At 45.9% G+C, this 57,671-nt stretch carries 54 protein-coding genes, 9 tRNA genes, 1 rRNA gene and 1 other RNA gene (1 of these 65 running past the window's edge); 8 read left to right on the top strand and 57 right to left on the bottom strand.

Features of this window, described 5'->3' with window-relative positions; all coding sequences use genetic code 11:
- From AC58QT_RS29175 to AC58QT_RS29130, 10 genes are all read right to left on the bottom strand, one after another.
- On the bottom strand, positions 1–1,383 hold the 5' portion of the coding sequence (locus AC58QT_RS29175) for an S-layer homology domain-containing protein (protein ID WP_497412032.1). It extends 654 nt beyond the left edge of the window; 1,383 of the gene's 2,037 nt are visible here — the first part of the coding sequence; its start codon is at positions 1,381–1,383; its stop codon lies off the left edge, out of view.
- A 228-nt stretch (positions 1,384–1,611) separates the two neighbouring features.
- Positions 1,612–2,964, bottom strand: a complete 1,353-nt coding sequence (locus AC58QT_RS29170; RefSeq protein WP_497412031.1) for a hypothetical protein — start codon at positions 2,962–2,964, stop codon at positions 1,612–1,614.
- A 46-nt stretch (positions 2,965–3,010) separates the two neighbouring features.
- A complete protein-coding gene (locus AC58QT_RS29165) occupies positions 3,011–5,233 on the bottom strand; it encodes an AraC family transcriptional regulator (protein WP_497412030.1) in 2,223 nt (740 codons plus the stop codon).
- A 21-nt stretch (positions 5,234–5,254) separates the two neighbouring features.
- The gene (locus AC58QT_RS29160; RefSeq protein ID WP_497412029.1) at positions 5,255–6,781 is read right to left on the bottom strand and encodes an ABC transporter substrate-binding protein; all 1,527 of its coding nucleotides are present in this window, start codon (positions 6,779–6,781) and stop codon (positions 5,255–5,257) included.
- A 48-nt stretch (positions 6,782–6,829) separates the two neighbouring features.
- Positions 6,830–7,732 carry a carbohydrate ABC transporter permease gene (locus AC58QT_RS29155; protein WP_497412028.1) on the bottom strand — a complete coding sequence of 301 codons (903 nt, stop codon included), beginning with the start codon at positions 7,730–7,732 and terminating at the stop codon, positions 6,830–6,832.
- 11 nt (positions 7,733–7,743) lie between these two features.
- A complete protein-coding gene (locus tag AC58QT_RS29150) occupies positions 7,744–8,676 on the bottom strand; it encodes an ABC transporter permease (protein WP_497412027.1) in 933 nt (310 codons plus the stop codon).
- A 241-nt stretch (positions 8,677–8,917) separates the two neighbouring features.
- Complete coding sequence (locus tag AC58QT_RS29145; protein WP_497412026.1) at positions 8,918–9,454, bottom strand: nucleotidyltransferase domain-containing protein; 537 nt, start codon at positions 9,452–9,454, stop codon at positions 8,918–8,920.
- Positions 9,455–9,496: 42 nt separating this feature from the next.
- Positions 9,497–9,877, bottom strand: a complete 381-nt coding sequence (locus AC58QT_RS29140; protein WP_497412111.1) for an NUDIX hydrolase — start codon at positions 9,875–9,877, stop codon at positions 9,497–9,499.
- Between the two features lie 457 nt (positions 9,878–10,334).
- Positions 10,335–10,868 (bottom strand): DUF2199 domain-containing protein, encoded by a 534-nt coding sequence (locus tag AC58QT_RS29135; RefSeq protein WP_497412025.1) that lies wholly within the window; start codon positions 10,866–10,868, stop codon positions 10,335–10,337.
- Positions 10,869–10,892: 24 nt separating this feature from the next.
- The gene (locus AC58QT_RS29130) at positions 10,893–11,198 is read right to left on the bottom strand and encodes a DUF962 domain-containing protein (protein WP_497412024.1); all 306 of its coding nucleotides are present in this window, start codon (positions 11,196–11,198) and stop codon (positions 10,893–10,895) included.
- 212 nt (positions 11,199–11,410) lie between these two features.
- Here AC58QT_RS29130 and AC58QT_RS29125 point away from each other — a divergent pair, with 212 nt between their 5' ends.
- From AC58QT_RS29125 to hxlB, 3 genes are all read left to right on the top strand, one after another.
- The gene (locus AC58QT_RS29125) at positions 11,411–11,806 is read left to right on the top strand and encodes a winged helix-turn-helix transcriptional regulator (RefSeq protein ID WP_497412023.1); all 396 of its coding nucleotides are present in this window, start codon (positions 11,411–11,413) and stop codon (positions 11,804–11,806) included.
- Positions 11,807–11,983: 177 nt separating this feature from the next.
- Entirely contained in the window at positions 11,984–12,616 is a 633-nt protein-coding gene (gene hxlA / locus AC58QT_RS29120; RefSeq protein ID WP_497412022.1) for a 3-hexulose-6-phosphate synthase, read from the top strand.
- 5 nt (positions 12,617–12,621) lie between these two features.
- A complete protein-coding gene (gene hxlB / locus AC58QT_RS29115; protein ID WP_497412021.1) occupies positions 12,622–13,173 on the top strand; it encodes a 6-phospho-3-hexuloisomerase in 552 nt (183 codons plus the stop codon).
- Between the two features lie 139 nt (positions 13,174–13,312).
- Here hxlB and AC58QT_RS29110 read toward each other — a convergent pair whose 3' ends face one another.
- From AC58QT_RS29110 to AC58QT_RS29050, 13 genes are all read right to left on the bottom strand, one after another.
- On the bottom strand, positions 13,313–13,612 hold the full coding sequence (locus tag AC58QT_RS29110; RefSeq protein ID WP_497412020.1) for a retropepsin-like aspartic protease: 300 nt from the start codon (positions 13,610–13,612) through the stop codon (positions 13,313–13,315).
- Positions 13,613–14,092: 480 nt separating this feature from the next.
- Positions 14,093–14,457, bottom strand: a transfer-messenger RNA (tmRNA) gene (gene ssrA / locus AC58QT_RS29105).
- Positions 14,458–14,621: 164 nt separating this feature from the next.
- Entirely contained in the window at positions 14,622–15,104 is a 483-nt protein-coding gene (smpB, locus tag AC58QT_RS29100) for an SsrA-binding protein SmpB (RefSeq protein ID WP_057310204.1), read from the bottom strand.
- A 97-nt stretch (positions 15,105–15,201) separates the two neighbouring features.
- Positions 15,202–18,168 (bottom strand): ribonuclease R, encoded by a 2,967-nt coding sequence (gene rnr / locus AC58QT_RS29095; RefSeq protein WP_497412019.1) that lies wholly within the window; start codon positions 18,166–18,168, stop codon positions 15,202–15,204.
- 27 nt (positions 18,169–18,195) lie between these two features.
- Positions 18,196–18,978 (bottom strand): alpha/beta hydrolase, encoded by a 783-nt coding sequence (locus AC58QT_RS29090; RefSeq protein WP_497412110.1) that lies wholly within the window; start codon positions 18,976–18,978, stop codon positions 18,196–18,198.
- Positions 18,979–19,078: 100 nt separating this feature from the next.
- Complete coding sequence (gene secG, locus AC58QT_RS29085) at positions 19,079–19,315, bottom strand: preprotein translocase subunit SecG (protein ID WP_056611230.1); 237 nt, start codon at positions 19,313–19,315, stop codon at positions 19,079–19,081.
- 105 nt (positions 19,316–19,420) lie between these two features.
- Positions 19,421–20,128, bottom strand: a complete 708-nt coding sequence (locus AC58QT_RS29080; protein ID WP_497412018.1) for a M50 family metallopeptidase — start codon at positions 20,126–20,128, stop codon at positions 19,421–19,423.
- Positions 20,129–20,230: 102 nt separating this feature from the next.
- A complete protein-coding gene (gene eno, locus AC58QT_RS29075; protein ID WP_056611239.1) occupies positions 20,231–21,523 on the bottom strand; it encodes a phosphopyruvate hydratase in 1,293 nt (430 codons plus the stop codon).
- Between the two features lie 30 nt (positions 21,524–21,553).
- Positions 21,554–23,092 carry a 2,3-bisphosphoglycerate-independent phosphoglycerate mutase gene (gene gpmI, locus AC58QT_RS29070; RefSeq protein WP_497412017.1) on the bottom strand — a complete coding sequence of 513 codons (1,539 nt, stop codon included), beginning with the start codon at positions 23,090–23,092 and terminating at the stop codon, positions 21,554–21,556.
- A 1-nt stretch (position 23,093) separates the two neighbouring features.
- Positions 23,094–23,846: a triose-phosphate isomerase gene (gene tpiA, locus AC58QT_RS29065; protein WP_497412016.1), complete on the bottom strand. Its 753-nt coding sequence runs from the start codon at positions 23,844–23,846 to the stop codon at positions 23,094–23,096.
- Positions 23,847–23,879: 33 nt separating this feature from the next.
- Entirely contained in the window at positions 23,880–25,061 is a 1,182-nt protein-coding gene (locus AC58QT_RS29060) for a phosphoglycerate kinase (RefSeq protein WP_145668127.1), read from the bottom strand.
- Between the two features lie 121 nt (positions 25,062–25,182).
- Positions 25,183–26,190, bottom strand: coding sequence for a type I glyceraldehyde-3-phosphate dehydrogenase (gap, locus tag AC58QT_RS29055; RefSeq protein ID WP_310502418.1), 1,008 nt, complete (start codon positions 26,188–26,190; stop codon positions 25,183–25,185).
- Positions 26,191–26,277: 87 nt separating this feature from the next.
- Positions 26,278–27,300, bottom strand: coding sequence for a sugar-binding transcriptional regulator (locus AC58QT_RS29050; RefSeq protein ID WP_497412015.1), 1,023 nt, complete (start codon positions 27,298–27,300; stop codon positions 26,278–26,280).
- Between the two features lie 263 nt (positions 27,301–27,563).
- Between AC58QT_RS29050 and AC58QT_RS29045 the strand changes: the two genes are divergently transcribed.
- A tRNA-Arg gene (locus AC58QT_RS29045) sits at positions 27,564–27,635 on the top strand.
- A gap of 169 nt (positions 27,636–27,804) precedes the next feature.
- Positions 27,805–28,386 (top strand): ATP-dependent Clp endopeptidase proteolytic subunit ClpP, encoded by a 582-nt coding sequence (gene clpP, locus AC58QT_RS29040; RefSeq protein ID WP_065851305.1) that lies wholly within the window; start codon positions 27,805–27,807, stop codon positions 28,384–28,386.
- Between the two features lie 73 nt (positions 28,387–28,459).
- Here the strand turns inward: clpP and AC58QT_RS29035 are convergent, their stop codons facing one another.
- The 25 genes from AC58QT_RS29035 to AC58QT_RS28915 all read right to left on the bottom strand — a co-directional run bounded on the left by AC58QT_RS29035 (position 28,460) and on the right by AC58QT_RS28915 (position 53,809).
- Entirely contained in the window at positions 28,460–30,223 is a 1,764-nt protein-coding gene (locus tag AC58QT_RS29035; protein ID WP_497412014.1) for a stalk domain-containing protein, read from the bottom strand.
- A gap of 212 nt (positions 30,224–30,435) precedes the next feature.
- Positions 30,436–30,705, bottom strand: coding sequence for an HPr family phosphocarrier protein (locus AC58QT_RS29030; protein ID WP_028555561.1), 270 nt, complete (start codon positions 30,703–30,705; stop codon positions 30,436–30,438).
- 147 nt (positions 30,706–30,852) lie between these two features.
- Entirely contained in the window at positions 30,853–31,785 is a 933-nt protein-coding gene (gene whiA, locus AC58QT_RS29025; RefSeq protein WP_310502448.1) for a DNA-binding protein WhiA, read from the bottom strand.
- 5 nt (positions 31,786–31,790) lie between these two features.
- On the bottom strand, positions 31,791–32,774 hold the full coding sequence (locus AC58QT_RS29020; protein WP_310502421.1) for a gluconeogenesis factor YvcK family protein: 984 nt from the start codon (positions 32,772–32,774) through the stop codon (positions 31,791–31,793).
- A gap of 144 nt (positions 32,775–32,918) precedes the next feature.
- Entirely contained in the window at positions 32,919–33,806 is an 888-nt protein-coding gene (rapZ, locus tag AC58QT_RS29015) for an RNase adapter RapZ (protein ID WP_310502422.1), read from the bottom strand.
- A gap of 73 nt (positions 33,807–33,879) precedes the next feature.
- A complete protein-coding gene (locus AC58QT_RS29010; RefSeq protein ID WP_497412013.1) occupies positions 33,880–34,827 on the bottom strand; it encodes an ROK family glucokinase in 948 nt (315 codons plus the stop codon).
- 159 nt (positions 34,828–34,986) lie between these two features.
- Positions 34,987–35,934: a thioredoxin-disulfide reductase gene (gene trxB, locus AC58QT_RS29005; RefSeq protein ID WP_497412012.1), complete on the bottom strand. Its 948-nt coding sequence runs from the start codon at positions 35,932–35,934 to the stop codon at positions 34,987–34,989.
- 109 nt (positions 35,935–36,043) lie between these two features.
- Positions 36,044–37,780 carry a tetratricopeptide repeat protein gene (locus tag AC58QT_RS29000; protein WP_497412011.1) on the bottom strand — a complete coding sequence of 579 codons (1,737 nt, stop codon included), beginning with the start codon at positions 37,778–37,780 and terminating at the stop codon, positions 36,044–36,046.
- A gap of 284 nt (positions 37,781–38,064) precedes the next feature.
- Positions 38,065–39,015, bottom strand: coding sequence for a ribose-phosphate diphosphokinase (locus AC58QT_RS28995; RefSeq protein WP_310502426.1), 951 nt, complete (start codon positions 39,013–39,015; stop codon positions 38,065–38,067).
- Between the two features lie 74 nt (positions 39,016–39,089).
- Positions 39,090–39,896, bottom strand: a complete 807-nt coding sequence (gene hisJ, locus AC58QT_RS28990) for a histidinol-phosphatase HisJ (RefSeq protein ID WP_310502427.1) — start codon at positions 39,894–39,896, stop codon at positions 39,090–39,092.
- 26 nt (positions 39,897–39,922) lie between these two features.
- The gene (gene hisIE / locus AC58QT_RS28985) at positions 39,923–40,579 is read right to left on the bottom strand and encodes a bifunctional phosphoribosyl-AMP cyclohydrolase/phosphoribosyl-ATP diphosphatase HisIE (RefSeq protein WP_497412010.1); all 657 of its coding nucleotides are present in this window, start codon (positions 40,577–40,579) and stop codon (positions 39,923–39,925) included.
- A complete protein-coding gene (gene hisF, locus AC58QT_RS28980) occupies positions 40,576–41,334 on the bottom strand; it encodes an imidazole glycerol phosphate synthase subunit HisF (RefSeq protein WP_056611288.1) in 759 nt (252 codons plus the stop codon). Before hisF ends, hisIE begins: the two co-directional genes overlap by 4 nt.
- 24 nt (positions 41,335–41,358) lie before the next feature.
- Positions 41,359–41,964, bottom strand: a complete 606-nt coding sequence (gene hisH / locus AC58QT_RS28975; protein ID WP_497412009.1) for an imidazole glycerol phosphate synthase subunit HisH — start codon at positions 41,962–41,964, stop codon at positions 41,359–41,361.
- A gap of 2 nt (positions 41,965–41,966) precedes the next feature.
- A complete protein-coding gene (gene hisB, locus AC58QT_RS28970; protein ID WP_497412008.1) occupies positions 41,967–42,575 on the bottom strand; it encodes an imidazoleglycerol-phosphate dehydratase HisB in 609 nt (202 codons plus the stop codon).
- Positions 42,576–43,862, bottom strand: coding sequence for a histidinol dehydrogenase (gene hisD, locus AC58QT_RS28965; RefSeq protein WP_497412109.1), 1,287 nt, complete (start codon positions 43,860–43,862; stop codon positions 42,576–42,578).
- 37 nt (positions 43,863–43,899) lie between these two features.
- Positions 43,900–44,535: an ATP phosphoribosyltransferase gene (hisG, locus tag AC58QT_RS28960; protein WP_310502431.1), complete on the bottom strand. Its 636-nt coding sequence runs from the start codon at positions 44,533–44,535 to the stop codon at positions 43,900–43,902.
- A 41-nt stretch (positions 44,536–44,576) separates the two neighbouring features.
- On the bottom strand, positions 44,577–45,758 hold the full coding sequence (locus AC58QT_RS28955; protein ID WP_497287722.1) for an ATP phosphoribosyltransferase regulatory subunit: 1,182 nt from the start codon (positions 45,756–45,758) through the stop codon (positions 44,577–44,579).
- A gap of 306 nt (positions 45,759–46,064) precedes the next feature.
- Complete coding sequence (locus tag AC58QT_RS28950) at positions 46,065–47,051, bottom strand: peptidoglycan-binding domain-containing protein (RefSeq protein ID WP_497412007.1); 987 nt, start codon at positions 47,049–47,051, stop codon at positions 46,065–46,067.
- A 173-nt stretch (positions 47,052–47,224) separates the two neighbouring features.
- Positions 47,225–47,713 carry an acyltransferase gene (locus AC58QT_RS28945; RefSeq protein ID WP_497412006.1) on the bottom strand — a complete coding sequence of 163 codons (489 nt, stop codon included), beginning with the start codon at positions 47,711–47,713 and terminating at the stop codon, positions 47,225–47,227.
- Complete coding sequence (gene ppaX / locus AC58QT_RS28940; RefSeq protein WP_310502435.1) at positions 47,710–48,369, bottom strand: pyrophosphatase PpaX; 660 nt, start codon at positions 48,367–48,369, stop codon at positions 47,710–47,712. Before ppaX ends, AC58QT_RS28945 begins: the two co-directional genes overlap by 4 nt.
- Positions 48,347–49,321: a prolipoprotein diacylglyceryl transferase gene (lgt, locus tag AC58QT_RS28935; RefSeq protein WP_497412005.1), complete on the bottom strand. Its 975-nt coding sequence runs from the start codon at positions 49,319–49,321 to the stop codon at positions 48,347–48,349. Before lgt ends, ppaX begins: the two co-directional genes overlap by 23 nt.
- 23 nt (positions 49,322–49,344) lie before the next feature.
- Positions 49,345–50,286: an HPr(Ser) kinase/phosphatase gene (gene hprK / locus AC58QT_RS28930; protein WP_497412004.1), complete on the bottom strand. Its 942-nt coding sequence runs from the start codon at positions 50,284–50,286 to the stop codon at positions 49,345–49,347.
- Between the two features lie 172 nt (positions 50,287–50,458).
- A complete protein-coding gene (locus AC58QT_RS28925) occupies positions 50,459–51,589 on the bottom strand; it encodes an ABC transporter ATP-binding protein (protein ID WP_497412003.1) in 1,131 nt (376 codons plus the stop codon).
- 112 nt (positions 51,590–51,701) lie between these two features.
- Entirely contained in the window at positions 51,702–52,817 is a 1,116-nt protein-coding gene (locus tag AC58QT_RS28920) for a PucR family transcriptional regulator (RefSeq protein WP_497287728.1), read from the bottom strand.
- Between the two features lie 131 nt (positions 52,818–52,948).
- Positions 52,949–53,809, bottom strand: a complete 861-nt coding sequence (locus tag AC58QT_RS28915; protein ID WP_497412002.1) for an NlpC/P60 family protein — start codon at positions 53,807–53,809, stop codon at positions 52,949–52,951.
- Between the two features lie 273 nt (positions 53,810–54,082).
- On the opposite strand from AC58QT_RS28915, the gene AC58QT_RS28910 reads away from it, so the two are divergent.
- Genes AC58QT_RS28910 through AC58QT_RS28900 form a run of 3 tightly spaced genes read left to right on the top strand, consistent with a single transcriptional unit; the run spans position 54,083 to position 56,587 of the window.
- Positions 54,083–54,673 (top strand): gluconate 2-dehydrogenase subunit 3 family protein, encoded by a 591-nt coding sequence (locus tag AC58QT_RS28910; protein WP_497412001.1) that lies wholly within the window; start codon positions 54,083–54,085, stop codon positions 54,671–54,673.
- 2 nt (positions 54,674–54,675) lie between these two features.
- On the top strand, positions 54,676–56,238 hold the full coding sequence (locus AC58QT_RS28905; RefSeq protein WP_497412108.1) for a GMC family oxidoreductase: 1,563 nt from the start codon (positions 54,676–54,678) through the stop codon (positions 56,236–56,238).
- Between the two features lie 49 nt (positions 56,239–56,287).
- Complete coding sequence (locus AC58QT_RS28900) at positions 56,288–56,587, top strand: MTH1187 family thiamine-binding protein (protein WP_310502443.1); 300 nt, start codon at positions 56,288–56,290, stop codon at positions 56,585–56,587.
- A 100-nt stretch (positions 56,588–56,687) separates the two neighbouring features.
- Here AC58QT_RS28900 and AC58QT_RS28895 read toward each other — a convergent pair.
- From AC58QT_RS28895 to AC58QT_RS28855, 9 genes are all read right to left on the bottom strand, one after another.
- Positions 56,688–56,760: transfer RNA gene (locus AC58QT_RS28895), tRNA-Lys, on the bottom strand.
- A 10-nt stretch (positions 56,761–56,770) separates the two neighbouring features.
- Positions 56,771–56,852 (bottom strand) — tRNA-Tyr (locus AC58QT_RS28890).
- A 44-nt stretch (positions 56,853–56,896) separates the two neighbouring features.
- Positions 56,897–56,969 (bottom strand) — tRNA-Phe (locus AC58QT_RS28885).
- Positions 56,970–57,013: 44 nt separating this feature from the next.
- Positions 57,014–57,090, bottom strand: a tRNA-Asp gene (locus AC58QT_RS28880).
- A 27-nt stretch (positions 57,091–57,117) separates the two neighbouring features.
- Positions 57,118–57,193, bottom strand: a tRNA-Thr gene (locus AC58QT_RS28875).
- Between the two features lie 7 nt (positions 57,194–57,200).
- Positions 57,201–57,276: transfer RNA gene (locus tag AC58QT_RS28870), tRNA-Val, on the bottom strand.
- 19 nt (positions 57,277–57,295) lie between these two features.
- Positions 57,296–57,372 (bottom strand) — tRNA-Met (locus tag AC58QT_RS28865).
- Positions 57,373–57,399: 27 nt separating this feature from the next.
- Positions 57,400–57,491, bottom strand: a tRNA-Ser gene (locus AC58QT_RS28860).
- 79 nt (positions 57,492–57,570) lie between these two features.
- A 23S ribosomal RNA gene (locus tag AC58QT_RS28855) occupies positions 57,571–57,671 on the bottom strand; the annotation flags it as partial.

Below are 57,671 nucleotides of genomic sequence, written 5' to 3'. Positions count from 1 at the left end.
TGACTCTGCTTCTGCTTTGGTCATTCCTACTTTAACCTGATCATAATTGGCAAGTGTGCCTAAATGGGATGGTGTAACAGGGAGAAAGCCGTAGTTTAATACCACTCTACCATCAACATAATACAGCGCTGCTGTTGAAACCCCATCCGCTGACCTATACATTTGCGTATAATTTGTTCCCAATACTGGAAATGAATTTCCTGTTGTATCTAGTTCACCATCCGTTCCAAAAATAGCTGCTACTTGCTCTCTGGACATCCCATTTTGAATTTGGGCGAATGTGTCCTCTGAAAGTTCTGGAGTTGGTGCTGGTGTAACTACCACGTTGGCCAATGTAGTCACTGTCAATGGTGCGCTAGCTGAAGATACGTTACCTGCCGCATCATTTGCTTTTACTGTAAATACATAGCTAGTATTCGCCGTTAATCCATCTACCGTATAACCAATTGTTATGCCAGATTCAGATCCTGTTACAGTCGCAACCTTGACGCCATCTTGATAAACATCATAGCCAGTTGTGCCTACATTGTCAGTCGATCTCGTCCAACTCAATGTCACGCCTGTTTGGGTGATGTCTGACGATGCAAAGTTTGTTGGTGCTGTTGGCGCTGCGGTATCGCTTGGCGGTAGATATCCACCACCGCCGCCACCGCCACCACCACCAGTTGATGCGGGAGGAGGAGTTGGTGCAGGTGTTGCCGTAGGTATGGGAGCCGGTGTTGCTGTAGGTATCGGTGATGTTGCAGGCTTATTGTCCTCTTTGACTTGCTCTACACTCTCAATGAAGTTTGAGCCCATTTGTGCAGCCTCTTCACGCGTTGCGGTACCCTGCGGATTGAATGAACCATCTTCACTACCTGTAACCAGCTTATATTTGAAGGCAAGTGCTACATATTTCTTAGCCCAATTAGAAACACTTGCTGCGTCAGGGATTGTAAGCTCTGCGGAATCTTCGATTGCCCCTTGTTTTTGCAAAGCTTTCACCATGACTACTGCTGATTGTTCGCGTGTCAGCGTCGTGTTTGGTGCAAACATGCGATCACTTATTCCATCAATGATACCGTATTTTTTAGCCGCTTCAATGTACGGAACTGCCCAACCTTCAACATCCGTGAAGCTTGATACAGCTTTGTTATCAATTGGAAGGTTTAAGGATTTCACCATAATTACGATGAATTGTGCGCGAGTCAACGTTCCTTTAGGATTGAAATGCTCAGCATCCATCCCCGTTAAGATACCTTCTTTTTGAAGCTGATTGATGGCGTCTTTGGCGAATGAACCACTAATATCTGAGAATGAATTTGCAGAGGTGTCTGCCATTGCTGGGATTGCCATAGTTAGTAGGAGTGCACCCGTTACGATAGTTGATAAAATCTTTTTCATGTTGTTGTAATTCCTCCAAGGTGCTAAATCATGTGTGTTGTAAATAGTTCCTATTGATACTTTATTTAGCAGTACACAATATAACATGGAATCACATGCCAAGTATTCAGTTAAAAATTTCCTGTTCATATCTAATAACCCTTGTCTACATTTCGTCTAAAAGCCTACCCTTTCACAGGAAAAACCCGCTCCGTGAGCGGGTTCTCTATATGAGCCGATGTATTGGCATCAACCTACGCGTTTGCGAAGCGTTACAGCAACTTGCTTCTTCGGTCCAGTCAGTTGAAGACGAAACATGGCAACTTGATTTTCAATCATTTTGGCTGAAATCACATCAACACTTGCTTCAATCTCATAGCCCTCTAAATTATCCCAGTACGCGAGCCCGAACGGCATCGGCGGCCAAGGCCCGATCTCATAGACCAGTTCGATTGTTTCTTCTGTTTTCACGTAATGCGTTACATACACAGGCGGCACAGGCTCCGAGAATTCTTCTTGCATGTTCCATTTGCCCACATAATTTCGCATCATCCGCGGCTTGTTCTCGCCTTTCAGGAAGGCCATTTGGCAGTCTTTGTCATAGTAAAACAGCGTATCCGGCCAAGGGCCCTGCCCGACTCCTCCGAGCGTCATTGTATATTCGTTGATCTCCGGTTTAACCGGCGAATCACTCGTCAACATGTAGGCTGGAGCTGTTTCTTCTCGCTTGTCGTGATACATACGGACAGCTTCCGGCAGTGTTGCTAGAGTAACTGGGAATTCGCGCACGTATTGAAAAAACAACTCCTGCATCGCATCGCACGCCTCGACATGTGAGAACGGATATACCGCGAACGCCTCGCTAACCTCCATCTCATGCGCCTCTTGATGCTGGAGGAAAAAGACACGGTCATTCACAGCCGTTCCCCGCAAATAATCATCGAACAGGTGTTTCCAGTAGTCGATATTCTCACCTGTACATAGACCCGCTCTCAGCACATCGTTGGGATCCGTCGAATACACGCATGGGCTTGTTGTGTGATACGACAAATTCAGATCGCGCGCGGTCCATTCACAAGCCACAATTTGGCCGCGACCTTGATGAGGGATTTTATATCGATCACGGTCCACGTACCAGAACCCCCAGGGCACGCCTTGGTTCGTAATACCGTCCCACCACACCTGCTCCCAGCAATAGCCCCACAAACCTTGGAATCCTGCATCCTCGAGCACGCCGATAACATCGCTGTCTACAACGCCAGATCCCGCAATTTTGGTCGTTGCCCATGGGAATGCTTCTTGAAGGCATTGCCATTCTGTATCTAGTAGCTCTCTCAACTTCGCCTTAGATTTGCGTGCATCCCGATAATAGTTCGGGCATTTTAGGATGACATCATCACCATATTGGTCATGCCAGGCTCGAATGCGGTCCCCGAGTAAGGGAATGGAGCCGCTGTTTACAATCCAAGTGACAGGTATCCCATACTTATGCGCCGTTCGGGCCGTCCTGTCAACCCCTTCATCTGGGCTGCCGTGGCCCCAATCCGTATCATAATGCGAAGCCATACTCACGTACGTATAAATGAGGTTTTGTGGTTTCATATTAATTCCTTTCTTCTACAGCGGCTCGATGCCTGCGAAGGATTCGTTATTGAGCTGCGTTGCGAGTTCGAAGTCGATACTCATTAGGCGTTATACCCTGATATTTTTTAAACACCTTGCCAAAATAACTGTTGCTTGCAAAGCCGGTCTCTTCTGCAATGACGACGATGAGTTTATCGGTTTCGCGCAAAAGCTCTTGCGCCTTTTCCATACGATACTCATTGATAAAATCAGTCAACGTCTTCGAGGTATATTTCTTGATTAACCGACCCAAATATACGGGAGACATATTTAACGCTTCAGCGATCGTGTCGAGGCTTAAATCCTCACGCATATATTGTGCTGAGATCATTTGGGTAATAATGCGAATGAGTTCGTCGTATTTGGCGTTCTTCTTCTCTCCCAGCTTATCTTCAATATGGTCAAATAAAGAAGTAAATGCGATCTTCATATCTGTAAGCCGTTCCTGCTCAGAAAAATGAGCGAATAGATCATGAAACGGAATATCGAATTCATAGCCAGATGCTTTCTCAAGCGTATCGACGACCATATGAATGGCAAAAAACAATCGGAACACCGTGAGATGGAAACTCTTATAGGAGTAGCCGTCCATCGTATCCAAAATCGTCATACAGATGCTTCGAACATCCTCCATATGACCCAACATTAATGCATCTGTGAGCTGCTCCTCTTTGTGAAGGGGGTACCGAAGTTGACGGACATCGAGCTCCTTTGCCTCTGCGAAATCGATGACGGATCCCCAACCGGCAAACAATCGATATTGCGAAGCTGCCAATGTCTCCATATACAAATCCCTGACACCTGCGATACGAGCAGTTAACGGTGCTGATAATACGGCCGTCACACTAAATTTGAGATGCGTGCTAATATTATGCTGAATCTCACGGACAACACCAGCTAGATGACCCGCTCCTTTACCTTGCACAATAAGCACAATATGATCATCCCCAGCATCGACAGCCTCGCATGCATCATACTGCGATAGCAGCTCTGACGCTATGTTCATCATCGCAAAACGAAACAAACTGCGATCCTTGAAACTGTACTGTGAAGTAAATGCTTTAAAACCATCGATCCGAAACAGCAATAGCCGAATGGGCTCTGTACCGTTTAGCGTAACTCTTAAATTCGCATAAAGCGGTGCGCTCTTGTTCAGCGACTGAGGCTGCTCGGAGTTCAGCCATTTGCGTAAAAATTCTTGTTTTATCGTATGAGAACTCTCATTGATTGCCTTATGTTGTTGCACAAGCAGCTTTGACATATCCGCTATCGGACGGTTTAAAATCCGCGAGGATGTATAGGACAATGTGAACCCTATAAGCAAAAGAAAGATTGAAATCGCAATGGTGCGTTTCTTCATGGCATCGACTTCATGTACGGCATCGCTGTAAGGTGTGTATCTGACGAACTTCCAACCGAGTAAATTCGATGAATTAAAGGTCACAAGTGATTTCACACCATCGACATCCCCAATAAAATGATTCGATGATTCCTGGGAATGCAGAATGCGCTGCGCAAACGCTTGACGCGATACGTCACTTAGAATTTGATCATGGTACACGCTGCTTACGAGTACGCCATTATTGTCCATGATAATAATACTGCCGTTTTTCTTTTTATCCATGGACGTAATGGCCTTCTTCATCCATGAATCGGAAATGTTCAGGACGATCGCGTAGCTGCTGCCTGGCCCTAGACGCTCAAAGTAAATAAAGGTGTACACATTATGATCCATGTTGGCAAAATCCGTCGTATGCGGGATAACGCGCGTGTAGGGTTTCAAATTGTTCGCTGGATCAAAATTTTTAAGCAGCTGAGTAATGCCAGAATCACTGAAAAATGAACCCGGGAGAAGTCCTGTCGTATTTGTGTAAAACATATCCAGCTTCTCGTTATATAAATAAACGGAATGTAAGAAAGGCATGGAAGCAATGAGACTAATCCGGTCGGAAACCGTTTTCATTTCTACAGCATCTAGCTGATTCTGATAAAAAATTTTAGGAATTTCTTTATCTAATAGCACCTGTGAGATGGCCATTTTGGCATTTTCCAACATCGCATCAGCTGTTGTGCTGATTTGTGAAAGAGATTCCTCCGCATAATCATAGGTTCGTTTTTCTTCGATCCCGACGAACTGCACGTAGAGGATGTAGGATACCGCAAGAATGACAACGGAAATCAAGGTAGACAGAAAGAGCAAAAGTCTAGAAAAGTATCGACTCCCTTGTAAACGCTTGCGGATATCCATGTACAGCCTCCCTGGAAGGTTCTATTTTTTCTTCGCAGCCTTCCACTCGTTATATTGCTTATTCATTTCTTGCATGACCTTATCAATTCCTGCCGCCTTTAACTTCTCTTTGAACTTGGGTACGAACTCTTCCGGATTCACAGAGCCTGTTTCGAGGATCGGACGGAACTCCGTCTCCACGTTTTTGATCGCTGCGACTTCCGTTTTCAATTGTGCGCTGTCGAAGTTAAATCCTAAGTTAGGAACAGCTTCCGACTCTCCATTAAACTTTTTGAATTGATCCCAAATATCATCCGGCTCACCTGGCATTAAGTAGGTAAGGTACTGATTCCCGTATGCCCAAGTTGTGTTTGGGTTGTAACCTGATTTCTTTCCGCCTTCTGTGTTAGGTGCGAAATCTATCCGTTTGTCACCTGTTTTTACATAGTGCTTACCCTCGATTCCGCGACCAATTAGATTAATCAGCTTCTCATCCGTATACATCATGTTATAGAACATGAGTACGCGATCCGGATTTTTAGAATTCGTCGGAATGCCCATCATGGAGCCTACGAGGTCATTTGTTGTTGTAATCGGCTTGCCAAAATTGTGATAAACGAATGGCACGCCCAATTGATTAGACACTTGTACGTCAACGTACGGCTTTAATTGGGCAAAACTGAACATTGATTTTGCCTTATCGTCATTCGTTGCCTTCAATACTGGAGCATCCTTACGGAGATAACCAGCCTGATAGTATTTATATAACGTTTTGAGCGTTTGCATGTAAGGCGCTTCATCCAACTCTAGTGTGTAAGCGGTTCCCTCTTTATTCAAAACGAGCGATTGCACCGGCGAAGCATTCCACAAATATCGTGTGTTCACGTTTGGAATCTTGGAAGCTCCTGCGGCAAACAACGGCGTGATACCCGGCTCATTGTCTTTGATTTGCTTCAAATAGGGCTCCATGTCTTCCAAGCTATTGATTTTATTCAGATCAACCTTGTACTTGTCGACGAGTGCTTTATTGGCCGTGAAACCTAGCCAGGAACCCTTCTCTTTATAGGCAGCAAGTGTATACACTTTACCGTTGATTGTGCTCGCTTCAAGGAAGCCTTCGGAAAGCAGCTTTTTCGCATCTGGCGCAAGCTTATCCAGCTTATCTGTCAAATCTACCAAGCCGCCTTTACCTACCAAGGAGCTGTAGTTCATATTTCCATTTGAAGTGAACATCATATCGACCTTTTCCCCAGTGGCAAGCAGCGCTGTCATTTTCGTATCATAATCGGCAAAAGGAATGATGTGCATTTTCAATGTTGCATTAATTTTGGGTTGAATAATTTTGTTGACCTCGGCTTCGACAAGCTCGTTGTCCGGTTGTGGCCCTGTTCCGATAATGTACCAATCAATTACGTATGGCGATAATTCTTGCTTAGCCGGCGTAGTGGCCGCAGTGCTAGTACTTGGTGAACTCACAGGTGTTGTTGTGTTCGTGCTGCTGCAACCAGCTACAGTCACTGCAAGTGCCACGCTTAGTAACCCAAACCAAGTGCGATTTCGTTGTACCAATGAAAACCCTCCTCATTTATCGTTTATATGCCAACCAGTTTCCTGGGTTTAGCCTTTGACAGCGCCAATCGTAAGCCCTTTTACAAAGTATTTCTGGAAAAATGGATAAGCCAGCACGATCGGCCCGATCCCAATTACCGCCAGCGCCATCCGCAGCGTCAGTGAAGGCGGTGCTACTTGCATCACGGTACCAAAATGCTCTCCGCTAGCACTCGACAAGTAATTGGCCATGCTCTGCGCTTTGTACATGAGGTACTGCATGTTAAGCAGCTTATCATCAGTAATCAGCATGAGCGGCAGCCACCAGTCGTTCCAATACACAATGGCATTGAATAGCCCTATCGTGGCCAGCCCAGGTAGAGACAGCCTCAGGACAATTGAGAAAAAAGTCCGAAACTCCCCTGCCCCGTCGATTTTCGCTGATTCAAGTACGGCATCTGGAATCGTCGTCTGGAAATAGGTACGCATGATCATGACATACCAACCATTGAATAGGTGCGGGATAATCAGCGCCCAAATATTATTTTTCAAATGCAAAATTTGCGTCGTTACCATGTACCAAGAAACTAAACCGCCTTGAAAAAGCAGTGTAAAAACGACCAGAAACGTAAACAGCTTGCGGTAAGCGAAGTCGCGCCGAGATAATGGATAGGAGAATAAGGCAATGATAAGGAGGCTTAGTACCGTACCTACAAGTGTTGTAAAAATCGTCACGCCATAGGCGTTCATAATCATACGATTTTCCTGCCACAAGTAACGGTAAGCATCCAGTGATAACTTGGCAGGAATGAATCGATAGCCATCGGTAACAATGCTCTGTTCATTCGATATGGAGACAGCGACGACGAGCACCAGAGGTATGATGCAAGTAAGACTCATAGCAATAAATACAAGATGAATGACCGCATTCGTGGAGGGCGAAATGGCATTCATGTTGCTTTCGGCTTTCATAGTAATTCCTCCTAGAAAATCGCTTTCTCTTTATCGATTCTGCGTACGACCCAGTTCGAGAGGAGAACTAGCACAAAGCCGACAAATGATTGAAACGTACTCGCAGCCGAGGACATACTGATATCACCGCTGTTCATCAATGCGCGATATACGTATGTATCGATTACATTCGTTGTATTGAAAATTGCGCCGGAATTTAATGGTACCTGGTAGAACAGACCGAAATCCGCGAAAAACATGCGTCCGATCGCCAGCAATACCATTAAGATGATGACAGGGGATATCGACGGAATCGTAATGTAACGGACCTGCTGCCACTTCGATGCACCGTCTAGTGAAGCGGCTTCATAATAGTCATGGTCGATCCCGATAATAGCGGCCAAGTATACAATGCAGTTATAGCCGGCATACTTCCAAATGTTCACGAACACCAGAATGAACGGCCACAGATTGGCCTCGCTGTACCAAGCAACAGGGGCAATGCCTAGTGGTTTTAAAATAGAATTGTTAATGATGCCCATATCCACACTGAGAAAACCGTAAAACAAGTAACTCACCGCTATCCACGATAAAAAATAAGGCAGTAACAGTGTAGTTTGATACAATTTAGCCAGCTTTCGGTTCCTCAATTCGTTAAAAGCAATCGCCATGAGTACCGCGATAACCGTCCCTAAAACGATAAACGCCAAATTATACAGAATCGTATTCCGTGTAATAATGAACGCGTCTGGCGTTTGGATGAAAAATGAGAAATTCTTCAAACCCACCCAAGGACTATTAGCAAAATTCTTTAGTAAGCTTCCGCCGGAATAACTGAAATCCTTAAATGCAATCAAGATGCCGCCGATCGGTAAGTAATGGAATGCCAGCAACAATAACAATCCCGGCAATGTCATTATGAGCAATGGTACGTTTCGGAGCAGAACTCTTCCCCGTCTCCCCACATCGTCTCCTCCTTTTGTCGTGTTGGTCCCTTTGGGTTGACCTCAGATTACCATCGCTTCAGGAGCAGCGTAAATCGGAAATTGGCGTAGAAAACCACACTTAAGCGAAGGTTGCTTGTAGTAAAAACGATACTTTTTATGAATTTCTATACTTTCGAGAGGTTGGAACTGCCTAGGTCGCGCCAGCGTAAAAACAAAAGACACCCGAATGGGTGTCTAGAACACGAATATGCAAGTCAAGTTAATCTAACTCTGCTATGATTCGATGCAATATCTTTTTGCTTTCTAAGTCCTTTTTTCTAGGCTTCCTACCAATTTGTTCGTAAACCTCTTTTTCCTCCAAAAGTTGTCTTGGACTTAAGACAAGTGCCGTTATATTGTTCAACATATAACTCTGTTGTGACAAGGAATCAGACCGCCATACCCACTCGGGCAAGCCATTCATAATAAGATTCCCATCCATAGTACTGGTTATATAGCCAAAAGTAATGTCTACGTCATCCTTACGGAAATCGGACTGCCTACCTCTAAACTCCTCCTTCACAGGTATCTTTTCAAATCCCGCTTCTGCAAGAGCCTGTTCTAACTTCTCTCGATTCTGTATCCATGTAATTACGTCGATATCGTCATGCGGTCGAGTGACCTCCCCAAGTAAAAAATCGATTGCCCACCCGCCACGCAACCAGAACTTGCAATCGATCCCTGAACATATTGCACTGATTTGGTTTAACACCTGTAATTGCATCTCTGTTTTAGTCCCGAAATGTGGATTTATCATAGGAGTCCCCTTGTACAAAACTAATTGCTCTCTTACATATTTCTATCTCTTCAATAAACGATGATAAATATTAAATATAGGGATCGTATACGTATCCCATTTATTTACGTCGTTGACTGATACCCAAGCTATCTCAATAATATCTTCATTCGCTTCATTTTCAGAATCCAGAAACATTTCTCCGCCATTAATCTTAGCTAGATAAGTGTACTTATCGTCCGTACAGTCCAAGAGTTGCTCAATAACAACATCGTATCCGGTTTCTTCTTTCACTTCCCTTATACATGCTTGTTCCGCTGATTCCCCCTCCTCAATGCCGCCACCTGGAAAATTCCATACGATGTCTCCACGTTCGACGTACTGCCTAACCATAAGAACTTTATCGTTTTGAATAATCAATGCTTGTGAAATTATTTGTATCATTCCTTTCAAGTAACATTGCTCTTTCATTCCAAATGGTTTTTGCGATACGTTACAGGACACTTCTTCATTAAAAGAAAAAGCTGCGCAAAATATGCAGCAGCTATGTTCTGAATTCAATCAAACTTACTCTTTTATTCAATGTGACTCCTTCTGTTTTTCCTAAGCGTGAAAATCATTAGAATAAGACCAACTAGATAAAATCCTATTTTTAAATATACGTTCAATAGATTACTAATCGTAATCAATATAAATAATATTAGGATTAGACCAACATTCTCTCGTGTATGTCTTTTATCACTTTTGCTAATGAAAGTACGATATACAACTAAAGCATATATGAATATAAGCCATATTAATGTAAAAATCTTAAAGGAAGTATCCATATTGGGTTTTGCTCCCCCTTTTGGTATTCTCGTTTATCTGTCCTGAATCTTGACAAATGAAATCCATGTTTTATTTAACCATTCATATGAAGTATACCCTCGGCTATTTCTTGAATCCTTCTCATTGTAATACCATTTCTTTGTTCAACTGAAAGTGGATGGGCTGTTGGTTCAAGTTCAATTGAAGGTCTAATACCTACCTTGCGAGTATGTACCATCGTTTTTAAATTAATTGTCTGTTCTGAATAACATGGGACTGAAGTTGATAACCACCCAAACATTGGTTCTAACTCCTTCTCTCTTCCCTTTTTTGTCCAATATGATGCTACCTTTTCAAAATTACTCTTGCTTAGTGAAACCCAAACATCCCATACGAAAGTCGTCTTTTCATCGATTATAGGGATTTCAATATTACCACGTATAAAATAGTCCTTGTCGTCCATTACACATAAGTCTGAACTAAGATTAAACCTAGCATCTCTCTCTTCTGGTTCTGTTTGAAACCAATAATATGGAGCATTACTACCATAACTCATTGGAAGTTCATCATGTTTTTTACCACAGCACGAACAAATATAGCCATTGCTTTTCTTTTTAAAAATGTTCATGAAGAGATCCTTCCCCTGATTGGATTAAGGTAATACCTTTCTACCTGTAACCAGTTCAAAACTCCGCAAAAAGAACCATGTAAACCCTGCATAAAAACCTAATAATGGTCGCTTAAAGGAAGCAGGTTTATTTTTTTCAAAGTAAAAATGTCCAATCCATGAAAGTATATAATGGAATACCCCTAGACCAAGTGTAACTTTTAAATTAATAATTAAAAAAATCCAAGCAAGAAAGGCACATAAAAAAGCAAAATAATGAAGTATTTGATTCCATTTATTTTGATGTGCTTTTTGATACTGTATCAAATCAAATTTAAGCCTATCACGCATTGATGTTAACTCCATTCAGATGTAATAAGATCATTTCTTTGATCTAACCACTTATAACTTCCTTGCGCTGTATCCTTATTATATCACTAATTTACAAATTCAGGATATTGGTACAAAAGAAACGATAATACTCGGCATCTTCTTTCATAGACATATGCCCTATAATCCTGTAATCTATTGTGACACTATAGGAATGTGGAGGTGCTTAAGCTTTGGCGAAAGATATCCGTTCTAGAATTGAAATTGATCAAATTAACTGTGAGAAAGAACTTACTCTCGCGTTAATCGGAGGCAAGTGGAAACTTATTATCCTCTGGCATCTGGGCATCGACGGTACGAAGAGATTTAGTGAGCTTCAGAGGCTCATTCCCCATATCACGCAAAAGATTTTAACCAACCAGCTCCGCGAGCTGGAAGAAGACCAGCTTGTCGAGCGAACCGTGTATCCGGTTGTCCCGCCAAAGGTTGAATATAAGCTGACTCCATATGGAGAAAGTCTCGTCCCAATTCTTAAGCTGATGTACAACTGGGGAAAAAATTATGGCGAAGAGGTGCTCGGCAGAACCTCTAATCCTGAGCTAATACCACTTCACGCTACTGAAAAATAACGAGCATATATTTATTACAAACCGGCAGACTCCGCATGGCGTCTGCTTTTTTGCGCTTTACAGTATCCTGCAGGATACTGACTGACTTGAAAGTGCGTACTTCCATAAATTTCGGTATCGTCCTACTATGAAGTCATCCCTAAAATAATAATTCATCTAAAGGAGACATTTCATTATATGGAACTTCAACTGGCACTCGACTTGGTCAACATCCCTGAGGCAAAACAACTTATAAAAGAGGTAGCTCCTTATATCGATATCGTGGAAATTGGAACTCCTGTTGTGATCAACGAAGGGCTTCGCGCCGTTAAAGAAATCAAAACGGAGTTCCCGTCGCTAAAAGTACTCGCCGATCTCAAAATCATGGACGCCGGCGGTTATGAGGTGATGAAAGCTTCCGAAGCAGGAGCTGATATCATTACCGTGCTTGGTGTATCCGACGATTCCACGATTAAAGGTGCTGTGGAAGAAGCTCGGAAACAAAACAAAAAAATTATGGTTGATATGATTAATGTGAAAGATATTGCCGCACGTGCAGTAGAAATCGACAACCTTGGCGTTGACTATATCTGTGTACATTCCGGCTACGACCATCAAGCAGAGGGTAAAAACTCTTTTCAGGACTTGGCTACAATTAAGCGTGTCGTAAAACAGGCAAAAACAGCAATCGCTGGCGGCATTAAACTTCAGACACTGCCTGAAGTCATCCGCGCACAGCCTGATCTGGTTATCGTAGGCGGCGGTATTACCGGCGTTGAAGACAAACCAACAGTTGCAGCCCAAATGCAGCAACTGATCAGACAGGGATAATGGAAATGAGTACGCTGCAATCTGTATCCTCTATTCTTCAAGAATTGGAGCGCACGCTTCAAGGTATTCAACCGAATGAGATTGATGAGCTTGCTCAGCAGATTTTGACAGCTGAAACGATCTTTGTAGCAGGAGCAGGACGCTCTGGGCTGATGATGCGCGCATTCGCAATGAGACTTATGCATATGGGACTCCGTGTTTATGTGGTAGGCGAGACCATAACGCCAGGTATTACCCAAGGCGACCTTCTTCTGGTTGGGTCAGGGTCTGGCGAGACCAAAAGCTTAACGGCGATGGCATCCAAAGCCCAAAACATCGGTGCCTCGGTTGCTGCCCTTACAATTGCACCAGAATCAACCTTAGGTAAATTATCTTCTACGGTCGTACGCATTCCCGCTTCTACCAAAGAAAGCACATCGGGCAGCTCCAAGCAGCCTATGGGAAGCTTATTCGAGCAAGCCCTCCTGCTGCTGCTGGATACGGTCGTACTAAGCCTTATGGAGATAAAGGAACTTCAAGGTGCGACTATGTTTAAAAATCATGCCAATCTGGAATAAGGGCATAAAAAAACTCGGTATCCTTCCATCGGTATTTTACCGTATGGAAAGAGGCCGAGTTTTTTTGTATAAGTGGTTTTATATGGACAAAGGTTTATTTTCCCGAGGCTTGGCTTGCGCCGTTAGATATTGAAATTATTTAGGGAGTGGCGTAATTCATGTCTCCGATTTCCACCTCAAACTCTGACAGCGAAACCTCTCCCACCTTCACAAAATCAAAATGTTTGGAATAAACAACCTCTACTCCACCCACGTCTCTGATCTTGTTTAGAAAATCCCCAGGCTCAATTTTCACTCCAACTGCGTCCACTGCATCCGCACTGAAAATCGTTCCCGCCGATCCGGTATCGAGCAATACATGTTTCAAGTGTAGTTCTTCACCGCGATAACAAATTGTTACTTCAATAAAGGGTAAACCATACTTTAAATCTATGTTCATCTGGGGCCCCGTACCCCCGCCCATTTCTCTCGAAGCTCCAGTTTCTCGCGGGACGTGTGAAAAAAGCCGTATTCCCGATAAGGCTGCTCCCGATGCAATTTATAATACCGTTTCATGGCAACAGCGGAATCGTCAAAGCGATTAATGACAGCGACTTCATCAACGAGCCAGTATCCGTCCTCCGAGCGGGATTTTAATGCCTCACAATGGTTAGGCTAAGTAATCATGATGTACCCCTGTCCAGCATTAACTATTGTGGTTTTGTTTGGACAAGGGTTCAAGTAACCGAGAGGAGTATTGAAATGTCCATCTAACTTACTTACGAAGCCAACTCTCCGATGACGACCCTAGCGGTACATTTCAATGCCGTGCTCCCTCCACTATCGCTCCGGTCCGCGCGGACTGAACCCTAGATGGGTTCTGCTCCCTAGTCTCACCCATACAAAGAAAAAAGCACCCTCATTGGGTGCTCTCATCTTTGTATGGAGGTGAGGGGAGTCGAACCCCTGTCCGAAAATATTGCCACACAGGCATCTACGGGTGTAGTCACAGTTTTGATGTCACCCGAGCATCGCCCCGTAACCGGCTATGCGTTGGGTCAGCCTGATTGTCTTCCTACGTCCGACCCCAGGCGGAGACCAAACGTCGTATCCCACTATAGTTGAGCCCCTATCCCAGTCACATGGGCGATGCTGAGTAGAAGCACGCTAACAGGTTATTAAGCTGCTAAAGCGTAGTTGTTTTGTGTTTTGCCATTTAATAGGCTTTAGCGTTTTATAGTGGACGCGGCCCCACTACCCGCAACCCGCGCTCAAACTATCCCCGTCGAATCCAAGAACACCCCCGGATTGCCTTCGTAACCGTCATAGACGGTGAAGGTTAAAGGACAAGCTGTAGAGCCAAGTTACACTTGAAATCTCTTTGTTACAATTACTAGTATACCACATGCCTCAACAAAGTGAACACTAGGTTCATGGAAGACAAGGTGTTACCTTCCAACACAGCCAAGCTATCTAGCAATCTTCTGCTTCTCACGCAAAGCACGTTGAATATCGCGTTGAGCGTCTTTCTTAGCAGCGGATTCGCGCTTGTCGTATTGTTTCTTCCCTTTACCAATACCAATCAACAGCTTCGCATAACCATTCCGGATATATACCTTTAATGGAACAACCGTATACCCTTCTTGCTTAGCTTGACCTAGGATCTTGGCGATTTGCACTTTCTTCAACAATAGCTTCCGCGTCCGTGTAGGATCTTCGGGATTGCTTCTGTTCCCTTGATCGAAAGGGCTAATATGCATATTGTGGACAAAAGCTTCGCCATTCCGTATCGTCGAAAAGCTGTCGCCAATGTTGGCTTTACCTGCCCGTAAGGACTTGATCTCCGTGCCGGTCAGGACAAGACCGCATTCATACGTATCTTCGATGAAATAATCGTGTGAAGCCTTTTTATTCTGAGCGAGTAGTTTGCCATCAGCCTTTTTAGTTGCCACGTGAGATCCTCCTCCCGCACGCTAAAATGCAGGTAAATCTTGCTACAATGTGCAACCTATTGTAGCAAGATCAAGCCCGAAAAGCAAGAACCGGCGACTATCTCCGCCGCTTCTTGCTACCATCGCCGTCGTCACTCCGACGACGGCCGCCCTTGGCGAGCGCGTTCACGCCGCTCGCCCAATCGATGCCGCTGCGCTCTGCAGCAGCGCCACCGCCACCACCCGCTTGGGCTTCGCCCCCAAGCGACACCCCACGCCCGCGCTCGCCGCCGCGGCCCGCTCCACTATCCGTCCGCCCTGCGCCGACGGATTGCAAACGCTGGCGCAAGCTGCCGCCTTCGCCGATCTTACCGCCTTTTTCGCGCTTATCGCTCCAAGGCTTACTGCCACCTTTACCGCGGCGCGATTTCCCTTGACCGGGTGCATTACCTGAGAAGCCGCCTTGGCCTGTGCCAATGCCCGCAATGTTCTCAGCTTTGCCATCCCCGCCTCCAGCATGGTTATCAGCGCGACCGCGGCCGCCCGCATCCGTCTTATTTGAACCTTTGCCTCTGGATCTTCTACGACTTTGTTCAGGTCCTTCCGTTCCATTAGCTCCTTCGGATTTGCCGCGGGCTGCCATCTCAATGCGACGAGCAGCGCCATGATCCGCACGGCCACGCTTCTTCCCTTGATTGCCTGTTGATAGGTTGCCAGAAGCATCACCACCCGGATTGGCCCCCGCATCTTGCCCAACAACAGCACCGCGATTGCCGCCTGGTTGTGTTTTGGCGAAGCCACCCTTACCTTTGTAGCCGCCCTTACCCTTCTCCGGCCTGCCACCTTTGTTCTCGGGCTTGCCGCGGAATCCTTTGAACCCGCCTGCGCCTTTGAATTTACCTCCGCCGCCACCGCCGCGGTTAAATCCGCCCTCTTTACGTGGCTTCATATCCAATAATTCAAAATCAATCGTATGATCTTCCATACTCACGCGAGCAACCCGCACCTTAATGCTGTCACCTAAACGATAAATCTTAGATGTGCGTTCACCAATCAACGCGTGCTGCTTCTCGTGATGATTATAGTAATCATCTGTCAAATCACTCAAACGAATTAAGCCTTCAACCGTATTATCTAATTCAATGAACATACCGAAGCCCGTCACGCTCGAGATAATCCCCTCGAATTCTTCGCCGACTTTATCCAGCATGTACTGTGCTTTCTTCAACGCTTCTGTATCTCGCTCTGCATCAACGGCAACACGCTCACGCTCGGAGGACTGTTGCGCAATATCGTTCATACGCGAAGCTAAATAATCATGTCGTTTATCTGGAAGCGTTCCGCCGTTTTCCAACACCTCACGAATGACTCGATGGATAACCAAATCCGGATAACGACGAATCGGTGATGTAAAATGCGAATAAAACTCCGCTGCTAGGCCAAAATGACCTAAACTCTGTGCATCATACTTAGCCTGTTTCATCGAGCGCAACATTACTTTACTAATAACAGCTTCTTCAGGTGTATCTTTGATATCTTCTAATAAGGCTTGCAAGGAACTAGCATGAATCGCCCCGCCCTTACCACCACGCATTGCATAACCAAAGGTCGTTACGAATTCCATAAAGTTCATCAGTTTCTCAGGATCCGGATCTTCATGGATACGATACAAGAACGGTACTTTCAACCATGAGAAATGCTCCGCAACGGTCTCATTCGCGGCTAGCATGAACTCTTCGATCATCATTTCCGCGACGGAGCGCTCTCTTTTGACAATATCGGTAGGCTTACCATCAGCATCTACAAGGATTTTGGACTCCTCGAAGTCAAAATCAATCGCGCCGCGCTTCATCCGTCTGGAACGCAATCTAGCTGCTAGTTCTTCCATTCGTTTGAAATCTTCCATTAAATACGCATATTTCTCCACGATTTCCGGATCTGCCTCACCTGTCAGCAGCTTGCGTACATTCGTGTAGGTCATTCGTTCTTTTGTTTTAATTACACTGGTGAAAATCTCATGATTGACGACCTTCAAATCCTGATCAAACTCCATCTCACAGGACATCGTCAATCGATCTACTTGCGGGTTCAACGAACAAATACCGTTAGATAAACGATGCGGCAACATCGGAATTACACGGTCAGTCAAATAGACGGAGCATCCGCGATTGTAGGCCTCAATATCAAGCGCCGTACCTTCCCGCACATAGTAACTCACATCAGCAATATGCACACCTAAGCGCAGATTCCCATTCTCCAAAAGCTCCACATTCACGGCATCATCCAAATCTTTGGCATCTTCACCGTCAATGGTCACAATGGTTTTCGCGCGAAGGTCACGACGGCCTTGCCCGATGATTTCTTCCTCGGTAATTGAATCTGGTGCTGCTTCGGCTTCCGCTAGAACTTCTGGTTGGAAAGCCTCTGGCAGTTGATGTTGGCGTATAATAGCCAAAATATCTACACCTGGATCATCTTTATGACCCAAAATCTCAATAACTTCGCCCTCGGCAGCCGAACGCCCTTCCGGGTAATTCACAATCTTCACAACGACCTTTTGACCCGAAACGGCTCCCTTAAAGGAATGCTGTGGAATGAAAATATCCCTTGTCACCCGCTTATCATCTGCAATGACGAAAGCATACGTTTCTTGGCTTTGAAAAACACCAACAATCTGCGAATTCGCCCGCGTAATAACACGCACGACTTCACCTTCTAAGCGGCCGCCGCCTTGGCTGCGGGCTGTTATTTTTACAAAAACGATATCGCCGTTCATCGCTGTATTCAGGTCATTCGCGTTGATATAGACGTCCGGATGCTCGCGATCTTCAGGAATTAGGAATGCAAAACCCTTCGCATGCGCTTGCAGCTTGCCCTTCACCAAATTCATCCGCTCTGGAACGCCATAGCGATCATTAGTGCTTCTTACGATGTGACCGGTCTCTTCTAATTTATTTAACGTTTTAATAAACTCTTTAAATTCATTAGCACTTCCAACTCCAAAATGCTTCTCAAGCTCTTTATAGGACATAGGCTTATAAGCCTCTTCTTGCATCAAACTGATAATTTCATTCTCTTTTATCATTTACTCTCTTCACCTTCTTGTGTTGTTCTAGTCCGCTGTCTTCAAGTCCCTTACTCCATAGTATGCCACCTGCAACGAAAGGATAAACGCAGAAATATCAGCGTAAATCTGCTCCCGCTCTTGATCTAGCAATAAGCCATGGGATGATTCTTTATAAATATGCAGTTCCGACATCTGCGACCCGACGGTATTCTGTATAAACGCTGCGCTGCTAGGATGAACGACTCCATCCTTATTTCCTTGCCCGATCCAAATCGGGGCATTAACCCGAGGCAGTACTCTTTTCACTTCCTTAATTAGCTTTCTTAAGCTGACGACGCAGCGAATCGGCGTTTTGGTATATGCACATGACTCGTCTAACAATGTGGAGATCTTCTTAGGCTTTTTCTCTATGTAAGGCATTACATACTGCATAACCCCTGCTAGCGCCGATTTCCTTGACGTAAAGAAAATCGGTGCAGCCAATGAGATGATGCCCGCAGCAGCGCGTTCTCCCGCTAACTTCAAAGCGAGCAGCCCCCCCATGGAATGCCCCATGATGACAACTTGCTTACAACGAGCGGCAAGCTCATCGTAACTCTCCAGCACATGCCCATACCAATCCGTCCATCCGGTGTTCCTCATATCCTCAGGTGAAGTGCCATGCCCTGGCAATCTGATCGCTTGAATCGTATAACCCTCGTCCTTCAAGGTGTAGCCAATTCTTCTGAACTCCGAAGGAGACCCTGTGAAGCCATGAATCATCAAAACGCCAGTTCCTTGCTTCTCGCCATGACCCTTCCAGTAGAATGGCTCTGTTGACTTATAAATCCGTTCTTCAATAATGAGAACTCATCCTTTCACCAACACTTATACATAAATGAAAAAACAGCAGGAGTATAGTTCCCCTGCTGTTATCGTTTTATGTGTGTTAGCTCTTCACTACGTAGGCTACGACAATCGAAAGAATAAAGAATGCAGCAGCAAGCCCCATTGTTGCACGAGACAAAAATAGTTCCAAACCACGAGCTTTTTGTTTACCAAATAAGTGTTCTGCGCCACCGGAAATGGCACCGGACAAGCCTGCGCTTTTCCCTTTTTGTAAAAGGACAATCGCGATTAATCCAACCGAAGCTATGATTAACAAAATTTTCATAAAGATTAACATATTAGCACCCCAATTGCCTATTCTTTGCCTTATACAACTAGCATGAGTATTTTAACATAGTTCGTCCACAAATACAACCAAATCGCCTAAACGATGCCTCTGGCGCTAATCGCGAAAGGAACCCATCGTAGCAGGCCTGCTTGCACTTCTAGCTCTCTTACTTCGCCCTAAGAAAGCACTCACTGCTCGTTTGGCACACCAAAGTGCAAATAACGTAAAACCGATCGCCCATATGATGGCGGGTATCCCCGTGTGATTGGCCAAATTACTTGCATCGCCAGCTTGCTGGTTTTGAAGCACATAGACAATTAAAGATGCCGGTCCAAATACCGACTCCTCCAAGCATAAGAAGGCTAGCAGCAGGTAGTAGAAGTCACGCAGCCATTTTGGCGTTAGCGCTAACACGACAACTGTCAGAACAATAAATCCAACCAAAAACATAACACCAAACCCGTTACGCACGAATAACACCAAGGATAGAATGGAGACAGCAGCCGTCACCTGCAAGCCAAGCCGTTGCTTTCCTTTTGCGTAAGCCGAGAATAGAAACCAAGCGAATATCGAGGCTGTCATATAGCCTGCCAACGACACGGGAATGATTGCCCATGACTTTGTCATCGTGGATAACGTGACACCGCTATGATTGCTATATAACTCGATATACATGACTTTACCGGATAAGGCCAAGGTAGCAACCGCATGCCCAAACTCATGCACCATCGTGTCTAGGTTTCGAAAAAACGAAGTAGGGAGCCAGTGCGTGAGCACCGCGGAACCTATTAGAAACAGAATCGTTTTAACCCAGTTGCTCATAAACAAGCTTCCTCCCTTACCTAAGCGACTTCTACTCCCATTATACGCCAAAACGGGCAGGTGTAAGCCACCTGCCCGCCTTATATTTACATACGGATCTGATTACTTGAAGTTTCTCAAGTTGTAGAATGCTTTTTTACCAGCATATTGAGCTACAGTGAACAACTCGTCTTCGATACGAAGAAGTTGGTTGTATTTCGCTACACGGTCCGTACGGGACGGAGCACCTGTTTTGATTTGACCAGCGTTTGTAGCAACTGCGATATCAGCGATTGTGCTGTCTTCGCTCTCACCGGAACGGTGGGAGATAACTGCTGTGTAACCAGCGCGTTTAGCCATTTCGATTGCATCGAAAGTCTCAGTAAGCGTACCGATTTGGTTAACTTTAACCAAGATGGAGTTACCGATGTTTTCTTCGATACCGCGGGATAGACGCTCAGTGTTCGTAACGAACAAGTCATCACCAACGAGTTGAATTTTGTTACCCAATTTCTCAGTAAGCAATTTCCAACCTTCCCAATCGTCTTCGGAGCAACCATCTTCAACCGTGATGATTGGGTATTTATCAACCCAAGCAGCCAAGAAGTCAACCCACTCAGCGGATGTGAAGGATTTGCCTTCGCCTTCAAGGTGGTATTTACCGTCTTTGAAGAACTCTGTGGAAGCAACGTCCATACCCAAGAATACGTCAACACCTGGTTTGTAACCAGCGTTTTCGATCGCTGTAAGGATTGTCGTGATTGCTTCTTCGTTGGATTTGAAGTTAGGAGCGAAACCGCCTTCGTCGCCAACTGCTGTGTTAAGGCCTTTTTCTTTCAATACGGATTTCAAGCTATGGAAAATCTCTGCGCCGATGCGAAGAGCTTCTTTGAAAGTTGGAGCGCCTACAGGAAGAACCATAAACTCTTGAACGTCAACGTTGTTGTCAGCGTGTGCTCCACCGTTGATGATGTTCATCATTGGTACTGGAAGGGTTTTCGCGTTGAATCCACCAAGGTAAACATACAATGGCACGTCCAAAGCGTCAGCAGCTGCACGAGCAACAGCCATGGAAACTGCTAGAATTGCGTTAGCTCCCAATTTAGCTTTGTTAGGAGTACCATCAAGCTCGATCATTTTGTTGTCGATGCCAACTTGATCAAGAGCGTCTAGACCAATGATTTCTGGAGCGATGATTTCATTTACGTTCTCAACAGCTTTTAGAACGCCTTTACCAAGGTAACGACCTTTGTCACCATCACGAAGCTCAACAGCCTCGTATGCGCCTGTGGAAGCGCCTGAAGGGACGATAGCACGGCCGAATGCGCCGGACTCAAGGTATACTTCTACTTCAACTGTTGGGTTACCGCGGGAATCCAATACTTCGCGTGCGTAAACATCAGAAATAATTGTCATTGTGATTAAACACTCCTTCAATAATATAAATTATTTGTTTAGAATCGTTGCACCCGTCATTTGCTGTGGTTGATTCAATTTCAAGAAATCTAGCATCGTTGGTGCAATATCTGCCAGAATACCGCCATCTCTTAGTGTAACAGATTTGTCCGTCACAATAAAAGGCACCGGATTCGTTGTATGTGCTGTGTTGCGTGAACCGTCTGCATTCGTCACTACATCCGCGTTGCCGTGGTCCGCTGTGATGCAGACAACGCCACCTTTGGCTAGGATCGCTTCAACCACTTTACCGAGACACTCGTCTGTCGCCTCGATCGCTTTCACCGTTGGCTCAAGCAAACCAGAGTGACCTACCATGTCTGGGTTAGCAAAGTTCAAGATGATAACATCATGCTTATCAGCTTCAACTTCCTTCACAACCGCTTCCGCTAACTCGTAAGCGCTCATTTCCGGTTTCAAGTCATACGTAGCAACCTTCGGTGAAGGAATCAACAGGCGAGTTTCACCTGGCAGTTCCGCATCACGACCGCCGCTGAAGAAGAACGTTACGTGCGGGTACTTCTCGGTTTCTGCGGCACGGAGCTGCTTCAGACCGTTCTGAGCCAACACCTCGCCCAGCGTATTATCGAGATCCTTCGGTTTGTACGCGACGAAACCATCTACGGACTCGCTGAACAGCGTCAGACACACGTAGTAGAGGTTCTTTGCCACTTTAGGACCGCGATCGAAGCCGCGGAAGTCTTCATTCGTGAAGACTTGCGATAACTGAATCGCACGGTCTGGACGGAAGTTGAAGAAAATGACGGCATCACCTGATTCTACAAGTCCTACCGGCTTACCGTTGTCACCAACGATAACCGTTGGCATAACGAACTCGTCATAAACAGATTTCTCGTAGGATTCAACAATCGCTTGCATCGGATCCGTGTAAGTAGGTCCTTCGCCATACACCATCGCGCGGTAGGATTTCTCCGTACGCTCCCAGCGTTTGTCGCGATCCATCGCATAATAGCGGCCTTGTACGGTCGCGATTTTGCCTACGCCGACTTCCTCAATTTTGTTCAACAAGCTCGCCATGTACCCCTTCGCAGAATCTGGAGCCACGTCGCGGCCATCCAGGAATGCGTGGATGTAGACCTCACCGAACTGTTCTTTCTTCGCCAATTCCAGCAGTGCAAATAAATGCTGAATATGACTGTGCACGCCGCCGTCTGAAAGCAAACCATAGAGGTGAAGCTTCTTAGCGTTATTTTTAGCATGACGAACTGCGCCTAGAATCGTTTCATTATCGTAAAATTCACCATCACGAATCGATTTCGAAATCCGCGTCAGATCCTGATACACGGTACGGCCGGCGCCGATGTTCAGGTGTCCTACTTCAGAATTCCCCATCTGGCCTTCTGGCAAACCTACAGCCTCACCGCAAGCAGTGAGGGTAGTATGAGGAAACGTCGACCAGTAACGGTCGTAGTTCGGCTTTTTGGCATGAGCAACCGCATTCCCCTGCTCTTCCGAGCGGAGTCCGAAGCCATCGAGAATGATGAGTGCTACCGGTTTCGGTCTGGACATGTTACTTCGCCCCCTGGACGAGTTGAATGTAAGAAGCGGACTCAAGGCTCGCTCCACCTACAAGTGCGCCGTCGATATCAGGCTGTGCCATGTACTCAGCAATGTTGTTCGGTTTTACGCTGCCGCCGTATTGGATACGAACAACATCAGCAACTGCTGATCCGTAAAGACCGCTCACCAATGTACGGATATAACCGATTACGTCTTGTGCATCTTCCGCTGTGGAAGATTTACCTGTACCGATTGCCCAGATTGGCTCGTATGCGATAACGACTTGTGCGGCTTGCTCTGCACTCAGACCAGCGAAAGCTGCTTCTGTTTGTACTTTACAAACGTCTTTCGTTTGACCTGCTTCACGCTCTTCCAATTTCTCGCCTACGCAAAGAATTGGTTTCAAGCCGTGTTTGAAAGCCGCAACGACTTTCTTGTTCACGATTTCGTCGGACTCTGCGAAGTAAGCTCTACGCTCGGAGTGGCCGATGATGACATATTCAACGCCAAGATCTTTCAGCATCACGCCGCTGATTTCACCTGTGAACGCGCCGTTATCTTCAAAGTGAAGGTTTTGTGCGCCAACGTGTACGTTTGTACCTTTTGTAGCTTCGACAAGTGCAGGTAGGTTAGTAAAAGGGGAGCAGATAACTGCCTCTACGCCTTCAACCGTGCTGCCTTTTACTTCGTTTACGAAGCTGATTGCTTCGGAAACGGTTTTGAACATTTTCCAGTTACCCGCGATAATCGGTGTTCTGCTCATGAGTCAGGCTCCTTTTTTATGGGGAAATAATTTTTATTTATCGTTAAGTGCTACTACGCCTGGCAATGCTTTACCTTCCATAAACTCCAAGGAAGCGCCGCCGCCTGTGGACATATGGTTCATTTGCTCAGCCAAGTGGAATTTCTCAGTTGCTGCAGCGGAATCTCCACCACCGATTACTGTGTAACCCTCAGATGTTGCACACGCTTGTGCTACTGCACGTGTACCGTGGGAGAAAGGTTCGATTTCGAATACGCCCATCGGTCCGTTCCAAACAACCAATTTGGATTTCGCGATAACGTCTGCGTAAAGAGCACGTGTTTTCGGCCCGATATCAATGCCTTCCCAATCAGCAGGAATGCTGTCGATATCAACGATTTGCGTGTTTGCATCTGCGCTGAATTTATCTGTAACAACGATATCTACAGGAAGCAAGAAGTTAACACCTTTTTCTTTTGCTTTTGCAATAAAGCTAAGCGCAAGATCAAGTTTGGAGTTATCTAGAAGAGATTTACCGATTTCGTAGCCTTGAGCTTTCAAGAATGTATAGGACAGACCTCCGCCGATCAAGACGTTGTCTGCAATATTCAGAAGGTTTTCAATAACTGCGATTTTGTCTTTTACTTTGGAACCACCAACGATCGCTGTGAAAGGACGCTCAGGGTTGTTCAACGCTTTACCAAGAACATCAAGCTCTTTCTCCATCAAAAGACCGGAAACAGCTGGGATGTAAGCTGCGATGCCTGAAGTTGAAGCATGCGCACGGTGAGCAGCACCGAATGCATCATTCACGAACAAATCAGCAAGATCAGCGAAAGCTTTTGCAAGCTCTGGATCATTCTTCTCTTCACCTTCGTTGAAACGAACGTTTTCAAGCAGGAGAACATCGCCATTTTCAAGCGCATCCACTTGTGCTTTTACGATTTCACCAACGGATTGATCCGCTTTGATCACGTTTTGACCAAGAAGCTCAGCCAATTTCGCAGCAACTGGTGTTAAACGAAGCTCTTCCACCACTTGTCCATTTGGACGACCAAAATGCGCTGCAAGAATAACTTTAGCGCCTTGCTCTACTAAGTATTTAATTGTAGGAAGCGTTTCTCTGATACGGGTATCGTCAGTGATTTGACCGTTTTCTACAGGCACGTTGAAATCAACGCGAACAAATACTCTTTTACCAGCTACTTCAACATCGCGAACACTTTTCTTATTCATCGTAAAAGCCTCCTGAACGTATGGTTTTCTTCCGCTTCTATCCATTTACATAGTAAATCGCACATAAAGAGGAGAATCGCTTCTCCCCTTCATGTGGTTTTTTTATGTGATGATTATGAAATTACAGACCTTTTTTCGCGATGAAAGCTACCAAGTCAACAACGCGGTTGGAGTAACCCCACTCGTTATCGTACCAGGAAACTACTTTCAACATGTTGTCGCCAACTACCATTGTGGACAAAGCGTCGATTGTGGAAGAAGCTGGGTCACCATTGAAGTCGCTGGATACAAGTGCATCTTCTGTGTAGTTAAGAATGCCTTTCATAGGGCCTTCGGAAGCTGCTTTCAAAGCTGCGTTTACTTCGTCAACAGTTACGTTAACTTTAAGCTCAACAACCAAATCCGTTACGGATACGTTAGGTGTAGGAACACGCATAGCCATACCGTTCAATTTGCCTTTAAGCTCAGGAAGAACTAGACCGATTGCTTTAGCTGCACCAGTGCTGGAAGGAATGATGTTCTCAGCTGCTGCACGAGCACGACGAAGGTCTTTATGTGGAACGTCAAGAACGGATTGATCGTTTGTGTAAGAGTGAACAGTTGTCATCATACCTTTTACGATTCCGAATTGATCGTTGATTACTTTTGCGAAAGGAGCTAGACAGTTTGTTGTACAAGAAGCGTTGGAGATGATTGTGTGTGCAGCTGGATCGTATTTGTCTTCGTTAACACCAAGTACGATTGTGATATCTTCATCAGTCGCTGGAGCGGAGATGATAACTTTTTTAGCTCCACCGTTCAAGTGAAGAGCTGCTTTTTCTTTCGCTGTGAAAATACCAGTGGACTCGATTACGATTTCAGCGCCTACAGATCCCCATGGCAGATCCCCAGGGTTACGCTCAGCAAAAACCTTGATGGAACGACCGTTAACGATCAATTCACCTTCGCCAGCTTCAACTGTAGCGTCTAGTTTACCGTGAGTAGTGTCATATTTAAGCAAGTGAGCCAATGTTTTAACGTCAGTCAAATCGTTTACTGCTACGATCTGTACATCTGGGTTGTTCAATGCTGCGCGGAATACGTTACGACCAATACGTCCGAAACCGTTAATACCTACTTTTGTTGTCATAGTCAATTCCTCCTAGGTTTACATGCATTTTATATATTTCAAAACGTAAGCCGATAAGGGCACACGTTATGATGTCAAACTTCTTCGTCATACATGCTTCATAATTTCCAAAGCCGCTGCTTCATCCGTTACTAGTACATCTTCCTGCCCATGTCTGAGCACAGAAGCAATGGCTTCACCTTTGCTCTTCCCGCCAGCGACACCAATGACCACTTCCACCCGATGCAGATCCTCAAGCCGTAATCCGACTGTCGGCATCTTATGAACCACATTCCCTTGACGGTCAAAATAATAGCCAAGCGCCTCAGCAAGCGCCCCATCGGCTGTCAGACTACTCGTAGTCCCTGCATCCACCTTACGGCGGCGTGCCATGACCATAGCATCTCCGATACCATGTACAACAATGCGACAACTGCGCACTGCGTCAACAACTTCCTGAATCTGTGGATCCTGAATGAGCGATTGATACGCTTCTTCTCCAAGATGATCGGGCACATGCAGCAATCTGTATTTCCCGCCAGTTTTCTTAGCCATGATGGAAGCAATCGTGTTGGCTTGCATATCCACGCTTTCACCAAGTCCACCGCGTGCAGGAACGAACAAGCTGCCTTTCATTGATGATGAAAGTGCCAGGTTATTGGCTATTTGCGCCATCGTGGATCCACCCGTAACCGCGATGATATCATCTTTGGCAATATATTTACGTAAGGCAGCCGCGCCAGCGCGTCCAAGCTCCTTCTTCGTAAATACCGACGTGTCGGAATCCCCTGGAACGATAATCACATTCGACAGGTTAAATGCCTTGGCAATACTGTCTTCCAAATCTGTCAGACCGAAAGCCATCTTAATGATCGGCTGCATATCCTCCAGCAACTGACGACCAGACTCGCTGATCTTCATACCGCTTGCGTCAAATTCCAGAAGCCCAAGCTCCTTCAAGAAATCAACTTCACCGCGGAGCACGCGCTCCGTCATGTCGAGTGAGGACGCTAAGGTCCTTCTTCCAACGACGCCGGAAACCAAGATGTGCTGCAGAATCGAGTACCGCTTCTTCATGATGTCCATAAGATCAGGCATGAGCTGTTTCTGTATGTCTAGAATCTCTCTCATAGGACGACTTTGAACGCTCCTGATCCATTGTTGGACGTTTTATGTCCCGGGTATACATTTTGCGTCCCACCCGGGTGAAAAAAAAGTTCCTTGCGCATTTCTTATATTGTTTCTCGATTACAGTTCTTATTATAACCATTTCCTGCGCAACATTCAACATTTGTTCAAACATTTTTCTTCAAATGGGTCTGTAAGGGCTTACCATCTTGCTTTTTCTAGAAAGCTGACTTATAATAACCCTTGCTTCACTATTTCTAAACTATGCGCCCGTGGTCCAATGGATATGACGTAGGCCTCCGAAGCCTGAGATAAAGGTTCGATTCCTTTCGGGCGCGTCCAGTAATAATCAGATAGGCAGTACCCCAAATCAGCCCTTAGCTGATTTTTTTTATGTTTAGTTTGACCTTTCTTGACCTTCGGAGGTTTTTTCGTTATCATACTTGTAGATACTGTAAATAGTATGTACCCAATAGTAGGTAACCCAACCCCAAGGAGGTCATTCTCATGAGTTTTATTCCTATGGTCGTCGAACAGGACGCGCGCGGTGAAAGAGGATATGACATCTACTCTCGCTTGCTGAAGGACCGCATTATATTCTTAGGCACGGGTGTCAACGATGTTGTGGCGAATTCCATCATTGCTCAGTTGCTCTTCTTGGCCGCACAAGATCCTGATAAAGATATCTCGCTTTACATTAACAGCCCAGGCGGCTCCATCACAGCTGGTATGGCGATCTTCGACACGATGCAGTTCATCAAACCAGACGTATCCACGATCTGCGTTGGTATGGCAGCTTCCATGGGCGCATTCTTGCTCACAGCTGGTGCCAAAGGCAAGCGTTACGCGCTTCCGAACAGCGAAGTCATGATTCACCAACCGCTAGGCGGCGCTGAAGGCCAAGCCTCTGATATCGAAATTCGCGCGAAGCGCATTTTGAAAATGAGAGACAACCTGAACACGATCCTTGCAGAGCGTACAGGACAATCGTTCGAGCGCATCGAGAAGGATACAGACCGTGATAACTTCATGAGTGCTAAAGAAGCAGCCGAATACGGACTCATCGATAAAGTCATCGAACGCGTCTAATTTTATACATGAAAAAAACCAGCTTGATCCTCACGCTCCTGAGCGCTGAAGATCGGCTGGTTTTTTGTTTGTCTTATTTCAAATCTTCCAATGGGTAGAAAATTAAATCAATCGGGAACGCCGAGCCTGCTGGAGGTGTAAACTCAATATCGAGTGCATCTTCCGTCCCTGTCGTGCGCGCTAACACTTCCATGCCGTCGAACGCGGTAATAACACCGGAGTAAGGCACAGGAATGATCTCACCGTTAATTTTGAACGGCCCTTTGAACACACCGCCTCTGGCCATGATCATCACAGCCATTTTGCGCGGCTTATCCGCATGAATCTTATAGACCACACCGTAGTTGCCGCCATTCTCCACATCTTGCTTACGCATCACATCATAACCTTTGACGAACGGATCTGTTTTATTATCACCGATCGTTAAGACGGAAGGTTTCGTAAAGCTGGAAGCGTCAATTTTCCATTGAATCTCAGAAACTGGGAACGTCCCGCGAACATGCCCGTTAAAGGCGAGTAAAGGCAACTCCTTTACTGTCGTTGGCGTCAGCATTTTATCCGTTGCGATAAAGGACATTTGAAGCTCGCCATTCGTCTCCACATCATAGAACAGATTCACACCTTGCCCAGGATAGAACTCAGGCAATTTCGCATACACATAGCTTGCCCCTGGCAGAACCGTCATTTCATCCGTGTACACATTGTTAAGCAAGAAATCCACCGAAGCTTCGCTACCGATCAAGTTCGCGTAAACAGAAGGATATACTTCGCCTTTGTTTGTTGTTTTGATCGTAATCGGTTTATCCGTGTTGTTTGTAGCGAAGATAGCCATTGTCATCTTGTTTTTCGTACCATTGATATGATCCGCGTATAAACGAGCTTTACCATTGATATTATCTTGATACAAAATACCGCTGGATGTGAATTCTTCCGGACTGTCGCTGACAAGCAGCGTACGCCCTTGTACTTCTTTCACGTCCTTCGGAAGCATTGGCAATTCATTAAAATGATTCCAAATGGTCGCCCAGTTCGTTTTGATGAACCCGCCAACCGGCTTCATGTATATCGGGAACTCTACTTCAGATAAATACGGTTCATTCACCACAGTTACATAGCTTTTGAACAATTTACTTACATGTCCATGACCATCCTTCACGGTTAGGGTCACTGGATATTGGCCAGCTTTAAAGAATGCTTCTTGTTTCCCTGTCCAATCGAAAGATACGATACCTTCTGCATCTGGATCATAACTCAAATCCAAATACTTAACAGGCTCACCAAGCCTGTATGTAGGCTTCGCAGTCGCAAACTTGGCTACTGGGCGAGAATTGCTATCTTGATCGATGTAGATGCCCTCAGGCGCTTTAAAATGTACGATTTCTACACGTCTTAGTTCATTGTTATACGTGTACTTTGCACCCATGTAATCAGCTAACCATGTCAGTTTCACCAGCAACTTGCCATTCACAATCGCAGCCACTGAATTAAATGGAATGTCGACCCCATTCGTTGTCACCGTCTTGTGATCGGAATCTAGAACAATGTTATAGCCTGACGGAGTCATTTGAATCGTACGAGATAATTCGTTCCATTCCACTTTAAATCCTAACGTATCACCCAAGAATTTGGCCGGAACAAAGGTACTTCCATCAATAATCGTTGATGGCGACTCTAGATGAATCTGTTCCTGATTCACAAATGCTTCTGCTTTATCGATATAAAGTAAAATAAAGGACGAGCTTGTTGATACTGCGTGCGCAGCCGGTGCTGTAAGTGTGCTTACTAGAAATACGAGTACAGCAAGTAGAGCAATCATTTCTTTCTTTACTACATTCATTTCACTTCGGCTCCTTCTTTCAAGCTTAGGGTAGGCGGCGGCTAAGAAATGCAAATAGCCTTATCCGTCACAACCACGCTTATTAGACGTAGCCGAATGAAAAAGGTTTCTCCCTACCACCATTTGTTAACAAATTTGACACTTTTAGAATGTTCCTCAATCGCTTCTACAAAGTGCAAAAAAGCCCCCTCGAAAGGTGGCTTTTAAAGAAATTATTGGTTTTCCAACTCTTCCTTACTGACTAATGTGACTAAAGCGTTTACAGCCTGCTCTGCATCCGAACCTTCTGCACTTATGAAGACTTCGGTCCCTGTGCTGATCGCAAGACTCATAATTCCCATGATGCTCTTTGCATTCACTTTCTTCTCATCTTTCTCAACAAAGATCTCCGATGAAAACTTATTCGCCTCTTGAACAAACAATGCCGCAGGTCTGGCATGAAGTCCTGTTCTCAACTTCACAACGACTGGACGTCTGGACATGGAACTAATTCCCCCTAGTGTGGAGCTTATATGGATTACTATTAATAACAGCGTTTACCTTATGTTTTAATATTATAGCATTTTTCCTTCAAGTACACTAGAAAAAATGCGAAAAACTTATACAAGCGATGTACAGCCCCGTCTTATCTACGAATTTCGGTGTTTTTCGGCTAATTCGTCTATTTTTCGCAGGCGATGATTCACACCTGACTTACTAACACTGCCCGAAAGCATGTCACCAACTTCCTTCAAATTCAAGTCAGGATGCGCAAGTCTAATCTCCGCAACCTCTCTCAACTTCTCAGGCAAGCTATCTAGACCAATCTCACGTTGCAACAACCGAATATTCTCGATTTGCCTAACAGCGGCTCCGATCGTTTTGTTCAAGTTCGCCGTCTCGCAGTTCACGATGCGATTAACGGAATTTCTCATATCCTTCATAATGCGGACATCTTCGAATCGCAACAGCGCCTGATGAGCCCCAATGATGTTGAGAAATTCGATAATTTTCTCGCCTTCCTTGATGTACAGCACGAACCCTTTCTTGCGTTCAATGAAACGGGCGTTCAAGTCAAACTTGTTCGCAAGCTGTGTTAATGCTTTACAGTGTTCTTCATAAATCGAAGCGATTTCCAAATGATAGGAAGATCCCTCCGGATTATTAACAGAACCGCCAGCCATGAAAGCTCCCCGAAGATAAGCACGCTTGCAGCAATTGCCGCGAATAATGTCTTTGTTAATCCCCGTCGTAAAGATGAATCCCTCAGAGACAATCTTTAAATCACTGAGCAGCTCTTGTACTTGACCAGGAACCCTAACAATGTACACATTATTCTTCTTAAGACGCATTTTCTTACGCACAAGTAGCTCCGTGTGTGTATTATACGTCTTCTTGATCAGCGAGTAAATCCGCCTAGCTATCGCTGCGTTCTCCGTAGATACATCCAAGACAACACGCTGACTCGTTAACTGTACAGCCCCATTCATCCGAATGAGTGCGGACAGTTCCGCTTTTTCACAACACGGCTCCGAATCATTGATTAAAGTTAATTCTTTTTTGGTTGTTGCCGCAAAGGACAAGGGACTCACTTCTTCCTTAACAGCCAGCTTTCGACGAGCTGATAGATATGGTCACTCAATTTCTCTGCATCATGACGAAGATAAGTACGGAATAAGACCAAACGATCGGCAATTACTCGATATCCTCTTTTCGTCACTTCATCCAAATCTAAATGAACCGCTTTTGAACCTTTTTCCGCATATTTGGCTTGCACCTGCGGTGGAATCTCACCATTATTCACAATCACATAATCGAACAAATGCTGACCTAAGTGTTCATAAATCGCATCCAGATGATCACTCACGGAATAATCATCGGTTTCGCCAGGCTGTGTCATGACATTACATATGAACAATTTCACAGCATTCGAAGCCTCGATCTCCTGCGCTATCCCTGGAACAAGCAGATTCGGCAGCAAACTGGTATATAAACTGCCAGGTCCGCACAAGATGGCATCCGCCTCACGTATAGCTTGAATCGCTTCGGTGAGTGGCGTTACACCCGCCGGCTCAATGAATACTTTCTTGATTCGTCCATTCGCCTTCGGTATTTTGGACTCCCCAACGACTAAAGTCCCGTCCTCCATAATGGCTTTCAACACGATCGCTTGATTCGACGCCGGAAGGACTCTTCCACGAACAGCAAATACGCGATTCATTTCTTGCACAGCGGTAACAAAATCACCTGTAATATCTGTCAATGCCGCTAGTATTAGATTTCCCAGACTATGTCCGGCTAAACCTGTACCATTCTGAAATCGATACTGCAACATCAAAGACAATAAAGGCTCGACATCCGCTAGTGATGTTAACACATTTCGAATATCTCCCGGAGGCGGCATCTGCAGTTCGCTTCGCAAGATACCCGAACTTCCTCCATCGTCTGCAACGGTCACGATAGCAGTGATATCAACCGGTTTTTCCTTCAGTCCTCTCAGCATAACCGAGAGCCCTGTTCCACCGCCAATAACGACTATTCGGGGCTTACGTTGTAATTGACCAAGCTCCATACTTCTTTCACCCTCTTAATGAGAAAACCTCTATCGAAGTCGTTCAAAGCTGAGCGACCGCTGTAATAGGAAGGTTTTATCGCCAGTTAGAAAGCAGTTTTCGTAATCGGAAACTTATACTCTCTAACGGGGTCACATAGCCGTCTATAAACGGTCCCGCTCGGAATCGCGATGACTTAGACGCACGGTTTCAGTTTCACTGTTCCCCATGACTTTACCTAGATATTCCGTAATGGCAACTGATCTATGTTTGCCTCCTGTGCAGCCAATACCCACAACAACCTGACTCTTGCCTTCTTTTTTATACTGAGGCATTAAGAAATTCAGCATATCCAGCAGCTTCGTCAGAAATTCTTGTGTCTCCGACCACTTCATCACATAGTCGTAGACATCAGGATCTTGACCCGTTTGTGGTCGCAGTTGCTCCACATAATGAGGATTGGGCAAAAAACGCACATCAAAGATGAGATCAGCGTCAATAGGGACACCGTACTTGAAACCGAATGAGATAACATTTATAGATATGCGATTAGCTTCTAGATTGGTGAACCTGGAAATGATTCTTTCCTTCAACTGCACGGGCTTCAAACTGCTAGTGTCAATGACCTGCGTAGCCAAACCTTTGAGTTCCTCTAGCAGCTTACGTTCAAGACCTATTCCCTCAAGTGGCGCCCCATCTGGCGCCAATGGATGGCGACGTCGACTTTCTTTGTAACGCTGAACAAGTGTCCCGTCGGTCGCATCCAAGAATAGAATTTCGTAGCTAAGCGTGTAATTCTCTTGGATATACCGTAAAGACTCTTGGAGCGAAGTGAAAAATTCACGCCCGCGCAGATCAATAACCAAAGCTACTTTGCCGATTTTACCCATCGATTGCACGATTAATTCAGCAAACTTCGGAATTAAAACGGGAGGTAAGTTATCAACGCAGAAGAATCCTAGATCCTCCATACTTTGAACAGCAATAGTCTTGCCTGCACCCGACATTCCTGTAATGATGACCAGTTTCGCTAAAGGGTGGTTTTCTTCCATGAATGACACCTTCCTTTGGGGGGCTTTCGCAGACCAGCTCTGTCCTGTTCATCTACGAACCCGGTCTAGCCTTCTAGCGCAAATTCAACCCTGCAGCTCCAACAACGCCTGCGTCATTGCCAAGTGTCGCAGCAACGATCTCAACGCCTTCAGCAGCTGCTTCTGGTGTAAATTTAAGGAACGTTTCACGAATAGGTTGGAATAGAATTTCTCCAGCTTTCGATACGCCACCGCCAATAATGAAGCGCTTAGGATTAATCACAACAGCTAACGCCGCCATGGAACGCCCAATATAATAAGCAGCACGATTTACGATGCGCAAAGCCACTTCATCTCCGCTTTTCGCATCATCAAACACATGCTTAGCTTCAATTTTCTCGTGGAGGGCTAATGATGTACGCTCACCGCGTTCCACCGCTTCCTTAGCCATACGAACTATGCCTGTTGCAGAAGAAACCGTTTCAAGACAACCCATTTGTCCGCATCCACACTGAATCGCTTCAATGTCAGGAACGATGGACATATGACCAAGCTCGCCAGCCATGCCAGCAGACCCTTGATAAATTTTACCGTTAATAATGATACCGCCGCCAACACCCGTTCCAAGCGTATAGCATACTACGTTCGGAATGCCCGCTCCTGCGCCAGCCCAAGCTTCTCCAAGAGCAGCAACGTTCGCATCGTTATCAATTTTAACTTGTTTACCCAGAAGTGCTTCAAGCGTCTTCTTCGCCGGTACGTTATGCCACTGCAGATTCGGAGAGAACTTCACGAAGCCTTCTGGAATATCCATAAATCCAGCTAAGCCTGCGCCAATTCCTGCTACTTGCTCCCACGAAAACTCAGACTCTTCGACAATTTGACGTACATACTGCGCAATACGTTCAAGGACTGACTCTGCACCTAGTTCTGGTGAAGTTGGACCCTCTAACGTCTTAAGAAGCTTACCTTGCTCATCACAAATACCTACTTTAATATTCGTGCCGCCTAGATCTACACCGATATAAATTTGATTGGACATTACAAGGTCACCTCATGAATAATCATAAAATTTTCGGGCATTTGCTCCTGTTCCCACTATAAGACAACACTGCCGGGAGGTCAAGATTCATCCATACCCTGTTAAAAGAGAAAACGTGGAAAGCGTAGCCCTCCACGTTAACTGAATTGCCATAACGACTTACAGAGAAATACTCCAGTCGTGTACGCTGTTGCCTTCAAGGAACTTCTCAGCTTCCAGCGCTGCAGCACATCCGCTTCCAGCAGCTGTAATAGCTTGACGATACTTCGTATCTTGCACGTCACCACAAGCGAATACGCCTGGGATATTCGTCTCTGTCGTACCTGGTTTCACGACGATGTAACCATGCTCATCTGTGTCAATTTGTCCACCGAGGAACTTCGTGTTCGGTGTATGCCCGATGGCTACGAAGATACCGTCTGTTTCAAGGATTTCATCTTCACCTGTTTGGTTGTTTTTCACTTTAAGGCCAGTAACGCCTTTGTCACCCGCTACAACTTCTAACGGCGTGTTATTCAGCGACCACTTCACTTTCTCGTTACCACGAGCGCGGTCTTGCATGATCTTGGAGGCACGAAGCTCATCGCGGCGATGAACCAAACGCACTTCTGAAGCGAAACGAGTCAAGAAGTTGGCCTCTTCCATAGCAGAGTCACCACCGCCAACGACGATAATCTTTTTACCACGGAAGAAGAAGCCATCACACGTTGCACATGTACTTACGCCGCGCCCAATGTTCTCTTTCTCATTTGAAATTCCAAGCAATCTTGCAGACGCACCTGTGGAAATAATCAGTGTTTCTGTTTCGATTTCGCCTAGACCCTCAACTTGTAGTTTGAAAGGGCGGTTCGTCAATTCAACAGAGTTAACCCAACCTGTTTTAAATTCAGCGCCAAAGCGTTCAGCCTGCTTGCGCATGTTTTCCATTAATTCAGGTCCCATAATCCCTTCGGGAAATCCTGGGAAATTCTCTACTTCTGTAGTTGTTGTCAACTGACCGCCTGGTTCTGGTCCTTCAATAACTAGCGGGCTAAGGTTGGCACGCGCTAGGTAAATAGCTGCTGTTAGACCGGATGGTCCTGTTCCTACTACGACTGATTTGTACATATGATTTCCCTCCTAGGTGCTTTCCTGAGGAAAGCTATCTTTAGTTTAACAATCCATTCATCTATATGTATGAAAGCCGAAACTTTCATAAAGGGATCAAGCTCGGCCATCAAAGATTTGTAAACTTGTTGAAAATCGCATCCATTTTTTCGCGTAAACCACAGGTGTCGTCAATGAGCTTCACATGCCGACTAACCGTGGAAACCGTGACACCATATCGTGTAGCCACTTCCTGATAGGAAATCGTACGACGATGCATTTTGGCAATCAAATATTCTAACGCTGCCGCCCAGCCCTCCGATTTGAGAATCTTAGGCACATTCGGGTACATCTTCGTTAAAAATTCGACCCACAGAATTTCTAAGTCATACTGTTGAACCATATCGTAACGCTTGTGCATATGCGATAGCGCCGTTTCCATGACTCGCTGCCAACTTGCATCCCATACGGGAAGATGAGGCGAGTACGGAGAAGCCTCTACCATGATGTCCTTATTCTCGAGATAGGCAGGAAGGGACTCGCGAATGCCCATGCTTCGCAGTACGAAGATGGCAACCTTCTTCAAATAATCATCCTCTTTGTGATCTAGAATGAAATCCTGAAGAGCGTCTCTCACTTCGTTGTCCGCAATCAAACCAAAGGCTTGAATCACTTGAAGCTTCGTCTCTACATCGCCATGACGCAAAGCCCAGAAGAATGATGACCGCACAAGCGGGTCTTTCTTCAGTTGATCAGGAATGCCTTGCGTTGATTTCTCAAGTGCACGGAACTGCTCTTCGAATGGCAGATGATAGTGATAGCTCCAAGTCAGCGGAAGCGCTGATTTCTCTCTTATCCGTAGCTGCTCTAAGTAGAACTTCGAGATTTCAGCACCTGGATCCAACTTCTGAACCTGCTTCCATAACCGGTACGCTTCTGAGAAACGACCAATATGGCACGCAGCAACAGCCGCATAATGATACAAGCAAGGGTCTGTACCTCCGTCCCCAGCTTTCAGCAGACGTTTGAACAGATGGTACGCTTTCTCATGTTGAGCAAGAATCCCCATCGTCGTTGCCAGCTTAAACACATGCTCCTGTTGGAACGGAAACGTCTTACCTAACAGCTCAGTAAGCTCTGCAAGTTCCTTCTTGTTGCCGAAATGCTGATGGAAAATCGCCATATTACAAAGTGCATGGAGGTTACCAGGATCGATAACCAGCACTTCGCGGATCGTTTCCATTGCTTTCTCGAACTGGCCCATATAATAATAAGCCAGCGCTAAATTGTTGCGGGCTGCGGTGAAATCAGGTTGTTTCTTCACTAATTTCTCCAACTGCCTTACCGCTTCTGCGAACTTACCTTCCTCCAGCAACGCACGGGCCTTATCATGCTCGAACAGCCCTTCTCGACTCTTGATGCTAGTGAGAGGGGCGGGACGATCAAGCTCGTAGCTCAGCATTTCCATCATTTCTTCGGATTCGTCCATGAATTGCCCTGTGGGGTCATTCTCCAAATACCGAACCAATGCTTGTTCTGCCTGCTCGAAGTTTTCCATGTTGGCATAGTTGTTCGCCATATAAAAGTGACATTCTGTCATCTCGGGATCGATGGTTTCAAGGATATGCTGCAAAATTTGGTTCGACTCGTCATAATTGCCCACTTCGGAGAGAACTCCTGCGAGATTGCAGTGATTCACAGGATTATCCTGCTCATACTCTGCCGCCCGCCGGAAATATTTCAATGCCTTATCATAATGAAACCGATCCAAAGATTGAACCGCTCTCTCGAAAAAGAATGCGGCATCCATGTTAATTGATATAACTTTTGGTTTTGGCGCTTCGGATATGCGCTTTTTCTTTTCCATAGCAAGACACCTCCGGCAATTTGATTACACTCAAATTATACCATAGATCGCTAAGAAGCCAAAAACATTATCCGAAGGTAAGATTTGGACCTGGTTTCTATACAAATAAAGACTTAAAAAGTCGCCTTTCAAAACCGAGAAGGTTGGACGATAATCCGAGGAACGAGGAACGGAGCGTAGGTGAGCCTACGTGAGTACCGCAGTTCCCGGATTTCGTTCAAGATTCGATGTCGAACCCACTTCCTGATATAGCTTCGTTTTCAAAGGTGATTTATTAAGTTTCCTTATACACCGCCGTATTTAAATAGGGAGGATAGGGAACCGCCATCTGTAATAATACGAACTGCATCGGACAACAATGGTGCCACAGAAAGTACATTAAACTTACTTGAATGGCCCTCTGGAATCGCAATCGAATCCGTAATAATGACTTCTTTAATGCTAGGGTGATCCAGACGCTGCAACGCTGGGCCAGAGAAGACAGGGTGTGTCGCACAGATGTAAACATCCAGCGCACCGCGCTCTTTTAAGCTTTCCACAACGTTAACGATCGTAGTACCCGTATCGATTAAATCCTCGATAATAATGGGTGTACGTCCTGCAACATCCCCGATCACGTGCGTAATCACAGATTCATTATGCTCAGGGCGTTTCTTAATCATCATGGCGAAAGGCGCATCGAGAATGTTAGCCATTTTCTCAGCTGTTGTCGCACGTCCCGCATCCGGAGAAACGATAATTGGATTCGGTAAATTTTTCTTCTTAATGCAGTCACTAATAAGATCAAGAGCTGTCAGGTGATCCACAGGGATATTGAAGAAACCTTGAATCGCTGGCGCATGGAGATCAATCGTAACAACACGAGTTGCGCCTGCTGACGCGAACAAGTCAGCGACTAATTTAGCTGAAATCGGCTCACGCGGAGCTGCTTTACGTTCTTGACGAGAGTAACCATAGTATGGGATGACAAGGTTGATCGTTTTTGCAGATGCTCTTTTCGCCGCATCCATCATGACCAAAAGCTCCATCATATGCTCATTAATCGGATGGGAGAAGGTTTGTACCAGAAACACGTCGCAGTTACGAATCGTTTCTTCGTAAAGGCAATAAATTTCTCCGCTTTTGAAACGTGATAATTTGATTTGTCCTAGCGGCTGGCCGAGCTCTTTACAAATACTTTCCGCAAGCTTCGGATTCGAAGATCCGGAAAAAATTTTAACATTGTCGCTATGCATGGTTAATGGTTACCTCCGAAGGTTCATTAAATAGATTATACAGTCCTACTCATTATACATGATACGTGTTGAAATTAAAAAGTCACAAGTTGTCGTTTTCGAGCAGAAAATGTGGCTATTTCGTTAAATCCAATCGTTTTTAATAGCTCTCTAGCCTCATCCAAATACTGAGACAACCGTTCCGGCTGGTGCGCATCAGATCCGAGGGTCACGGGAATTCCCACCTTATGGCAGTATTCTAGCATACGGCGGCTTGGGAACATCTCTTTACAAGGATGGCGCAGGCCAGAGGCATTCAATTCGATTGCCATTCCGTATTCCTTCACGGTATCTAAAGCAGCCTTTTCCAGCTCCCACGTATCACGATCCGGCACATAACCAAATCGTTTGATCATATCGATATGTCCGATATAGTCATACAGTCCGGTTCGGACTGCTTTCTTCACTGCCTCGTAGTATTGGGTATAAACTTCAAAAATATCCTTACCTTCCCAACCTGCGAGCTGTCTAAAATCGGAAATATCCCACTCACCGAGAAAATGAACCGAGCCGATCACATAATCCCAAGGGTACGCATCAATGATGGCCGCAATATCTGTCTCGTAGCCCTCCACATAATCGCCTTCCAGACCCACACGGATATCGATCTGATCTTTGTATTTCTCTTTGAGAAGAAGGCATTCTTCCACATAACGGGGAAGCTCCTCCTTCGGCATCGCCATTTCTGGCCAATACGTCTGCGGGTCGACATGCAAAAGCGGCATATGATCAGAAAGCCCCAACTGGGTAAGCCCGATCTCGATGCCGCGTTTGACGTATTCCTCCAGTTCCCCAGAGGCATGACCGCAGCGCACATGATGTGTATGATAATCAATCAACATCGTGAATTCACTCCAGGTCGTTTACTTTATTTTTTGACGTGACGATTAGCCAGCTCTTTCATAATATCATCCAATGGCAATTTATTATTACGTAAAAGGACCATTAAGTGAAAAATAAGATCGCTCGCTTCATAACGAAGCTCTTCATTGTCTTTATTTTTAGCTGCAATAATGACTTCTGCCGTCTCTTCGCCTACTTTTTTGAGGATTTTATCGACACCTTTTTCGAAAAGGTAAGTCGTATACGCACCCTCAGGACGCTCTGCGTCACGGGATGCGATCACCGCTTCAAGTTCAGCTAAAATAGCGAAACGATCGCCACCAGCAACTGATGCAGCAGCTTCTTCGGCAACACCTTCCACCGGAATGTTCGCTGTGAAACAGGTGTAAGTCCCGTTATGACAAGCAGGTCCTACTTGATCAACTAGAACAAGCAGCGTGTCCGCGTCGCAGTCGTAGCGAAGTGCTTTTACCTTTTGCGTATGACCCGAAGTTGCCCCTTTATTCCAAAGCTCATTACGTGAACGGCTCCAGAACCAAGTGTCACCCGTTTGAATCGTGCGTTGCAAGGACTCGCTGTTCATGTAAGCCAGCATAAGAACTTCTTTACTTACCGCATCTTGTACGATGGCAGGTACAAGCCCCTGCGCGTCATATTTAATTTGATCTACTGAAAATGTCATCGAATCTCAACCCCTTTGCCTTTTAGGTCAGCCTTGACCCCGTCTATCGTTAATTCTTTATAATGAAAAATCGTTGCCGCCAGCCCCGCATCAGCTTTACCTTCGGTGAATACATCATAGAAATGCTCGGCTTTTCCCGCTCCGCCAGAAGCAATCACAGGAATCGTCAGAAGCTCGGATACCGCACGTGTCAGCTTCAAATCGAAACCGTCCTTCGTTCCGTCAGCATCCATGCTCGTTAGCAGGATTTCACCTGCACCTAACTCTTCCACGCGTTTTGCCCATTCCAACGTCTTAATGCCCGTCGGTTTGCGTCCACCATGGGTGTATACTTCCCACTCGCCCCACTCGGGATTGAACTTCGCATCGATGGCTACAACAATACATTGCGAGCCAAACTTCCGTGCACCGTCCGAAACGAGCTGAGGATTAAGCACCGCTGCCGTGTTGATTCCAATTTTGTCCGCGCCTGCTCGAAGAAGTCGTTTCATATCATCGACACTTGAGATGCCGCCGCCTACCGTGAACGGAATCGTAATCTCGCCTGCTGTTTGACGAACGACCTCAACCATCGTTGCCCGCCCTTCAACCGAAGCGGAAATATCGAGAAACACCAGCTCATCCGCGCCTTCTTTATCATATATCGCCGCAAGCTCTACGGGATCACCAGCATCACGTAAATTCACGAAATTTACGCCCTTCACCACTCGGCCATCCTTGACGTCGAGACAAGGGATAATTCTTTTGGCTAACATGCTCAGCACCTCCTTGAGACAACCTTATTTACACAATGTCAAAAAATTACCCAACAGCTGCATGCCGATATCGCCGCTTTTCTCAGGGTGGAACTGCATGCCGTAGACGTTGTCACGACCTACAATCGCCGTTACCGGTTGATAGTAGTCCGTTACCGCCAACAGATCGCTTTCCCGCTCCGGCTTCGCATGGTAGGAATGTACGAAATAGACGTGCCCTTCTTCAATCCCCTTAAAAATTGGACTCTCACTCCGCTTATAACTCAATCGGTTCCAGCCCATATGTGGCACCTTGTAGTCTCCACGGAAACGTACAACTGTACCTGGCAGAAGCCCTAGGCCCTCATGTTGTCCATGCTCTTCACTGCTAGAGAACAATAGTTGCATCCCTAAACAAATGCCAATCATAGGCTTACCAGACGCCGCATATTGCTTAACAACCTCATCCAAGCCCGATTCACGCAGATGCTCCATGGCATCCCCGAACGCTCCGACACCAGGAAGAATAGCGCCTTCTGCCGCTAGAATTTGTGCTGGATCGCCCGTTACAACTGCCTCATAGCCGAGCCGCTCCACCGCTTTGCTCACGCTATGTAAATTACCCATTCCGTAATCGATAATCGCGATCATGCCTACAACATTCCTTTCGTCGAAGGAACCCCCTGAACACGAGGATCAATCGTTGTTGCTTCATCCAGTGCACGACCCAGCGCTTTAAATACGCCTTCGATCATGTGATGCGTGTTATCACCGTAATGCACAATAACATGCAAAGTAATACGAGCTTCTAGCGCGAATTTCCACAGGAACTCTTTTACCAGCTGTGTTTCAAAGCTGCCAACATTCAATGTCGGGTACTCTGCACGGTATTCGAAATGTGGTCGGTTGCTGATATCAATCACAACTTGTGCCAATGCTTCATCCATCGGAACGAATACACTTGCGTAGCGTTTGATGCCTTTCTTGTCGCCTAGCGCTTCGCGCAGGGTTTGGCCTAGACAAATACCAATATCCTCTACCGTGTGGTGATCATCGATTTCGATATCGCCCTTTGCATCCACTTTCAAGTTAAAAATACCGTGCTTCGTGAACAAATCGAGCATATGATTCAGGAAGGGAACATCTGTTTGGAGCTCCGAAATTCCTGTACCGTCTACGTCAAAAGAAAGTTTAATGTCCGTTTCATTCGTCCTACGGGCTACACTCGCTGAGCGCGCTCTTACTTGGTCCTGTTCCGCCATCTAGGTCAACTTCCCTTCCTTTTTAAGTCTGATTTCTACGGCACGCGCATGACCTTCCAGCCCTTCATTACGGGCCAAAGTCATGATCATCTCACCGTTTGCGAGTAAAGCTTCCTTGCTATAGTGAATGACGCTTGATTTTTTGAGGAAATCGTCCACATTCAGTGGCGATGAGAATCGTGCTGTGCCATTCGTTGGCAGCACGTGGTTAGGGCCGGCGAAATAATCGCCGACAGGCTCTGTGCTATAGGCGCCTAAGAAAATGGCACCTGCATTCTCAATGCGAGGCAGCCACGTGAAAGGCTCCTGCACCAGCAGCTCACAGTGCTCCGGCGCCAAGCGATTGATCACGTCCACGCCTTCGTCGAGTGAGTCGACAAGCAGGATCGCGCCTTTCGTCGCCGTGGAGACGGCGGCTATGGCTTTCTTCGGCAGCAGATCCAGCTGCCGCCATAACGCTAGCCGTACTTCTTCGGCTAGCTCAGGTGAAGGTGTCACCAGAATCGACGGTGACATCTCATCATGCTCGGCCTGCGCTAGCAAGTCGGCCGCGACGTACTCCGGATCGGCGTGCTCGTCAGCGAGCACGACAATGTCTGTTGGTCCGGCGATCATGTCGATATCGACGACGCCGAACACGAAGCGCTTCGCCAGCGCGACGTAGATGTTGCCAGGGCCGACGATTTTGTCGACCGGCGCAATCGAGTCTGTCCCGTAGGCCAGCGCAGCAATCGCCTGCGCCCCGCCTACGCGGTAGATCTCTTTCACACCCGCTTCGGCCGCGGCCACGAGAATATGCGGGTTAATGCCTTCTTCGCCCGCGGTGGACGGTGGCGTCACCATCGCGATCTCTGGCACCCCTGCGACGATCGCAGGGATGGCGTTCATAAGCACGGAGGACGGGTACGCCGCCTTCCCTCCGGGCACGTACAATCCGACCCGCTTCAGCGGTCGGATGATTTGGCCCAGCAGACTGCCGTCCGGCTGCAGGTCCATCCAAGAGTTGCGTTTCTGCTTCTCATGAAACGCACGAATGTTAGCGGCGGCTTGACGCAGCGCCGCCAGGAACGCGGCGTCGACTTGCGCGTACGCCGCTTGGATCTCTTCGTCGCTGACGCGGAGCTCAGCGACTTCGACACCGTCGAACTGCTGCGCTAAGCGCCGCAGTGCGGTGTCCCCGTCCTGCCGCACTTCATCGATGATGCGGCGGACGGACTCATTTTGCTCCGGTGAGCCGTATTCGACCTCGCGGTTTAATTGAAATTCGGAGGCGGGCATGATCCGCATCTTCATCATCCTCTCTCATCTTGCGTTTCGCTTCAATTTATAGCTTCACTGTCGGCAATACGGTCTGCAGCATATCGCACAACCGTTGGATAGAATCATTCTTCATCCGGTAACTCACACGGTTCGCAATTAAGCGGCTCGTAATTTGAAAAATCTCTTCTTGCTCCACAAGCCCATTTTCCTTCAAAGTCTGTCCGGTCTCCACCATATCTACGATGCGGTCAGCTAGTCCAATCAGGGGAGCCAACTCGATAGAACCGTTCAACTTGATGACTTCGACTTGTTGTCCCTTTTCACGGAAATATTGAGAGGCCACATTCGGATATTTGGTCGCAACACGCGGGTTAATGACCTCTTTCCAATCCGGTAGACCGATAACCGACATGCGGCATCGCGCGATTCCTAGATCCAATAATTCGTAAACATTCCGATTTTCTTCCATCAGAACATCTTTCCCTACAACCCCGATATCAGCTACACCGTATTCCACATAGGTCGGCACATCAACCGGTTTGGCCAAAATGAATTCCATTTTCGCACCAGGCACAGGGATAATTAAACGACGACCTTCTTCCAAATCCTCAGGAATAGGCAATCCTGCTTTCGTAAACAGCTTCGCTGCTTGTTTATAGATACGGCCTTTCGGCATCGCTACTTTTAGAATGTCATCCACCGTTCCAACCTCCTTCTAACTTCCCTCATCTCGCTGAGAGGTTATTCCGCTATCAACTTAATGACTTCAGCATATCCTGCTTCATCCAGATCTTTGATCTGAGTAGGCGTAATAAGTTGCGTGATAACCACACTCGCTTCCAAGTTGTTATCGCTTCTCAGGTTCTTTGCCTGCTGCAAAGCTTCTTCGCGATGCTCCGCATCGTAGGCAATGAGCACACGTTTCGGTTGTGTCACCTGCTCCTTACCTGTTACTTCGAGGATGCGATTTGTTTTCAACGCGAACCCTGTTGCTGGTGCTGGACGTCCAAACTGACTCAGTAAGTTGTCGTAACGCCCCCCGCTACACACAGGGAAGCCCAAATCAGCTGCATACCCCTCAAACGTCATACCTGTATAATAGGAGAAATCTCCAATCATCGTTAAATCAATCACAACATGCTCACTCACGCCATATGCCTTTAGAACGTCCCATACTTCACAAAGGTGCCGAATCGCATCCTGAGCGATTGGATGTTGAGAAACCATGCGAGCTTGCTCGCAAATCTCGTCACCGCCACGCAGCCTTAGCACGCCGTCCAGCTCACGCTCTACATCAGGCGCAAGGGATAACGTTTTAATAGCTTCCCGGTACCCAACGTAATCACGGCTAAGCAGATGCTCCTTCAAAGCAAGCTGAGCCTCTGTGCGCCCATCCAGGGTTTCTTGGAATAATCCGTTCAAAAAGCCAACATGGCCCAATGCGATTTTAAATTTCTCCACACCAGCTGCCTGCAGTGATGCGATCGCTAACGCCACAACTTCTGCATCAGCTTCCGACGACACATCCCCGATCAGTTCGACGCCCGTCTGATAAAATTCCGAATCTCTGCCCGCTTCTTCCTCAATCGAACGGAATACATTGGAATGATAGGAAAGACGGAGTGGAAATGCTTGTTCCTTTAAAAGTGAAGAAGCAACACGTGCAATAGGAGCTGTCAGTTCTGAACGCAGAACAAGCGTCTTCCCCTTACGGTCTAGGAGCTTAAACAACTTCTTATCTTCTGTGGAGCTTGCAACACCAACTGTATCGTAATATTCAAGTGTAGGTGTAATAATCTGGTTGTATCCCCAGCGTCCCATACAGGCCAATACACGGAATTCTATATTTCTGAGTTTCGTAACCGCATCAGGCAAATAATCTTTCGCGCCTAACGGCTTTTCAAATACTTTTGGCTTAGACACCGTCTCACCTCAATAAGTAGGAGTATAATCGTTATCTTCATATATCTTATCTCAAAATACTTTAGTACATTAACGTGCTACCATACTACCAAAATAAAGAATGTACGGCTATTTTAACACGTATCCTATAGAGCGTCAATCATCTATGCCATGTTGAACGGCTCAATTTGCAGAACATATTTGACATGATTTTATTTATGAAATCCGTTTTAAGAATGGCATATAAACCCATAGCACGTCAACTGTGCTAAACAAGTAAAAAAGACATGCTGTCACGGCAGCATGCCTTCTTTAAAGTACGATGAATTAATCTTCGTCTACGGGACCATTCGGAGTCTTACCACCATTCGGTGCCTGTATTTGACCACCATTCGGCGCTTTACTTCCATTTAGCCCATTGCCATTGCCATTTCCATTTCCATTTGGCGACTGATATTGACCATTCCCGTTGCCGTTACCGTTTGGCATAGGTGCTTGTCCGTTTTGTCCATTTCCATTTCCGTTTCCGTTACCATTGCCATTGCCATATGGCGCTGGCGTTGCTCCACCGTTTGGTGCTGGCTTTGGTCCACCATTAGGGCCTGGTGTTTGCGTAGCACTCGGGCCTTGTTGGCCTCCACCGTTGCCTCCACCTTCGATCTTACCGCCGCCTTGGCCCTTGCCTCCGCCGATGCCATTACCTCCACCTTGGCCTTGGCCTCCGCCTCCGCCTTTACCTCCACCTTGGCCTTGGCCTCCGCCTCCGCCGTTACCTCCACCTTGGCCCTGACCTCCGCCACCGCCATTACCTCCACCTTGGCCTTGGCCTCCGCCACCGCCATTACCTCCACCTTGGCCTTGGCCTCCGCCTCCGCCGCTACCTCCGCCTTGACCTTGGCCTCCGCCAAAGCCATTACCTCCACCTTGGCCCTTGCCTCCGCCTTTACCGCGTCCTTGACCCTGACCCACACCTTTAAGCTTTAAATAACCATAAGTAATTGATTCGAGCGTACGGTTATCAACCGCGCCGGTTACCGGCAATCCATGCTTCTTTTGAAAATACTTGACGCCTTGAACTGTCGCATTATCGTAGTAACCGTTAATATCACCAGAATAGCTGCCTAGTGATTTCAGCATCCCTTGGATGACATATACATCAGGCCCATGTGCCGGCTTACCTACGGCCAAACTCGTCGTTGGCAGGGCTACAATCAACATGAGTGCAAATACGATTGCACCTACACGCTTTCTAATCGACCATCCAAAGTTACCTTTTTTCCCATCTACGTTTTTACTACGATTCCATTGCTGCACTTAACCGACACCTTCCCTTTGCCTATAATTTCACTGCGTCTTTACTATTCCCTATCTCTCACTTGTATTAGTCGTTTTTTTGAAATTCTGCTCGAACAATTATGGAAACTCTAACAATTGTTGGTACAAAAAAAGACCCAACATCCTAAGATGTTGAGTCCACTGTATACCTATTACGCACTACCCGATCGAATGACTTGCAAAGGATTGCCCGCCACGAAACTATGCGGAGCTACATCCTTGTGAACAATTGAGCCAGCGCCGATAATCGCATAATCACCAATTGTTACACCCGGCAGAATCGTTGTGTTAGCCCCAATCATCACATGGGATCCAATATTTACATCACCTAATCGATATTCCTTTGTTAAATACTCATGCGCCAGAATCGTCGTATTATAGCCAATGATCGTATTGCCTCCGACATGAATCCTCTCTGGAAAAAAAACATCTACCATCACCATCAGAGCAAATGCCGAATTCTCACCAACGGTCATACCTAGAACATGACGATAAATCCAATTTTTCAAACGTAATGACGGGGAATAGCGCGTAATTTGAATAAACATGAAATTCCGCATGGCCTTCCATCGGCTTACGGTCTGGTAAATTTGCCACAACGCGTTTGGGCCATCTACTGGGTACTTTTCTGTCTTCCTCAATCAGCCTTCACTTCCGCCGAGATCCCTACTAACGGTAACAGGTCAAACATATCATCAACAATATGATCAGGGTTATACTGCTCCAGATAGGAGCGCCCTTTCCATGACCAGGATACACCGACAGAAGTAACTCCTGCATTCTGCGCAGCCTCAATATCATAATGGCTATCGCCTACCATCATGGCTTCTTCCGCCTTGCTGCCTAACTCTTTCAGCGCTGCAATTATGCCCTCAGGACTTGGCTTCGGCTCCTTAACATCATCCACGGTCACAATGACGCTGATATAAGAATCCAACCCACAAAGCTTCAGTCCCATCAACGTCGTAAGTCTAATCTTGCTCGTCACGATGCCGATTTTAATACCTTTTTCGTGAAGCTTCGCCATCACCGTACGTACGTTCGGGAACTCCTTTACAAGCTCATCATGTTTAGATAAGTTAAACTCACGATACTTTGTAATGAGCGCTTCAACTTCTTTACGACCTGTAAAAAACTCCATCTGCTCCACTAACGGGCGCCCCATATTGGGAATAATCAATTCCCGACTAACAGGCTCTGGCGTTTCACCTTCTAAACTATGCAAAAACGATTGTACAATCAATTCATTCGTATCTACAATCGTGCCATCTAAATCAAAGAGTACGGTTTGAATCATAGTTAACTCCTTTATCTGTCTCTTCCTCTTTCATCACTTTGTTTTTATCTACCGCTAATGTCGAAACAATAGGATCCGAATAACGAGCATTCGAGTACCCTTTTTTCCTTCTAATGATAATCATCGTCACTGCCGTGATAACGATTAGGAGCGCTAGCAACTGTGAGAATCGAATATTCCCTCCATAGGTAAGAACACCAGGTTCGAAGACAATTTTCATCGGTGACCAAAGCGTATTCATCAAAGAAGCCAGCCACGCAGGCCCTGTGATGTCCAAGCTGTCTGTACGTACCCCTTCAATGAAGAACCGTCCGATTGAATACCAGATAAAATAACCTAGGAACAGCTCCCCTGCCCGCAAGAAAGGTCTCCGACGAATCCATAACAAGAGCAGCAGCCCTATAAAGCTCCAAACAGATTCATAGAGGAACGCTGGGTGATAAAACGTACCTTCAATGTTCATTTGATTCACGATAAAGTTAGGCAAATGTAAGGTGTCTCTCAGGAATGACTCCTCAACTGGCCCCCCGTGAGCCTCCTGATTCATGAAATTCCCCCAACGGCCAATCGCTTGTCCTACAATCAAACCTGGCGCAAGGATATCGGCGATACGAAAGAAGTTGTAACCCTTCGCTCGAATGTAGAACGAGGCCCCAATGATAGCACCGATCAGTGCGCCATAAATCGCAATCCCACCGTGCCATATCATGAATACTTCCCATAAATTATCCTTATAATCAGCCCATTGGAAGGCAACATAATAAATTCTAGCCCCAATAATGGCAGATGGAACCCCAATTAACAATAAATCCATGAAGAAATCAGGTACGATTTTGAATCGTTTTCCTTCTCTAATCGCCAACATTAAACCGATTAATGCTGCTGTACCTAAAATAATGCCATACCACCGGACATGAATCGGTCCGAGGGAGAACGCCACACTTTCTAACATAGTTTCACTCCCTTAGTTTGTGGTCAATCAAAATCCTCAAAATCCTCATTCAGCGATTCCGTCAATTTATTCGTAAACTGCAGAGCCGCGTTGTAGCCCATACGTTTCAAACGATAATTCATCGCTGCAACCTCTACGATGACTGCTAAGTTTCGACCTGGTCGAACAGGTATCGTTACGAGAGGCAAATCGGTATCAATAATCCGAGTCAGCTCCTCGTCTAAGCCTAAACGATCATATTGTTTTTCTTGCTGCCAGTTTTCCAATTTAACCACGACCGAGATCTTCTTCACGTTACGAATCGCGCCAGCGCCGAATAACGTCATCACATTGATAATACCAACGCCGCGGATTTCAAGTAAATGCCGAATAAGTTCTGGTGCGTTACCCGTCAGCACTTTATCTCCATTTTGCCTAATTTCTACTGCGTCATCCGCAATGAGTCTGTGTCCCCTTTTCACAAGCTCTAGGGCTGTTTCACTTTTCCCAATTCCACTGCTGCCGGTAATCAACATCCCTACGCCGTACACATCCACAAGTACACCGTGTATAGTCGTGCTAGGAGCTAGCTTGTTTTCGAGAAAACCTGTTAGGCGACTTGCAAAAATCGTTGTTGAAAGCTGTGTTCGAAGCACAGTCAAATCCCGTTTGGTCGCTTCCTCCAGCAATTCAACGGGAACCTCGAGTCCTCTCGTTACAATAATACATGGCGTTTCCTCGGAAGCACATAGCTGTTCAACCCGATTTCTTCGAACGCCAGTGGTCAACATTTCTATAAACGTAATTTCGGTTTTTCCCAGCATTTGAATACGCTCTTTGGGGTGATAATTAAAATAGCCAGCCATCTCAAGACCAGGGCGATAGAGGTCCCCTGTTGTAATTAGACGCTTTAAGCCACCCTCACCTGCTAATACTTCCATATGTAGCTGTTCCACCATTTCGGAAACCTTTACCTTTTTGGCCATCGTTGTAGCTCCTTCGAATTTGCTTATGTACCATGTGCTTGCCTTTGTAGCACGCAGGCTTCCAATAGTTTCATCGTAATGGAATACCTAGTTGAAATCAACTACTGTGTTTCATGATGCTCAAAATAAACAAAAAAACCAGCCGATAACGGCTGGCCTTTCAGTACAATCCTTATAGGTTAGGGTTAACCAAGATGGAAAGTGTAGTTTCTTTATCGAAGAAATGAACTTTGTTCATGTCTAGTGCCAATTTAACGTTTGTACCTTCTTTGATTCCGGAACGACCGTCAACACGAGCGATTACTGTGTTAGCGCCGATACCGTTCAAGTACAAGTACATTTCGTGACCCAAGTTCTCAGTCAATTCAACGTTAACGTTGAATACTGTGTTCGGGGAAGCTTCCAAGAATACTGGCTCTTCGTGAATATCTTCTGGACGAACTCCCAGAATCACTTCTTTGCCAACAAATCCTTTGTCTTTAAGAACTTGTGCTTTACCTGCTGGAACTTCAACATTTACGGAACCAGCTTTGAAGAATACACCGCCGCCTTCAGAAGCCAATGTTCCAGTCATGAAGTTCATGGATGGAGATCCAATGAAGCCCGCAACGAACATGTTAACTGGGAAGTTGTAGATTTCTTCAGGTGTAGCAGCTTGTTGAATGATACCTTTATCCATAACAACGATACGATCGCCCATTGTCATAGCTTCGATTTGGTCATGCGTTACGTAGATTGTCGTAACACCAAGACGTTTTGTCAATTTAGTGATTTCCGCACGCATTTGTACACGAAGTTTCGCATCCAAGTTGGAAAGCGGCTCATCCATTAAGAATACTTGTGGCTCACGAACAATCGCACGACCCAAGGCAACACGTTGACGTTGACCACCGGAAAGAGCTTTTGGCTTACGATCAAGCAAGTGAACGATATCTAGAATTTTCGCTGCTTCGCGAACGCGAGCATCGATATCAGCTTTTTTGAATTTACGAAGTTTCAATCCGAATGCCATGTTTTGATAAACAGTCATATGCGGATAAAGAGCGTAGGATTGGAATACCATCGCGATATCGCGATCTTTTGGAGCTACGTCATTTACAAGGCGGTCTCCGATGTAAAGTTCACCTTCAGTGATTTCCTCTAAGCCTGCGATCATACGAAGAGTTGTGGATTTTCCGCAACCGGATGCACCAACAAGTACTACGAACTCTTTGTCAGCAACTTCAAGATGGAAATCTTTAACTGTTGATTCTTCTGCACCAGAATATCTTTTAACGATATGATTTAAACGTACGCCTGCCATGATTTCATTCCCCCTACAATTTATCGTTCAACTGCTTTATTTTTCAACATTTCTATATACACATCTTACCCTACGAACGGCGGACTGACTATGCACAATCCCTACAAAAAAATCACTTTCTTTTCGTTACTTTGTACAATAGCAAGGCCAGACGTACCAAAACCGCATGATTAAACGTTCTAACATCCAGTCCAGTCTCGTTCTTGAACTTGTCCAATCGATAGAGCAGCGTATTTCTATGAATATAAAGCTTCTTCGCTGTTTCACTCACATTACAGTCGAGTGTAAAGAAATGCTCCAGCGTCGTTACCGTCTCGCTATCCAGCACATGATCCGTGCCGCGGAGCACCTGCTCAAGGAAATCAGTTTTTTCTTCTTCCTCAATGAGGTGCAGCAACTTCTCTAAGCGAAGTTCCCAACGCAAATGAATAAAACTGCCTACATGGAAGGATCGGCCCAGCATAATGGTCTCGCGCAGCTTAAGCACCGTAGCAAACATAGACTTCGCTGGTTTCACAGGGAAATCAATCGCTAAGTGGCATTCCCCTACCCATTCATTTGCCAACATCTCATATAAACCTGAACCAAGTGCATCGAGCGTCTGCTCAACACTCTCTTCCTCATCTCCATCACGTTCCTCACTACCACTAGTAATAAGGACCTCTGGTGCTAGGATCAACCACTCCTTTTCCAATAAAGGAATAAGAATAATTTCGGCTTCAAAAAATGATTCCAAAAGCTTCTTTAGCTCCGTATAGGAAACACGCTGATTCTGAGGATAATCTCCATATAACAGCAATGGAATTTTGGTTGAGTATAACGATGACTGCGAAGCAAGTGCATCTGGCAACTCAGCATGACTCGTGCCACGTTCCATTTGCTGCAGCAGCCATTCTCTTAATTGGTTAGACTTTCTTTCATCTTCCGACAGATACGAACCAAATTGCTTCTTCTCTAGGGTTTGTTTGGATTCAATCGTTAGTTCAACAAGCTTGCGTTCTGATGTAGTCAGTTTACTCCCATCCATCTGCAGGACACGAACTTCTTTATGCTCCATTGAAACGAAAAAAAGAACTTCCTGGCCCCGGATCACGCTTCGACTTAATCCTTCGTGGCGCTCTCCCTGATCCTCCACAAGCTGGTGCCAATCGGACTCAGGTATCAGGCTTATCTGTATTGGCGACTGTAAGACCGCTTCCAATCGCTCTTTGACATGCTCCCAAATCATCTGCCTTCACTCCTTATTGCCTATAGCATCTTCTATATTTTTCTCTCTATTGTATCATATGTCTGCCTATTGCTGTGAATGGAAAGGAACCCTCCAGTCAAATTGACTTGAGGGCCCTTATGTAAGTAGTGCTATTTGATTACGCGACGAGCTGTTACGTAGTGATCAGCCCACCAATCTTTATTGATAGATGTGAATTTTACGCCACCTTCACCATACGTATGAATCATCATGCCGTTTCCTACATAAATCCCCACATGCCCAATGTTTTTACCGGAGTCAACCGTTGTAAAGAAAACCAAGTCCCCCGTTTGCAAATTGCTTTTGCTAACGAAAACGCCTTCCTTAGCTTGGTCACGCGATACACGCGGCAACGTAATTCCATAAGCAGCGAACACTGTTTTGGTAAAAGAGGAGCAGTCCATGGTTTTGGTTTGACCATATTTAGCACCAAATTCATAAGGAACTCCAAGATATTTCTGAGCTGTCAAAATCAGTTCTGCTTTCAAACGATCCTTAGCTGAAAGAATACTTCTTCCGCCAATGAAGCTGCCCTTAAGTTCGCTAACATTCCGAGTGATAACTTCATCTTTGCTCTGGGATGCCATAACCATTTTGCCTTGGCCCACATAGATCCCAGCAAAAGAAGGTTTTGAACCACTCCCAAAGAACAAAATGTCCCCTGGTTCTGCCTTATCTATTTTTGTAATTTTCGTTGATTTCATGTTGAATTGCGCTGCTAAAGTTCTAGGTACTGTGTAATTTAGCGTTTCATAGACATAATAGATCAGTCCAGACGAATCAAATCCGGCAGACGGTGCTTCATTACTTTTAGCGTAATCGACACCCACCATTTTTTTGGCTAAAGAAACGGCATCCATATCATCATTTGCGGCATACGCGGAAACAGCTGTTGTAGCTGATAAGGCGATCGTGATCGCAGCAGTGATTCCTATGATTCCTAATGTGCGTTGTGCAAGACTCTTTAACATTGTATTTCCTCCTGTACATGCTCTCTTGGGTGAATTGAATTGGCTAAAATGGAAAACTTCTCAGTTACTAGTACAAGATTACCATGGTAATGAAAAGACTTTCATTCCTAAAATATTTCCTAACATCCATGACATTGGCAATGATGCCAATTGTTTCATTTTGTGATTTCAATCAACATCCTCATGGCCAGTCTCATATTCTCCGTGGAATTGGAAATAATTGTAGTAGCACTTTATTTCGAATTTATTCTCGTAACTATGGAGGTGATAAGCATGAAAAATCATAATCATTACCCAACTTATGATGTCATGGAAGAAAGCAAGGAATGGGATGCCCATACCAGATCTATAGTGACGGGCCGCCTCGTTCGTGAGCAGGCGTATGGCTATTTAACATTCTCCGAGGCCGAAAATCTGCGTATTTGGTGCTCCCTGCTTATGGATGATCATCGTGGAGAAATCATTCAATACATCATTAGCCATATCGATCAAGTACTGGCTGACAATAAAGGTGAAGGAAATAAAAAGGTGGATACACCTCCTATTCGAACTCTTATCCGTCAAGGTCTTAAAGCCATTGACGAAACGGGATGGATTGCGAATAGTCAGCCATTCTTTCAATTAGATGAGACGAACCAACGCAGCATCATGCTTCAAATCAGCAGCGACAGCTATCCACCAACGACAAATTGGGAAGGTATCCCTCAGAAAATCTTGTTTCAAAAGCTTCTTCAACTAAGTATTGAAGCTTACTATGCTCATCCTGTGGTTTGGTCCGAAATTGGTTTCGGAGGACCTGCTTATCCACGCGGGTACACACTTAACAGTCCTGGTGAATTAGAGTCCTGGGAGGCTGTAAAATGACTATGAAGTGGCGTTTTGAAAATGATACCGTGGATATTGTCATCGTAGGAGCTGGCGCTGCTGGAGGGGTTCTAGCCAAGGAACTCAGCGAAGCAGGACTTGGAGTCGTTGTCATTGATGCGGGACCGTGGCGCGATCCAGAGAGGGATTTCGCCAGTGATGAGCTCAGCATGAAGCGATTAGGTTGGGAGGATACGCGCCTTGTGGATGCTGCCCAGCCTTTCGTTACAGGTAAGCATCAATCAGGTATGGGGATTGGAGGAGGCACTCAGAACTTTACTGGTGTATTTCTGCGATTTCATGAGTCTGATTTCAAAACAAAGGCCATCGATGGCGTTGGAGAAGATTGGCCCATACACTACAAAGATTTGGAGTCTTATTACACGAGAATTGAAAAAGAAGTCTCCGTATCCGGCCCGAAGCACTTCCCATGGGGGAACTTTCAAGGTCCCTATCCCTTTCCAGCTTTAGATTCGCTTAGCCCCAATGCTGTCTTATTTCACAGAGGCTGCAAATCACTAGGCATCCAATCCACACCTACACCTTTAGCCATCTTATCTACGCCACTAGAAGACCGCTCATCTTGCACCAATCGCGGTTTCTGTCTACAAGGTTGTATGACTAATGCCAAATTTAGCACCTTGATTATGCACATTCCTAAAGCCGTTCAGGCTGGTGCAGAAATTCTCGCGGACTGCAGAGTCACTCAAATTGAGGTTAATGACTATGGGCATGCCTGCGGCGTTCTGTTTGTCCATGAAGGTGTTACCTATCGCCAACGAGCCAAAACCGTCATCCTCTGCGCGCATGCCGTAGAGACACCTCGGCTGCTCCTGCATTCAGCCACACCTCAGTTCCCTAATGGTTTGGCAAACTCCAGTGGTTGGGTTGGCAGGGCGATAATGACACATAGCAGTAACGATGTTTATGCTAAGTTTGAAGAGGAAGTTCGCTTGTACAAAGGAACTCCCGTCCTGGCGTCTACCCAAGAGTTCTATGAAACTGATTCACGCAGAGGCTTTGTCCGCGGCTATACCTTGCACGCGCACGGCTCAAGGCCTATTGAAATGGCAGAAGGTATTCGCAAAGCCACAGAAGCCCCTTTATGGGGCTCATCATTCAGACAAGCTATGCAAGATTACAATTATTATGGTCGTCTCAAAATGGTAGGTGAAGTACTGCCTGCTTGGAACAATCACGTAGCCCTCTCTGATGAAAAAGATGAATACGGCATGCCCTTGGCATCCTTAAGTTTTCATTACTGCGAGAACGATCTCAAACTCCTTAATCACGCTGTTGAAAATATGAAACTGATTCTCCGGGCCGCTGGTGGAGAGATCGCCTATACCGTTCCAGATACACAACATCTAATGGGTGGTTGTCGAATGGGGAATAACCCTATGACATCCGTAGTTAATTCGTATGGGCAAAGTCACGACATACCCAACTTGTTTATTTGCGATGCTAGCGTATTCGTCACCTCCAGTGGAGGTAACCCTACGCTTACTGTAATGGCATTAGCTGCACGAACAGCCGATTACATTATTGACCTCGCAAGCTCCTGATTGTTATCCTTAACAGCAAGTACACAAAAAGGAAGGAGCCTGCGTCCCTATGGCAATAGCTGAATTTACCATCATCCCCATCGGAACAGCCACAACCAGCCTAAGCGGCTATGTCGCTGACCTCCATAAAGAATTAGAGCGTCATACTGATATCCGCTTTCAAATGACACCCATGGGCACCATCCTGGAAGGCCCCCTAGACCGTTTATTCGAGGTCATCCGTGCCGTCCACGAGGTTCCCTTCTTGCATGGCGCTGCGCGTGTTTCCACGTCCATCAAAATCGATGATCGCCGCGACAAGCCCGCCTCCATGGAACAAAAAATGCAGTCTGTCGCAGACAAGCTCTGAACAGCCCTGCATACAAAAAAGCATCCCCGCAAAAGGATGCTTTTTCTTATGCCTATAAACAAAAAAAGACCCTACGGCCTTGTAAATTTACTAATAAAAGTGAGTCATGTAGGATTCGAACCTACGACACCCTGATTAAAAGTCAGGTGCTCTACCAACTGAGCTAATGACTCGTAGGGAAAATGGAGGCTGATGGATTCGAACCACCGAACTCGAAGAGAGCAGATTTACAGTCTGCCGTGTTTAGCCACTTCACTAAGCCTCCAGATACGAGATACCCGTACTGCCAAAGCAATACAACCATCTCAATGGCTTTGGACGGAATCGAACCGCCGACACGAGGATTTTCAGTCCTCTGCTCTACCGACTGAGCTACAAAGCCAAAATGATTATTTATAGCATGTCCTACATTAATTGTAAAAGAAATGGCGGAGCTGACGGGATTCGAACCCGCGGTCTCCTGCGTGACAGGCAGGCATGTTAGGCCACTACACCACAGCTCCATGCTACAAAAGGTTAAACCATAAAAATGGTGCCGTCGAGAGGACTTGAACCCCCAACCTACTGATTACAAGTCAGTTGCTCTACCAGTTGAGCTACAACGGCGTAAATATGGTGGAGGCTGACGGGATCGAACCGCCGACCCTCTGCTTGTAAGGCAGATGCTCTCCCAGCTGAGCTAAGCCTCCATCTGGTGATTTGGTTTTATGGTAGCGGCAGAGGGGCTCGAACCCCCGACCTTACGGGTATGAACCGTACGCTCTAGCCAGCTGAGCTACGCCGCCACATAAAAGTGTATATATATTTGGAACTGGCGGAGAGAGAGGGATTCGAACCCTCGCACCACTTACGCAGTCTAACCCCTTAGCAGAGGGTCCCCTTATAGCCACTTGGGTATCTCTCCAAGATATATATACGATTCAGGAATAGTATTCCCTGAAAACTAGATACGAAACTCGCGTAAAGGTAAAGTTCTTAGGAATTTGGTTAAGCCCTCGACCGATTAGTATTCGTCAGCTGCATACGTTGCCGCACTTCCACCTCGAACCTATCAACCTCGTCGTCTACAAGGGGTCTTACATAC

Source organism: Paenibacillus sp. J31R109, assembly GCF_059692055.1.
This window is presented reverse-complemented; position numbering and strand designations above follow the sequence as displayed.

Coding starts and splice junctions, on each gene's coding strand:
- AC58QT_RS28925 (WP_497412003.1), bottom strand. CDS start 51,589: ATGGCAGGCGTACGTTTAAATCATATCGTTAAAAGATATTCTGGTGCA.
- eno (WP_056611239.1), bottom strand. CDS start 21,523: ATGACAATTATTTCTGATGTTTACGCACGCGAAGTATTGGATTCCCGC.
- AC58QT_RS29165 (WP_497412030.1), bottom strand. CDS start 5,233: ATGGATATCCGCAAGCGTTTACAAGGGAGTCGATACTTTTCTAGACTT.
- AC58QT_RS29080 (WP_497412018.1), bottom strand. CDS start 20,128: ATGAGCAACTGGGTTAAAACGATTCTGTTTCTAATAGGTTCCGCGGTG.
- AC58QT_RS29130 (WP_497412024.1), bottom strand. CDS start 11,198: ATGCGTGATAGGCTTAAATTTGATTTGATACAGTATCAAAAAGCACAT.
- AC58QT_RS28910 (WP_497412001.1), top strand. CDS start 54,083: ATGAAAAATCATAATCATTACCCAACTTATGATGTCATGGAAGAAAGC.
- AC58QT_RS28915 (WP_497412002.1), bottom strand. CDS start 53,809: ATGTTAAAGAGTCTTGCACAACGCACATTAGGAATCATAGGAATCACT.
- AC58QT_RS29050 (WP_497412015.1), bottom strand. CDS start 27,300: ATGAGAGAGATTCTAGACATACAGAAACAGCTCATGCCTGATCTTATG.
- AC58QT_RS29030 (WP_028555561.1), bottom strand. CDS start 30,705: ATGTCCAGACGTCCAGTCGTTGTGAAGTTGAGAACAGGACTTCATGCC.
- hisB (WP_497412008.1), bottom strand. CDS start 42,575: ATGGCGGAACAGGACCAAGTAAGAGCGCGCTCAGCGAGTGTAGCCCGT.
- AC58QT_RS29170 (WP_497412031.1), bottom strand. CDS start 2,964: ATGAAACCACAAAACCTCATTTATACGTACGTGAGTATGGCTTCGCAT.
- AC58QT_RS28920 (WP_497287728.1), bottom strand. CDS start 52,817: ATGATTTGGGAGCATGTCAAAGAGCGATTGGAAGCGGTCTTACAGTCG.
- hisH (WP_497412009.1), bottom strand. CDS start 41,964: ATGATCGCGATTATCGATTACGGAATGGGTAATTTACATAGCGTGAGC.
- gap (WP_310502418.1), bottom strand. CDS start 26,190: ATGACAACAAAAGTAGGTATTAACGGTTTCGGACGTATTGGTCGTAAC.
- lgt (WP_497412005.1), bottom strand. CDS start 49,321: ATGTTAGAAAGTGTGGCGTTCTCCCTCGGACCGATTCATGTCCGGTGG.
- AC58QT_RS29010 (WP_497412013.1), bottom strand. CDS start 34,827: ATGTCCAATCAAATTTATATCGGTGTAGATCTAGGCGGCACGAATATT.
- hxlB (WP_497412021.1), top strand. CDS start 12,622: ATGAGTACGCTGCAATCTGTATCCTCTATTCTTCAAGAATTGGAGCGC.
- AC58QT_RS29060 (WP_145668127.1), bottom strand. CDS start 25,061: ATGAATAAGAAAAGTGTTCGCGATGTTGAAGTAGCTGGTAAAAGAGTA.
- AC58QT_RS29155 (WP_497412028.1), bottom strand. CDS start 7,732: ATGAAAGCCGAAAGCAACATGAATGCCATTTCGCCCTCCACGAATGCG.
- AC58QT_RS29035 (WP_497412014.1), bottom strand. CDS start 30,223: ATGAATGTAGTAAAGAAAGAAATGATTGCTCTACTTGCTGTACTCGTA.
- AC58QT_RS29110 (WP_497412020.1), bottom strand. CDS start 13,612: ATGAACATAGATTTAAAGTATGGTTTACCCTTTATTGAAGTAACAATT.
- hisD (WP_497412109.1), bottom strand. CDS start 43,862: ATGCGGATCATGCCCGCCTCCGAATTTCAATTAAACCGCGAGGTCGAA.
- trxB (WP_497412012.1), bottom strand. CDS start 35,934: ATGTACAAATCAGTCGTAGTAGGAACAGGACCATCCGGTCTAACAGCA.
- tpiA (WP_497412016.1), bottom strand. CDS start 23,846: ATGAGCAGAACACCGATTATCGCGGGTAACTGGAAAATGTTCAAAACC.
- AC58QT_RS29145 (WP_497412026.1), bottom strand. CDS start 9,454: ATGATAAATCCACATTTCGGGACTAAAACAGAGATGCAATTACAGGTG.
- rapZ (WP_310502422.1), bottom strand. CDS start 33,806: ATGGAAGAAAACCACCCTTTAGCGAAACTGGTCATCATTACAGGAATG.
- AC58QT_RS29000 (WP_497412011.1), bottom strand. CDS start 37,780: ATGGAAAAGAAAAAGCGCATATCCGAAGCGCCAAAACCAAAAGTTATA.
- rnr (WP_497412019.1), bottom strand. CDS start 18,168: ATGATAAAAGAGAATGAAATTATCAGTTTGATGCAAGAAGAGGCTTAT.
- clpP (WP_065851305.1), top strand. CDS start 27,805: ATGAGTTTTATTCCTATGGTCGTCGAACAGGACGCGCGCGGTGAAAGA.
- secG (WP_056611230.1), bottom strand. CDS start 19,315: ATGTTAATCTTTATGAAAATTTTGTTAATCATAGCTTCGGTTGGATTA.
- gpmI (WP_497412017.1), bottom strand. CDS start 23,092: ATGTCCAGACCGAAACCGGTAGCACTCATCATTCTCGATGGCTTCGGA.
- hxlA (WP_497412022.1), top strand. CDS start 11,984: ATGGAACTTCAACTGGCACTCGACTTGGTCAACATCCCTGAGGCAAAA.
- hisJ (WP_310502427.1), bottom strand. CDS start 39,896: ATGTTGATTGATTATCATACACATCATGTGCGCTGCGGTCATGCCTCT.
- AC58QT_RS29020 (WP_310502421.1), bottom strand. CDS start 32,774: ATGGAGCTTGGTCAATTACAACGTAAGCCCCGAATAGTCGTTATTGGC.
- AC58QT_RS28900 (WP_310502443.1), top strand. CDS start 56,288: ATGGCAATAGCTGAATTTACCATCATCCCCATCGGAACAGCCACAACC.
- hisF (WP_056611288.1), bottom strand. CDS start 41,334: ATGTTAGCCAAAAGAATTATCCCTTGTCTCGACGTCAAGGATGGCCGA.
- AC58QT_RS28995 (WP_310502426.1), bottom strand. CDS start 39,015: ATGCATAGCGACAATGTTAAAATTTTTTCCGGATCTTCGAATCCGAAG.
- hisIE (WP_497412010.1), bottom strand. CDS start 40,579: ATGACATTTTCAGTAGATCAAATTAAATATGACGCGCAGGGGCTTGTA.
- AC58QT_RS28905 (WP_497412108.1), top strand. CDS start 54,676: ATGAAGTGGCGTTTTGAAAATGATACCGTGGATATTGTCATCGTAGGA.
- AC58QT_RS29135 (WP_497412025.1), bottom strand. CDS start 10,868: ATGAACATTTTTAAAAAGAAAAGCAATGGCTATATTTGTTCGTGCTGT.
- AC58QT_RS29140 (WP_497412111.1), bottom strand. CDS start 9,877: ATGATACAAATAATTTCACAAGCATTGATTATTCAAAACGATAAAGTT.
- hprK (WP_497412004.1), bottom strand. CDS start 50,286: ATGGCCAAAAAGGTAAAGGTTTCCGAAATGGTGGAACAGCTACATATG.
- ppaX (WP_310502435.1), bottom strand. CDS start 48,369: ATGATTCAAACCGTACTCTTTGATTTAGATGGCACGATTGTAGATACG.